General features: G+C 74.5%; 57 protein-coding genes and 1 riboswitch (2 of these 58 only partly in view). Of the genes, 24 read left to right on the top strand and 33 right to left on the bottom strand.

Going from position 1 to position 55,179, the window contains the following annotated elements; all coding sequences use genetic code 11:
• The 4 genes from E2B92_RS02890 to E2B92_RS02875 form a co-directional block, all read left to right on the top strand.
• A protein-coding gene (locus tag E2B92_RS02890) for an MFS transporter (protein WP_126883149.1) crosses the window boundary here: on the top strand, positions 1-965 show its 3' portion. Its footprint begins 547 nt before the window's first position; only the last 965 of its 1,512 coding nucleotides appear in the window; its start codon lies off the left edge, out of view; the stop codon is at positions 963-965.
• Positions 966-1,206: 241 nt separating this feature from the next.
• Complete coding sequence (locus E2B92_RS02885; protein ID WP_126883150.1) at positions 1,207-1,620, top strand: SRPBCC family protein; 414 nt, start codon at positions 1,207-1,209, stop codon at positions 1,618-1,620.
• Between the two features lie 7 nt (positions 1,621-1,627).
• Positions 1,628-1,936 carry a hypothetical protein gene (locus E2B92_RS02880; protein ID WP_126883151.1) on the top strand — a complete coding sequence of 103 codons (309 nt, stop codon included), beginning with the start codon at positions 1,628-1,630 and terminating at the stop codon, positions 1,934-1,936.
• Positions 1,937-2,002: 66 nt separating this feature from the next.
• Positions 2,003-3,469, top strand: coding sequence for an aminotransferase class I/II-fold pyridoxal phosphate-dependent enzyme (locus E2B92_RS02875; protein ID WP_126883152.1), 1,467 nt, complete (start codon positions 2,003-2,005; stop codon positions 3,467-3,469).
• Positions 3,470-3,485: 16 nt separating this feature from the next.
• Here E2B92_RS02875 and E2B92_RS02870 read toward each other — a convergent pair whose 3' ends face one another.
• Both E2B92_RS02870 and E2B92_RS02865 read right to left on the bottom strand, forming a co-directional pair.
• On the bottom strand, positions 3,486-4,697 hold the full coding sequence (locus E2B92_RS02870) for an amidohydrolase (protein WP_235023691.1): 1,212 nt from the start codon (positions 4,695-4,697) through the stop codon (positions 3,486-3,488).
• A 147-nt stretch (positions 4,698-4,844) separates the two neighbouring features.
• On the bottom strand, positions 4,845-6,083 hold the full coding sequence (locus tag E2B92_RS02865) for an FUSC family protein (protein ID WP_126883196.1): 1,239 nt from the start codon (positions 6,081-6,083) through the stop codon (positions 4,845-4,847).
• 125 nt (positions 6,084-6,208) lie between these two features.
• On the opposite strand from E2B92_RS02865, the gene E2B92_RS02860 reads away from it, so the two are divergent.
• Positions 6,209-7,018 (top strand): SDR family oxidoreductase, encoded by an 810-nt coding sequence (locus E2B92_RS02860; RefSeq protein ID WP_126883154.1) that lies wholly within the window; start codon positions 6,209-6,211, stop codon positions 7,016-7,018.
• A gap of 69 nt (positions 7,019-7,087) precedes the next feature.
• Here the strand turns inward: E2B92_RS02860 and E2B92_RS02855 are convergent, their stop codons facing one another.
• The 4 genes from E2B92_RS02855 to E2B92_RS33735 all read right to left on the bottom strand — a co-directional run bounded on the left by E2B92_RS02855 (position 7,088) and on the right by E2B92_RS33735 (position 10,644).
• Positions 7,088-7,870 carry a metallophosphoesterase family protein gene (locus E2B92_RS02855; protein ID WP_126883155.1) on the bottom strand — a complete coding sequence of 261 codons (783 nt, stop codon included), beginning with the start codon at positions 7,868-7,870 and terminating at the stop codon, positions 7,088-7,090.
• Positions 7,867-8,121: a hypothetical protein gene (locus E2B92_RS02850; RefSeq protein ID WP_126883156.1), complete on the bottom strand. Its 255-nt coding sequence runs from the start codon at positions 8,119-8,121 to the stop codon at positions 7,867-7,869. The genes E2B92_RS02855 and E2B92_RS02850 overlap by 4 nt, the downstream gene beginning before the upstream one ends.
• On the bottom strand, positions 8,118-8,885 hold the full coding sequence (locus E2B92_RS02845; protein WP_399430753.1) for a nucleotidyltransferase family protein: 768 nt from the start codon (positions 8,883-8,885) through the stop codon (positions 8,118-8,120). The genes E2B92_RS02850 and E2B92_RS02845 overlap by 4 nt, the downstream gene beginning before the upstream one ends.
• A 142-nt stretch (positions 8,886-9,027) precedes the next feature.
• Positions 9,028-10,644, bottom strand: a complete 1,617-nt coding sequence (locus E2B92_RS33735; RefSeq protein ID WP_126883157.1) for a collagen-binding domain-containing protein — start codon at positions 10,642-10,644, stop codon at positions 9,028-9,030.
• 134 nt (positions 10,645-10,778) lie between these two features.
• Between E2B92_RS33735 and E2B92_RS02835 the strand changes: the two genes are divergently transcribed.
• Positions 10,779-12,719 (top strand): ABC transporter ATP-binding protein, encoded by a 1,941-nt coding sequence (locus tag E2B92_RS02835; protein ID WP_126883158.1) that lies wholly within the window; start codon positions 10,779-10,781, stop codon positions 12,717-12,719.
• Position 12,720: 1 nt separating this feature from the next.
• Here E2B92_RS02835 and E2B92_RS02830 read toward each other — a convergent pair whose 3' ends face one another.
• From E2B92_RS02830 to E2B92_RS02815, 4 genes are all read right to left on the bottom strand, one after another.
• Entirely contained in the window at positions 12,721-13,566 is an 846-nt protein-coding gene (locus E2B92_RS02830; RefSeq protein ID WP_126883159.1) for a GNAT family N-acetyltransferase, read from the bottom strand.
• Between the two features lie 145 nt (positions 13,567-13,711).
• On the bottom strand, positions 13,712-14,497 hold the full coding sequence (locus tag E2B92_RS02825) for an amino acid ABC transporter ATP-binding protein (protein ID WP_126883160.1): 786 nt from the start codon (positions 14,495-14,497) through the stop codon (positions 13,712-13,714).
• 10 nt (positions 14,498-14,507) lie between these two features.
• A complete protein-coding gene (locus E2B92_RS02820) occupies positions 14,508-15,338 on the bottom strand; it encodes an amino acid ABC transporter permease (RefSeq protein WP_185923476.1) in 831 nt (276 codons plus the stop codon).
• A complete protein-coding gene (locus E2B92_RS02815) occupies positions 15,305-16,156 on the bottom strand; it encodes an ABC transporter substrate-binding protein (protein ID WP_126883162.1) in 852 nt (283 codons plus the stop codon). Before E2B92_RS02815 ends, E2B92_RS02820 begins: the two co-directional genes overlap by 34 nt.
• A gap of 350 nt (positions 16,157-16,506) precedes the next feature.
• Between E2B92_RS02815 and E2B92_RS02810 the strand changes: the two genes are divergently transcribed.
• The 10 genes from E2B92_RS02810 (at position 16,507) to E2B92_RS32605 (ending at position 26,454) form a co-directional block, all read left to right on the top strand.
• Positions 16,507-17,619 (top strand): 3-dehydroquinate synthase family protein, encoded by a 1,113-nt coding sequence (locus E2B92_RS02810; protein WP_126883163.1) that lies wholly within the window; start codon positions 16,507-16,509, stop codon positions 17,617-17,619.
• Positions 17,620-17,633: 14 nt separating this feature from the next.
• Complete coding sequence (locus tag E2B92_RS02805; protein ID WP_126883164.1) at positions 17,634-18,830, top strand: sedoheptulose 7-phosphate cyclase; 1,197 nt, start codon at positions 17,634-17,636, stop codon at positions 18,828-18,830.
• Positions 18,823-19,521, top strand: a complete 699-nt coding sequence (locus E2B92_RS02800) for a cupin domain-containing protein (RefSeq protein WP_126883165.1) — start codon at positions 18,823-18,825, stop codon at positions 19,519-19,521. Before E2B92_RS02805 ends, E2B92_RS02800 begins: the two co-directional genes overlap by 8 nt.
• Complete coding sequence (locus tag E2B92_RS02795; RefSeq protein WP_126883166.1) at positions 19,518-19,976, top strand: pirin-like C-terminal cupin domain-containing protein; 459 nt, start codon at positions 19,518-19,520, stop codon at positions 19,974-19,976. The genes E2B92_RS02800 and E2B92_RS02795 overlap by 4 nt, the downstream gene beginning before the upstream one ends.
• Positions 19,973-20,527, top strand: coding sequence for a VOC family protein (locus E2B92_RS02790; RefSeq protein ID WP_185923477.1), 555 nt, complete (start codon positions 19,973-19,975; stop codon positions 20,525-20,527). Before E2B92_RS02795 ends, E2B92_RS02790 begins: the two co-directional genes overlap by 4 nt.
• The gene (locus E2B92_RS02785) at positions 20,524-22,059 is read left to right on the top strand and encodes a GMC family oxidoreductase (protein WP_126883167.1); all 1,536 of its coding nucleotides are present in this window, start codon (positions 20,524-20,526) and stop codon (positions 22,057-22,059) included. The genes E2B92_RS02790 and E2B92_RS02785 overlap by 4 nt, the downstream gene beginning before the upstream one ends.
• 18 nt (positions 22,060-22,077) lie before the next feature.
• Positions 22,078-23,199, top strand: coding sequence for an NAD(P)-dependent alcohol dehydrogenase (locus E2B92_RS02780; protein WP_126883168.1), 1,122 nt, complete (start codon positions 22,078-22,080; stop codon positions 23,197-23,199).
• Between the two features lie 78 nt (positions 23,200-23,277).
• Positions 23,278-23,982 carry a response regulator transcription factor gene (locus E2B92_RS02775; protein WP_235023655.1) on the top strand — a complete coding sequence of 235 codons (705 nt, stop codon included), beginning with the start codon at positions 23,278-23,280 and terminating at the stop codon, positions 23,980-23,982.
• 110 nt (positions 23,983-24,092) lie between these two features.
• Positions 24,093-26,231, top strand: coding sequence for a sensor histidine kinase (locus E2B92_RS02770; protein ID WP_126883170.1), 2,139 nt, complete (start codon positions 24,093-24,095; stop codon positions 26,229-26,231).
• A gap of 61 nt (positions 26,232-26,292) precedes the next feature.
• The gene (locus E2B92_RS32605; RefSeq protein WP_160159731.1) at positions 26,293-26,454 is read left to right on the top strand and encodes a hypothetical protein; all 162 of its coding nucleotides are present in this window, start codon (positions 26,293-26,295) and stop codon (positions 26,452-26,454) included.
• Between the two features lie 48 nt (positions 26,455-26,502).
• On the opposite strand, the gene E2B92_RS02765 is transcribed toward E2B92_RS32605, so the two are convergent.
• The gene (locus tag E2B92_RS02765; RefSeq protein ID WP_126883171.1) at positions 26,503-27,003 is read right to left on the bottom strand and encodes a GNAT family N-acetyltransferase; all 501 of its coding nucleotides are present in this window, start codon (positions 27,001-27,003) and stop codon (positions 26,503-26,505) included.
• Positions 27,004-27,257: 254 nt separating this feature from the next.
• On the opposite strand from E2B92_RS02765, the gene E2B92_RS02760 reads away from it, so the two are divergent.
• Both E2B92_RS02760 and E2B92_RS02755 read left to right on the top strand, forming a co-directional pair.
• Positions 27,258-27,644, top strand: coding sequence for a DUF4345 domain-containing protein (locus E2B92_RS02760; protein WP_126883172.1), 387 nt, complete (start codon positions 27,258-27,260; stop codon positions 27,642-27,644).
• A gap of 78 nt (positions 27,645-27,722) precedes the next feature.
• Entirely contained in the window at positions 27,723-28,139 is a 417-nt protein-coding gene (locus E2B92_RS02755) for a cold shock domain-containing protein (RefSeq protein ID WP_126883173.1), read from the top strand.
• Positions 28,140-28,241: 102 nt separating this feature from the next.
• Here E2B92_RS02755 and E2B92_RS02750 read toward each other — a convergent pair whose 3' ends face one another.
• Complete coding sequence (locus E2B92_RS02750; protein ID WP_126883199.1) at positions 28,242-28,490, bottom strand: hypothetical protein; 249 nt, start codon at positions 28,488-28,490, stop codon at positions 28,242-28,244.
• Between the two features lie 63 nt (positions 28,491-28,553).
• Positions 28,554-29,033 carry an NUDIX domain-containing protein gene (locus tag E2B92_RS02745; RefSeq protein WP_126883174.1) on the bottom strand — a complete coding sequence of 160 codons (480 nt, stop codon included), beginning with the start codon at positions 29,031-29,033 and terminating at the stop codon, positions 28,554-28,556.
• Between the two features lie 63 nt (positions 29,034-29,096).
• Here E2B92_RS02745 and E2B92_RS02740 point away from each other — a divergent pair, with 63 nt between their 5' ends.
• The gene (locus E2B92_RS02740) at positions 29,097-29,858 is read left to right on the top strand and encodes a uracil-DNA glycosylase (protein ID WP_126883175.1); all 762 of its coding nucleotides are present in this window, start codon (positions 29,097-29,099) and stop codon (positions 29,856-29,858) included.
• Here the strand turns inward: E2B92_RS02740 and E2B92_RS02735 are convergent.
• The 3 genes from E2B92_RS02735 to E2B92_RS02725 are packed head-to-tail and all read right to left on the bottom strand — an operon-like array spanning position 29,818 to position 33,781.
• The gene (locus tag E2B92_RS02735) at positions 29,818-30,978 is read right to left on the bottom strand and encodes an FAD-dependent oxidoreductase (protein WP_126883176.1); all 1,161 of its coding nucleotides are present in this window, start codon (positions 30,976-30,978) and stop codon (positions 29,818-29,820) included. The two genes, E2B92_RS02740 and E2B92_RS02735, sit on opposite strands and share 41 nt — an antisense overlap.
• Entirely contained in the window at positions 30,975-32,348 is a 1,374-nt protein-coding gene (locus E2B92_RS02730; RefSeq protein ID WP_126883177.1) for an FAD-dependent oxidoreductase, read from the bottom strand. The genes E2B92_RS02735 and E2B92_RS02730 overlap by 4 nt, the downstream gene beginning before the upstream one ends.
• Positions 32,345-33,781, bottom strand: a complete 1,437-nt coding sequence (locus tag E2B92_RS02725; protein WP_126883178.1) for an FGGY family carbohydrate kinase — start codon at positions 33,779-33,781, stop codon at positions 32,345-32,347. The genes E2B92_RS02730 and E2B92_RS02725 overlap by 4 nt, the downstream gene beginning before the upstream one ends.
• Before the next feature lie 199 nt (positions 33,782-33,980).
• Here E2B92_RS02725 and E2B92_RS02720 point away from each other — a divergent pair, with 199 nt between their 5' ends.
• Both E2B92_RS02720 and E2B92_RS02715 read left to right on the top strand, forming a co-directional pair.
• Complete coding sequence (locus E2B92_RS02720; protein WP_126883179.1) at positions 33,981-34,958, top strand: hypothetical protein; 978 nt, start codon at positions 33,981-33,983, stop codon at positions 34,956-34,958.
• Positions 34,959-34,993: 35 nt separating this feature from the next.
• Positions 34,994-36,523 (top strand): amino acid permease, encoded by a 1,530-nt coding sequence (locus E2B92_RS02715; RefSeq protein WP_126883180.1) that lies wholly within the window; start codon positions 34,994-34,996, stop codon positions 36,521-36,523.
• 4 nt (positions 36,524-36,527) lie between these two features.
• Here the strand turns inward: E2B92_RS02715 and E2B92_RS02710 are convergent, their stop codons facing one another.
• Positions 36,528-37,259, bottom strand: a complete 732-nt coding sequence (locus E2B92_RS02710; RefSeq protein ID WP_126883181.1) for a GntR family transcriptional regulator — start codon at positions 37,257-37,259, stop codon at positions 36,528-36,530.
• Positions 37,260-37,452: 193 nt separating this feature from the next.
• Between E2B92_RS02710 and E2B92_RS02705 the strand changes: the two genes are divergently transcribed.
• Positions 37,453-38,643, top strand: a complete 1,191-nt coding sequence (locus E2B92_RS02705; RefSeq protein ID WP_126883182.1) for a zinc-dependent alcohol dehydrogenase — start codon at positions 37,453-37,455, stop codon at positions 38,641-38,643.
• A gap of 6 nt (positions 38,644-38,649) precedes the next feature.
• On the opposite strand, the gene E2B92_RS02700 is transcribed toward E2B92_RS02705, so the two are convergent.
• A complete protein-coding gene (locus E2B92_RS02700; RefSeq protein ID WP_126883183.1) occupies positions 38,650-40,053 on the bottom strand; it encodes an FAD-dependent oxidoreductase in 1,404 nt (467 codons plus the stop codon).
• Between the two features lie 24 nt (positions 40,054-40,077).
• Entirely contained in the window at positions 40,078-40,455 is a 378-nt protein-coding gene (locus tag E2B92_RS02695) for an ArsR/SmtB family transcription factor (protein ID WP_126883184.1), read from the bottom strand.
• Between the two features lie 105 nt (positions 40,456-40,560).
• Between E2B92_RS02695 and E2B92_RS02690 the strand changes: the two genes are divergently transcribed.
• Positions 40,561-42,492 carry a heavy metal translocating P-type ATPase gene (locus E2B92_RS02690; protein WP_126883185.1) on the top strand — a complete coding sequence of 644 codons (1,932 nt, stop codon included), beginning with the start codon at positions 40,561-40,563 and terminating at the stop codon, positions 42,490-42,492.
• On the opposite strand, the gene E2B92_RS02685 is transcribed toward E2B92_RS02690, so the two are convergent.
• The 14 genes from E2B92_RS02685 to E2B92_RS32600 all read right to left on the bottom strand — a co-directional run bounded on the left by E2B92_RS02685 (position 42,481) and on the right by E2B92_RS32600 (position 53,544).
• Positions 42,481-43,662 carry a GTP-binding protein gene (locus E2B92_RS02685; RefSeq protein WP_126883186.1) on the bottom strand — a complete coding sequence of 394 codons (1,182 nt, stop codon included), beginning with the start codon at positions 43,660-43,662 and terminating at the stop codon, positions 42,481-42,483. The two genes, E2B92_RS02690 and E2B92_RS02685, sit on opposite strands and share 12 nt — an antisense overlap.
• Positions 43,663-43,667: 5 nt before the next feature.
• Complete coding sequence (rpmF, locus tag E2B92_RS02680) at positions 43,668-43,838, bottom strand: 50S ribosomal protein L32 (RefSeq protein WP_126883187.1); 171 nt, start codon at positions 43,836-43,838, stop codon at positions 43,668-43,670.
• Positions 43,839-43,898: 60 nt separating this feature from the next.
• The gene (locus E2B92_RS02675) at positions 43,899-44,429 is read right to left on the bottom strand and encodes a PadR family transcriptional regulator (protein ID WP_126883188.1); all 531 of its coding nucleotides are present in this window, start codon (positions 44,427-44,429) and stop codon (positions 43,899-43,901) included.
• Between the two features lie 23 nt (positions 44,430-44,452).
• Positions 44,453-46,486 carry an NADPH-dependent 2,4-dienoyl-CoA reductase gene (locus E2B92_RS02670; protein WP_126883189.1) on the bottom strand — a complete coding sequence of 678 codons (2,034 nt, stop codon included), beginning with the start codon at positions 46,484-46,486 and terminating at the stop codon, positions 44,453-44,455.
• Positions 46,487-46,620: 134 nt separating this feature from the next.
• Positions 46,621-47,466: an energy-coupling factor ABC transporter ATP-binding protein gene (locus E2B92_RS02665; protein WP_126885730.1), complete on the bottom strand. Its 846-nt coding sequence runs from the start codon at positions 47,464-47,466 to the stop codon at positions 46,621-46,623.
• On the bottom strand, positions 47,463-48,212 hold the full coding sequence (cbiQ, locus tag E2B92_RS02660) for a cobalt ECF transporter T component CbiQ (protein WP_126885732.1): 750 nt from the start codon (positions 48,210-48,212) through the stop codon (positions 47,463-47,465). The genes E2B92_RS02665 and cbiQ overlap by 4 nt, the downstream gene beginning before the upstream one ends.
• Positions 48,213-48,218: 6 nt before the next feature.
• Positions 48,219-48,599, bottom strand: a complete 381-nt coding sequence (locus tag E2B92_RS02655; protein ID WP_235023654.1) for an energy-coupling factor ABC transporter substrate-binding protein — start codon at positions 48,597-48,599, stop codon at positions 48,219-48,221.
• Complete coding sequence (locus tag E2B92_RS02650) at positions 48,596-49,279, bottom strand: energy-coupling factor ABC transporter permease (RefSeq protein WP_126885777.1); 684 nt, start codon at positions 49,277-49,279, stop codon at positions 48,596-48,598. Before E2B92_RS02650 ends, E2B92_RS02655 begins: the two co-directional genes overlap by 4 nt.
• Positions 49,280-49,309: 30 nt before the next feature.
• Positions 49,310-49,523, bottom strand: a riboswitch (cobalamin riboswitch).
• Between the two features lie 65 nt (positions 49,524-49,588).
• Positions 49,589-49,993 (bottom strand): PTS-dependent dihydroxyacetone kinase phosphotransferase subunit DhaM, encoded by a 405-nt coding sequence (locus E2B92_RS02645; protein WP_126885734.1) that lies wholly within the window; start codon positions 49,991-49,993, stop codon positions 49,589-49,591.
• Positions 49,990-50,604 (bottom strand): dihydroxyacetone kinase subunit DhaL, encoded by a 615-nt coding sequence (gene dhaL / locus E2B92_RS02640; protein ID WP_126885779.1) that lies wholly within the window; start codon positions 50,602-50,604, stop codon positions 49,990-49,992. The genes E2B92_RS02645 and dhaL overlap by 4 nt, the downstream gene beginning before the upstream one ends.
• An 8-nt stretch (positions 50,605-50,612) precedes the next feature.
• Positions 50,613-51,605, bottom strand: a complete 993-nt coding sequence (gene dhaK / locus E2B92_RS02635; protein WP_126885736.1) for a dihydroxyacetone kinase subunit DhaK — start codon at positions 51,603-51,605, stop codon at positions 50,613-50,615.
• A 97-nt stretch (positions 51,606-51,702) separates the two neighbouring features.
• On the bottom strand, positions 51,703-52,167 hold the full coding sequence (locus E2B92_RS02630) for a DUF6003 family protein (protein ID WP_126885738.1): 465 nt from the start codon (positions 52,165-52,167) through the stop codon (positions 51,703-51,705).
• Positions 52,168-52,367: 200 nt separating this feature from the next.
• Positions 52,368-53,375 carry a peptidoglycan-binding protein gene (locus E2B92_RS02625; protein ID WP_126885739.1) on the bottom strand — a complete coding sequence of 336 codons (1,008 nt, stop codon included), beginning with the start codon at positions 53,373-53,375 and terminating at the stop codon, positions 52,368-52,370.
• Between the two features lies 1 nt (position 53,376).
• Complete coding sequence (locus tag E2B92_RS32600) at positions 53,377-53,544, bottom strand: hypothetical protein (protein ID WP_160159730.1); 168 nt, start codon at positions 53,542-53,544, stop codon at positions 53,377-53,379.
• A gap of 228 nt (positions 53,545-53,772) precedes the next feature.
• On the opposite strand from E2B92_RS32600, the gene E2B92_RS02620 reads away from it, so the two are divergent.
• Positions 53,773-55,179: the 5' end (the start) of a WD40 repeat domain-containing protein gene (locus E2B92_RS02620; RefSeq protein ID WP_126885741.1), read on the top strand. It continues 2,352 nt past the right edge of the window; only the first 1,407 of its 3,759 coding nucleotides appear in the window; the start codon lies at positions 53,773-53,775; its stop codon lies beyond the right edge, outside the window.

Here is a 55,179-nt window from a genome sequence, read left to right as displayed (position 1 = left end):
TCGCCCTCGACACCGACCTCCTGCCCAAGGACCTCGGCTGGCGGATCTCCTTCGGCCTCGGTGTCGTCCTCGGCCTGGTCATCCTGCTCGTACGCCGCCATGTGCCCGAGAGCCCGCGCTGGATGTTCATCCACGGGCGCGAGGAGGGCGCCGAGCGACTGGTGGCGGACGTCGAGCGGCAGGTGGAGGCGGAGACGGGGCGCCCGCTGCCCGAGCCGGCCGGGGCGATCACCATCAAGCAGCGGCACAGCGTGGGCTTCGTCCAGATCGCCCGAACGCTCTGCCGCACCTATCCGCGCCGGGCGGTGCTGGGCCTCGCGCTCTTCATCGGGCAGGCGTTCCTCTACAACGCGATCACCTTCGGGTTCGGGGCGATCCTGGTGACGTTCTTCGGCGTGGGCACCGGCTCCACCGGCTACTTCTTCGCGGTCATCGCGTTCGGCAACTTCCTCGGCCCGCTGCTGCTCGGGCGCCTGTTCGACACCTGGGGCCGTCGCCCGATGATCGCCGGTACGTACCTGGTCTCCGGCGGGCTGCTCTTCGTCACCGCGTGGATGTTCTCCCAGGGCTGGCTGACCGCCACCACCATGACCCTGAGCTGGTGCGTGGTCCTCTTCTTCGCGTCCGCCGGGGCCAGCTCCGCGTACCTGACGGTCAGCGAGATCTTCCCCATGGAGACCCGCGCGATGGCCATCGCCTTCTTCTACGCGGTCGGGACGGCCGCCGGCGGCATCTCCGGTCCGCTGATCTTCGCCAAGCTCACCGAGAGCGGGGTGGTCGCGGACACCGTGCTCGCCTTCTGCATCGGCGCCACGCTCATGGTGGCGGGCGGCCTCGTGGCGCTGTTCTTCGCCGTCGCCGCGGAAGGCAAGCCGCTGGAGGGCATCGCGACGCCGCTGTCCGCGCAGGCGGCGAGCGCCATGACGCCGGCCGGCCCCTCCGCCGCCGCGCGCACGGTGCCGTGAGCGGCGGCGGGCGGCCCCGCCACGACGGTGGCGCGGCCCCCGATTGGATCGAACGCCACTCAATGGTTTATCGTTCATTCAGTCGGTTGTGAAGACGCCTTCACCACCGCCTCACATACTGCCCCGGCTGGTTCCCCCGTCCAGCCGGGGCTTTCCCTTTCCCCGCTTCGGTTCCGGCAGGCCGGGCACCCGTCTCCCCGGAACACCCCGAACCGAGCCAGGAACGAGGAACGGTGGAGCGATGACCGAATACGAGCGTTCACGCACCATGCCGGCGCTGCCCGAGCACGTCTTCGACCAGGCCGCCAACGTCGACCAGTTCGACAACTGGCTGCCCGAGGCCCTGCACGTGCACGCCGGGGAACTGCCCGCCGTCACCGTGCACGAGGACCGCACCGACGAGGACACCTCCGCGCTGCTGCGCGCCCGGAAGGAGCAGATGCGCCTGGAATGGGGCACCCGCGAGCAGGGCGGCTACGCCGGATGGCTCCAGGTGGCCGGCATCGGCAGCGGGGCCAGCGAGGTGACCGTCCACCTGTCGTTCTTCGACGAGAGCCACGACCCCGGCGAGCGGCCCGTGCACGACGCCCTCGACCGGAGCCTCGCGCGCCTGGAGGACCAGGTCCGCATGCGCGTCGACAACGCCGCCGGGTGACCGCTCCGTGCCCCGGGTCAGGCAGTACGCCGTCGCCGCCTCCGGACAGTGGACGGACGAGGAGGAGGGCCGCCGCCGGCTCCCCGCAGGGGAGGTCCACGCCTGGGAGCCCGGCCTGAACCAGACCGTGTGCGGGCTCTCCCTCAGCAGGTCCGAACTGGGCCGCTTCCCGCACGTCGGCTGGCAGGACGTGCTGCCCGAGTCGGGCGGCGCCGCCGACCGCGTCCGGCGCGTCTGCCCGCGCTGCGCCTCCGTGGCCGGCCGCCGGGGCGCCGACGCCCGCCCGCGCTGGCAGCGCGTCCGCCCCCGGCCGTGACCCGGGGCCACGGCCCGCCCATGATCGTCACCGTTTTTGTCCCGGTTCGCGGGGCACTGGGAGGGCATGGACCACTCACAGGCACCCGTGCTCGACGCGCTCGCCGCGTACCACTCCGAGAACCAGACCCCCTTCACCCCGCCCGGCCACAAGCAGGGCCGCGGCGCCGACCCGCGCGTCCGCACCATCCTCGGCGACGCCGTCTTCCACTCGGACGTCCTCGCCACCAGCGGCCTGGACGACCGGACCTCCTCCCACGGCGTCCTCGCCCGGGCCCAGGAGCTGATGGCCGACGCCGTCGGGGCGGAGCACACCTTCTTCTCGACCTGCGGCAGCTCCCTGTCGGTCAAGGCCGCCATGCTGTCCGTCGCCGGGCCGCACGAGAAACTGCTCGTCGGCCGGGACGCCCACAAGTCGGTCGTGTCCGGGCTCGTCCTCGCCGGGATCGTGCCCATCTGGGTGGACCCCCAGTGGGACCCCGACCGCCACCTCGCCCACCCGCCGTCCGCCGACGCCTTCCGCGCCGCCCTCGCCGAGCACCCCGACGCCCGGGGCGCCCTGGTGACGACCCCCACGCCGTACGGGACCTGCTCCGACCTCCCGGCCATCGCCGAGGCGTGCCACGAGCACGGCGTACCGCTCATCGTGGACGAGGCGTGGGGCGCCCACCTGCCCTTCCACCCCGACCTGCCGACCTGGGCCATGGACGCGGGCGCCGACGTCTGCGTCACCTCCGTCCACAAAATGGGCTCCGGACTCGAACAGGGCTCCGTCTTCCACCTCCAGGGCGACCTCATCGAGCCCGAGGTCCTGAAGAACCGCGAGGACCTCCTCGGCACCACCAGCCCCTCCGTCCTCGTGTACGCGGCCCTCGACGGCTGGCGCCGCCAGATGGTCCAGCACGGCCACGCCCTCTACGACGACGCGCTCGCCCTCGCCAAGGACGTCCGGGCGCGGATCGCCGAGATCGACGGCCTGCACGTCCACGGGCGCGACGACTTCTGCGGCCCCGGCCGCGCCGCCGACCTCGACCCGCTGCAGGTCATCGTCGACATCACCGGCCTCGGCACCACCGGCTACCGGGTCGCCGACTGGATCCGCGAGCACCACCGCATCAACCTGCACCTGTCCGACCACCGCCGCAGCAGCGCCCAGCTCACCCACGCCGACGACGAACGCAGCGCCGACGCCCTGCTCACCGCGCTGCGCGACGTCGCCGCCCACGCGGACGACCTGCGCCCCGCGCCGGAGGTCGACGTCCCCGACCCCGCCGAACTGAGGCTGGAACAGGTCATGCTGCCCCGCGACGCCTTCTTCGGGCGGGTCGAACAGGTGCCGTGGGAGCGGGCCGCCGGCCGGGTCAGCGCCGAGATGCTCACCCCCTACCCGCCCGGCATCCCGGCCGCCCTGCCCGGCGAGAGGCTCAACTCCGCGGTCCTGCGTTACCTCCGCAGTGGCGTCGAGGCGGGCATGGTCGTCCCGGACGCCGCCGACACGGAGGTCACGTCCGTCCGGGTGACCGTGGAGGACTGAGGCGGCGGGCCGGCCGCTACAGGCCCGCCTCCGCCTTCGCCCGCAGGCACGCCCAGGCGTCCCCCGGGACGTCCGGGCGCAGCAGCACGTCCACCGCCGTACAGGCCAGCGCCGAAGCCGCCGCCAGCATCACCTCACGCCCCCGCGGCCCCGCCGCCGCCCCGGCGAACTCGGGCGTGTGGTCCGAGGCGTCCGGCCCCATGATGGCGACGAACGGGTGGATCGCCGGCACCCTCGTGCTCACGTTGCCGATGTCGGACGACCCCAGGTACACCCCCGGCACCGGCTCCGACAGGCGGATGCCCGCCCGCTCCAGATGCCGGGCGAAGCGCCCCGACAGCACCTCGTTGTCCCGGAAGTGCTCGTAGCGCGCCCCGTCGCGGGTCACCTCCACCCGCGTACCGGTGGCCCGAGCCACGCCCGCCGCGCAACGGTGCAGCTCTTCGACCAGCTCCTCCAGCGCGGCCGTCGTCGCGCCGCGCAGCCCGAAGGCGCCCTCGGCGTACTCGGGCACGATGTTGGTGGCCCGCCCGCCGTCCGTGATGATCCCCTGCACATGGGAGCCGGACGGGAACCGCCGCTCCACCACGCCCAGGGTGTTGAACAACTGGATCAGCGCGCCCAGCGCGTCGATGCCCTCCGTCGGGTTGCCCGTCGGGTGCGCGGCCCGCCCGTGGAACGCCACCCGCACCCGCGCGCTCGCCGTCAGCGGCGCGTGCACCCAGTCGTACACGCCCGGGTGGAACATCAGCGCCGCGTCCACCCCGTCGAACAGCCCCGCCTCCACCTCCACGGCCTTGCCGCCGCCACGCTCCTCCGCGGGCGTCCCCACCGCCAGCAGCGAACCCGGCACCTCGCCGCCGAGCGCGCCCCGCACCGCCAGCGCCGCGCCCAGCCCCGCACCGGCGATCAGGTTGTGGCCGCAGGCGTGCCCCAGCAGCGGCAGCGCGTCGTACTCCAGCAGCAGCGCCACGCACGGCCCCCCGCCGGTCCCGGTCCGGCCGGTGAACGCGGTCGGCAGGCCCGCCACCCCCCGCTCCACCCGGAACCCCTCCCGTTCCAGTTCGCCGGAGAGCAGCCGGGCCGCCTCGCGTTCCTCGAACGCCGTCTCCGGTGCACTGTGCAGCGCGAGGCTCACCTCCCACAGCCGGTCCGCGCGGGCGGCGACCTCCCGCCCGACACGTTCGTACACGGCCTCCGGGTCCGGCGGCTCCGGGTCCCGGGCCACCGGGTCCCGCGAGAGCGGGTTCTGCGGCAGCGCGTTCCGCTGGAGCGGGTCCGGCGAGAGCGGGTTGTGGGACAGCGGGTTCTGTGACACCTGCGCCTCCTCCATCGGCCGACGGGCACCCCGCACGTGTTCCACGCCCGGGGCGACTCAGGCCTCCACGCTCGGCCGCCGCTCGCGGCCCGCCGCGCCGCTCAGCCGGCGGCGCAGCGCCGTCAGCCGCGGATGGCGCTCACTGAGCTCCGCCGAGCGGCGGTCCAGCTCCTGCATCAGGCGTTCACTGCGCTTGTCCAGATCCAGCTCGTCGAGAATCCGGTCGATCTCCGCGAGCAGCGCCCCGTGCAACTGCCACTGCCGCGGGTGCTCCTGCACGTCCTCCAGCAGCATGTGGGCGACCCGGTCACGGGTGACCCGGCTCGCCGCGAGCGCGGCGGTCAGCCGCTCCTCCGCCGCCTCCGCGTTGGCGGCCACCTGCGTCGTGATCAGCCGGGCGAAGCTCTCGATCGCGTCGGCCATCTGGTCGAACAGCTCCTTGAGCCCGGCCGACACGTCCGCGGGGAACAGCGACTCCTCCGTACGGAACTTCGCCAGGTCCGTCAGGCTCCGGGTGAGCACCCGCAGCACCACGGCGCAGATCTCCAGGGTGTCCAGCCCCGTCCGAAGCACCACCCGCGACAGCAGCCCCTCCCGTACGCGCGGATTCATCCGCAGGCTGTCCTCGGCCTGCCGCAGCGAGGCGTCGACCTCCACGATGTCGTGGTCCAGCCGCCGCGCCTCGTGCAGGCGGGCCGCCGCGTGCGGGAAGGGGATGTGCCCCTCGGAGATCTCCTCGCCCATGGTGCGGAACATCCGGCCCATCCCGCGTGCCAGGCCGTCGATGGACGCCCCCGCCGACTGCGTCCACACCGGGGGCGCGAACAGCAGGTTGAACAGCAGGCCCACCCCCGCGCCGATCAGCGTCTCCAGCACCCGGTGCCACGCCGCCGACGCGGCCTGGGAGACACCGAGGACCAGCATCGCGCTGATCGCCACCTCGGGGACGAACTCGTCCACCCGCACATAACGGCCGATGATCAACGAGGTGAAGATGATCAGACCGAGGCTCCACCAGGTCAGCCCGACCAGGGCGGTGAAGCCGATGGCGATGAGGACGCCCACGACGACCGAGTTGACGCGCCGGATACCGGTGGTGAGCGTCGCGTACAGGGTGACCTGGACGACGAGCAGCGCGGTCAGCGGGGCGGTCAGCGGGGCGGGTTGCGCGGGCAGGACCATCAGGGCGACGACGAAGGAGATGACGGCGGCGGCCGTGGAACGCAGCGTCTGCGCCGCGACGGGCTCCGTGGTCCGCCGCACCAGTTTGATCACGGGTGCTGATACGTCCGGCATCCCATTCACGTGCCCGATCATGAGCCACTCACCACACTTCAGTCCCGGGAACCCCTCGGACGCCGTTTTGCCTCACCCGTCACGTGGTACCGCCAAAGTCCCCATCCCCTCGCCGAGGAGGCTCGATGAACCCGCCCGTGAACCGGGGAACCCCCGTAGCCGTCGTCACCGGCTCCGACTCCGGCATCGGCCGCGCCACCGCCGTCCGGCTCGCCGCCCAGGGCATGGACGTCGGCATCACCTGGCACACCGACGAGGAGGGCGCCCACCGGACCGCCGAGGAGGTACGCGGCCACGGGCGCCGCGCCGCCGTCGCACGGCTGGACCTGACGCGGCTGCCACAGGCCGCCGGCGTCGTCGACGAACTGGCCGGTGAACTCGGCCGGATCGACGTCCTGGTCAACAACGCCGGAACCGGCACGGCCACGCCCTTCCTCGAGCTGACCCACGAGACCGTGCGGGACGTGCTCGACATCGACCTGATCGGGCCGTTCCTCTGCTCGCAGACCGCCGCACGCCGCATGATCGAGCAGGGCGACGGCGGACGGATCGTCAATGTGACGTCCGTGCACGAGCACCAGCCGCGCGTCGGGGCGGCGCCCTACTGCGCGGCCAAGGGCGGTCTCGGGCTGCTCACCCAGGTCATGGCGCTGGAGCTGGCCGAGTACGGCATCACCGTCAACGCCGTGGCGCCCGGCGAGATCGCCACCCCCATGACCGGCCAGGAGGACGAGGACGTGCGCAAGCAGTCCCGCCCGGGCGTGCCGCTGGGGCGACCGGGCCACGCACGCGAGGTCGCGGCGGTCATCGCGTTCCTGGCGGGCGAGGACGCCTCGTACGTCACCGGCGCCTCATGGGTGGTGGACGGCGGGATGCTCCGGATGGGCCCCCAGGCCGGTTCGCACCTGGAGGGCGACGCCTGGCGCCGCCCCTGAACCCCGCGAGCGCACGGCAGCGCCCCGCCCGTGTTCCGGGCGGGGCGCTGCCGTCGGAAGGGCCGCCCGCTAGTGGGCACCCACCGTGTCGGCCCCGGTGCGCACGCCGTCGCCCACCGCGGCGCTCGCGTGGACGGGTAGGTGGTAGACCGCGAAGGCGCGGCCGATCACCGGCTGGGCGACATTGCGCACGCGCACCCCGTCGCTCGTCATGCCGTGCTCGGTGCCCATGTGCGCGTGACCGTGCACGGCGAGGTCCGCGCCGCCCTCGTCGATCGCCTCGGCCAGCAGGTAACTGCCCAGGAACGGATAGATCTCCAGCGGCTCACCCGCGAGCGTGTCCGGCACGGGGGAGTAGTGCGTCAGCGCGATGCGTACGGCGCAGTTCGCCTCGCGCAGCATGGCCAGGGAGTCCCGCAGCCCGTCCGCGCACCGCCGGGTGTAGCGGATGAAGTCCTTCATCTCCGGCTCGCCGAACTCACCGCCGCTGCGCCCGGCGAAACCGCCGCCGAACCCCTTGGTACCGGCGACGCCCACATGGACGCCGCCGATGTTCAGCACTGTGCCCTCGCCCTCCAGGACGGTCACCCCCGCCCGGTCGAGCGCCGCCGTCACCTCCGCCTCCTGGTCGCTCTGGTAGTCGTGGTTGCCCAGGACCGCCACGACCGGCACTCCCAGCCCGGCCACCTCGCCGGCCACGACCTCGCCCTCCTCGGCGGTGCCGTGCCGCGTCAGGTCCCCCGCCAGCAACAGCAGGTCCGCCTGCTCGTGCAGCTTCTCGAACGCCGGCCGGAGGGTGCCCGCGCTGCCGGGGCCCAGATGGATGTCACCGACCGCTGCTACTCGGATCACGACAGCTCCTCGGGGTGGTCGGGGGCGTCCGCGCAGACGACGACCAGGTCCTCCCTCAGCGGCAGCCCGGCCAGTTCCTCCTCGGCGATGCGCAGGATCTCGGACCGGCACTCGGCGCTGGCGACGGTGCCGTACAGCATCACGCTCGTGCCGCGCTGCTCGATCCTGATGCCCAGTTCGGCGATGTCCTCGCTGGCCAGCCGGTCCCGCAGGTGGGCGATGCGGTACTCGGCGGTGTCGGCGGCGCTCATGGCGTTGCCTCCCGTGGCTCGATCACGTTCAGACGCTCCAGCAGGTACAGGAACGCCTCGGGCATCGGCGAACCTTCGTTCTCCCGGCGCAGCAGCTCCCAGTCGATCTTCTCCCGCAGCGTGCGGGCGATCGGCAGGACGGCGCCGAAGTCGCAGTGGTGCTCCGAGAAGGCGGCCAGCAGACTGCCCAGCAGGTCGGTCGGCGCCAGCACCGGCATGCGCACCGAGTCGACCGGCAGGGTGTGGGCCCGGTCCAGCAGGTCGCGCGTCACCGGATGCCGCGCCAGCTCGAAGATCAGGTCGATCTCCTCACCGTGGCTCCGTGCCTTGATCAGCCAGTCCTCCGGCGGCACCCGGACCGTTATCCCGGCGGCCTCCAGGTCCTCGGTGATCGCCGCCGCGTCCTCGCGCAGGATGGCGAAGTCGGTGTCGTGCTGGAGGCTCTGCGGCACCCCGTGCGCGTACGCCGCCACGCTCCCGGCGAGGGCGAACGGGTGCCCCTTGCCCTTGAGCAGCGCGGCCACCTGCTTCGTGGCCTCCAGGATGGCCTGGGTACGGTCCGGAGGATGACCGGCGAGGGCGTCGCCTGGACCGGCCGGGCCGCCTGCCGGCGGTCCGCCGCCCACGGGCGCGCCGAGCAGCGCGCCGCCGGGGTCGCCCTCCACTGCTCTGCCACCGGCCAGTCGCAGCCCGGACGGGCCCAACGGCTCGCCCTGCTCGGTCGGACCGCCCGGCTGGGAGGCGTCTTGCGAGTGGTTCCTCACGGGTGCTCAGCCCTCCTCATCGGCCTCGGGAGGCGGTTCGGGTACCCGGGGCTGTGCGGTTTATGGCTCGGTTCTCCCCGGCGCACGGGTCCGTGCCGGGGGTCGGCGGCGCGCGGGCCGCCGGTGTCCGGCTACCCCCGGCTCACTCGCCGGTGCCCCGGTGTCTGCCGCGGGACGCCCTGGTCAGGACGGTGCCGGTGGCGACCAGCAGCGCGGCCCCGGCACCCACCAGCCAGAGCCTCGCGCGGGCTCCCGTCTCCGCCATCTCGCCGGGCGGGCCGGACTCCGTGTCGGCGGACGGTTCGGCCCCGGTCCCGGCGGGGTCGGCTCCCGTCTCCACCTCGGCGGGTTCGGCCTCCGGGTCGGTTTCCACTTCGGCTTCGGCGGGTTCGGCCTCCGGGTCGGTTTCCACCTCGGCTTCGGCGGGTTCGGCCTCCGGGCCGGTTTCCACCTCGGCCTCGGCGGGTTCGGCCTCCTCGTCGGCGGGGCCGGCGGGCGGTTCTTCGCCGGACCCCGGTTCCGCCTCCTCCTCCGCTGCTTCCGCTTCCGCTTCCAGTTCCGCTTCCGCCTCCGTGCCGGGCTCCGGCTCGTCCACCGGCTCGTCGTCCGGCCCCGGCTCCGTCCCGGCGCGCGGCTCCGCGTCCGTGCCCGGTACCGGCACCGGTGCGCGGTCCCGGCCGGGCGCGCCCGCCGGGGCCGTCGCGGCCGGGCACACGGGCCGCGCCGCGAACGGGGCGCTGCGGACGGCGCCCGACCGGGGGCCCGCCTTCAGCGCGCGGACCACGATGTCGCCCTCGACGGCGGCCGGGCTGCCGTCGGTCAGCTCCGCGCGCGGCGCGTAGAGGGAGCCCCGCAGGGTGCCGCCCGCCGTGAGGGCGAGGCGCGTGGCGTCGGGGAAGGCCCACAGGACGTACGGCGCGTCCTCGCGGCCGATCCCCGTCACCGTCGGCGTACGCCACGACAGCGCGCCCCCCTCGGCGGTCGTGTCGACCACGACGACCAGGGGCCGCGCGGCCGTGGGCCGGTCCGCGAACTCCAGGGCCCGTACGCGGGCGAGCTGCGCGCCGGTCAGCCGCAGTACGTGCGTGCCGTCCCCGGCGAGCCGGACGCGTACCGTGCCGCCGGACGCGAGGGTGCCGGCGGGGACGGTCACCGTGCCCCGGCACCGGGCCAGGGCGTCGGCGCGCTGCCGGTGGCTCGCGAAGAGCGCACCGAAGTCGAGCAGGCCCCGCGCGGGCCCCACCGACGCGGGGGGCTGCGCGGTGGTCAGCTCGACGCGCGGCGCCGTGCCGTACCCGGCCCCGGCCGCGACCAGCCGGGTCTTGACCGGTGCGCCGTCCATGCCGGTGGCCCGGGTGGCGGTGCCGGAAAGGTCGCCGACCTTCGCGTACCGGTCCCCGGCCACGCGCAGGACCGCGTCCGCCGCGCTCGCGGCGAAGTCGACCCGGCCGTCGACCAGGAGTGCGGTGGGCCGCGCGTCCCCGGTGGCCCGGAAGCCGTCCGCCGGGCGTGGCGCGATGGTGTACCGCGAGCCGAGGGCGAGGGAGCCGCCCACGGCCACGGCGCTCTCGCCGCCGGTGCCGCCCAGCACCGCGTCCCGCTCCGTCACCACACCGAACCCGTGGTTCCCCGCCATCGGGTTGCCGTGCACGGCCGGTGGTCCGGGCGTGCCGGACGCCTGCGGGCCGCCGGGCGGGGGACTCGCCGCGCACAGCCCGCACAGCACCATCGGAATCGCGGCCAGTCCAGTCATTCGCATAGCCGAAAAATAGGATCATCCGATCTGGCGGGCTCGCGACGCGCCCGCCCCCGGGGGCGACGTTTCACCCGGTCGGCGGCGGGGGAGCGGTGGCTGCGACGGCAAGGGTGCCGGGAGAGCCGGGGGTGGGGACCGTGCGTGACAAGAAGCTGTTCCGGCGCGCCGGGAGGTCCGAGCCACTCGTCTCCGACAGCGAACGCGAGCTGTTCGGCGGCGCCCTGCGCTACGACGCCGGCTGGGTCGCGCACGAGTACGCCATGCTCGACCTCAAGCCCCTGACCGCCGTACGTGCCCTGCCGCGGTTCGTCGGCAGCACGCTGCGGCTCGCCTGGGAGTCCGACCGTCGCGCGCTGCTCACCGTCGGCCTCACCGAGATCGGGCAGGGCATCGCCCAGGCGGCGGGCCTGCTCCTGACGAACCAGGTCCTCCAGGCCCTGTTCGCCGCCGGCACCACCGTCGAACGCCTCCGCGCGGCGATGCCCGCCCTGATCGCCGCGGGCGTGCTCGCCGTGGTCAACGCGGTCCTCGCCTCCCTGTCCACGGCCGGCACCGGCCGCCTGGAGCCCAAGGTCGAACGGCTCGCGACCGAGAAGTACCTCCACCGCGCCGCGGGCGTGGAGCTGGAGGCCATCGAGGACGGGGCCTTCCGCAAGCTCCTGGACTCCGCCCAGTACGGCGCCGTCGCGGCCCGCAACATGATCGGCGCCTGCGTGGCCGCCCTCAACGGCGTGTTCACCATCGTCGCCGCCGCCGGTGTCCTCACCGTGCTGCACCCGGCGCTGCTGCCCCTGCTGGTGCTCATCGCCCTGCCGCGCGGCTGGGGAGCCATGCACGTGGCGCAGCGCCGCTACGCCTCCCGCATGAACTGGATCGAGCACGAACGGGCCGCCCGCGTCGTCAACAACCTCATCACGAGCCGCGAGTCGGCCCAGGAGGTCCGCGTCCACCAGGTCGGCCGCTACCTCCTGGACACGTTCCACGACATGGCGGAGACCTCCGAGGCCGAGCAGACCCGCCTCGCCGACGGACGCGCGGTCACCGAGCTGTTCGCCGCCGCCCTCTCCGGCGCCGCCGCGCTCCTCACGTACGCCGCCCTCGGGGTCCTCCTGGTCACCGGACGCATGGACATCGCCATGGCAGGCACCGCCGCGCTCGCCGTACGCACCGGCTCCGCCAGCCTCAGCGCCCTGATCACCCAGGTGAACACCCTGCACGAGGAGTCCCTGTACGTCCGGGACCTCGACCGCTTCACGGCGGCGGCCGAGACGCGGGCCATCCCCGCCGGCGGCACGGCCGTCCCGGACTTCCCCGAGAAGATCACCTTCGAGAACGTCACGTTCCGCTACCCCGACCGCGACGAGCCGGCCCTGCGCGGGGTGTCCCTGACCATCGCCGCGGGCTCGGTCGTCGCCCTCGTCGGCGCGAACGGCTCGGGCAAGTCCACCCTCGTCAAACTCCTCGCCGGGCTCCACCGGCCGGCCGACGGCCGCGTCCTGTGGGGCGACACCGACCTCGCCGACGCCGACCGGCTCGACGTCTTCCGCCACGTCGCCGTCCTCGACCAGGACTTCCAGCGCTGGCCGTTCACCCTCCGCACCAACATCCGCATCGGGCAGCCCGGCGCGGCCCCCCGCCCGGGCCGCGTCGAGCGCGCCGCCGCGTACTCGGGCGCCGACCGGCTCGGCGCCACCCTGCCGCGCGGCTACGACACCTTGCTGGCCCGCCAGTTCCGGCACGGCTCCGACCTGTCCGGCGGCCAGTGGCAGACCGTCGGCCAGGCCCGCCTCCGCTACCGCGAGGCGAGCCTGGTCATCGCCGACGAGCCGACCTCCGCCCTGGACCCCGAGGCGGAGGTGGAGTCCTTCCGGCGCATCCGCGCGCTGGCCGACGAGGGCAGGACCGTGGTGCTCGTCAGCCACCGGATGGCCGGCATCCAGTCCGCCGACGTCATCCATGTGCTGCACGATGGCGGACTCGTGGAGTCGGGCTCCCACCAGGAGCTGATGGAGCGGCCGGACTCCCGCTACCGGCGCATGTACCGCCTCCAGGCCGAGCAGTACGGCACGGCGCCCTGAGTCAGCCCAGCTCCAGGGTGGTGATCCCGAAGACCCGCTCCCGCGCGAACGGGCGGACCGGCCCCGTGTACATGCGCGCCGTGCGGAACGTCGGCACCAGACCGCGCGCCTCGGCCATCCGCACGGCGGCCCCGTTGGACTCCGGTACGTCCACGGCGATCCCGTCCGCCCCGAAGCCGTCCGCGAGCGCGTCCAGCAGCGCCTCCGCGTCGGCCGGCGTGTCGGCGAAGAGCGGGCCGACCCGGGCCTCCTCGCGCGCCGGGCGGATCACGCCGTACCCCGTCACCCTGCCGTCCACCACCCGGGCCAGCGCCCGGTGCCCGGGCGTGCCCAGCCACCGCTCCAGGAACCGCGGCCGGTCGGCGGGGTGGCAGCCGCTGTCGTACGCGGCGAGCGCGGCGCCGTCCACCTCGGCGGCCGGGACCACGCCCGCCGCCGGGGCGCGTCCCGCCACCGGCCCCACGTACCGTGCCGTGCGGTGGGCCAGGGCGAACCCGGAGCGGCGGTAGTTGTCCTGCTGCGCCGGGACCCCGTCGAGGCCCACCGTCCGGTCCCCGGCGTGCCCGAGCGCCGCCTTCCAGGTGGCCAGCCCGTGGCCGAGCCCGCGCCGGTCGGGCCGCACCAGGTAGAACCCCAGGAAGGCGTACGCGTCGCCGTAGTTGACGACCGAGATGGCCGACACCGGCGCGCTCTCGCCGTCCACCCGGCCCAGGAAGAAGCCGTCGGGGTCCTGGGCGAAGAAGCTCTGCTCGTCCGCGAGGCCGGGGTTCCAGCCCTCCGCCGCGGCCCACTCGCGCACGAGTGCCCATTCCTCCGGCGTCGCCCGCGACACGTGGAGCGTCGACAAGGGATCTCCTCCCGGCCGTCGTTCATCGGTCCTCGTACGCTACCGCCGCCCACACCCCCGCCCGGTCCACACCCGTGATCCCGTCCGCCGGGACCGGCGGTTTCCGGCCGGGGGCCCGCCGCCCGGAAGATCCGAGAGACACGCCCTAGCGGCCGTCCTCGGGACCGGGCGGTGCGGCGGCGGCCGGGTCGAGGATGCGGGTCAGGAAGTGGCGGGTCCGCTCGTGCTGCGGGTCGCCCACGACCCGCTCGGCCGGGCCCTCCTCGACGATCCGGCCCTCGTCCATGAACACCACCCGGTCGGCGACCTCCCGGGCGAAGCTCATCTCGTGCGTGACCACCATCATCGTCATGCCCTCCGCCGCCAGCATCCGCATCACCGCCAGGACGTCCCCCACCAGCTCGGGGTCGAGCGCCGACGTCGGCTCGTCGAACAGCATCACCTCCGGGCCCATCGCCAGCGCCCGGGCGATCGCCACCCGCTGCTGCTGCCCGCCCGACAACTGCGCCGGATAGGCGTCCGCCTTGTCGGCCAGCCCGACGCGCGCCAGGTTCTCCCGGGCCACCTTCGCCGCCTGCTCCTTGCCCCGCCCCAGTACCCGCCGCTGCGGCAGCGTGAGGTTCTCCGTCACCGTCACGTGCGGGAAGAGGTTGAACTGCTGGAAGACCATGCCGATGCGGCGGCGTACGGCGTCGATGTCGACGTCCAGGTCCGTGACCTCCGTACCGCCCACGAAGACCGTGCCCCTGGTCGGCTCCTCCAGCAGGTTCACACAGCGCAGCAGCGTCGACTTGCCGGAGCCGGACGGTCCGATGACGCACACCACCTCGCCGGTGGCGACGTCCAGGTCGATGCCGCGCAGCACCTCGTTGTCCCCGAAGGACTTGTGCAGTCCCCGGATCTCGATCTCGTTGCGTGCCGTCGTCGTCATCGCGGGGTCCTCACCTGGCCCTGGCGGCGCGGGCCTCCAGGCGGCGCACCACGAAGCTCAGCGGAATGGTCACCAGCAGGTAGCACAGGCCGGCGACGAGGATGGGCGTGGAGTTGGCGGTCTGGCTGGCCAGGTCACGGCCGAACTTGGTCAGCTCCCTCTCCTCGAGTGTCACCCCGAGGAACAGCACCAGCGAGGAGTCCTTGAACAGCAGCACCAGCTCGTTGGTGAGCGGCGGGATGATGATCCGGAACGCCTGGGGGATGATCACCGACACCATCGCGCGGGCGTGCGAGAAGCCCAGCGAGCGCGCCGCCTCCATCTGCCCCTTCGGCACGGCCTGGATGCCCGCCCGGATCGTCTCCGCCATGTAGGCGGCGGCGACCAGCCCGAGGCCGAGGGCGACCTTGCCGTACGTACCGCCGGGGATCTCCGTACCGGGGAACGCCAGCGGCACGGCGACCCCGACGAAGATGAAGATCAGCAGGGCGGGCAGGCCCCGGAAGATCTCGATGTAGACGCTCGCGGCCCACCGGTAGGGAGCCACCGACGACAGCCGCATCAGGGCGATGACCAGGCCCAGGACGAGACCGAAGACGAAGCCGGAGACGGTGTACACCACCGTGTTGCGCAGCGCGGTGGTGATGATGTCCGGAAAGAGCCGCTCGGCCAGGTCCGCCTGGGCGAACTGGTTCTGGAGCCGGTCCCAGTCGGCGAGGACGGCGATCAGGACGACGACGGCGACGAAGACCGCGTACTGGATGCCCCGCGACACCCGCCGCCGCTGCCGCCTGGTCAGCCGTGAGGTCACGACGGGTCCTTGGGCAGCGGGCCGATCCACTGCTCGTAGAGCTTGTCGTACGTGCCGTCGGCCCTGGCGTCCTTGATGGCCTTGTCGATCGCTGCCCGCAGCTTGTCGTTGCCCTTCTTCACCGAGAAGCCGTACTGCTCACCGGTCTCGATGTTCTGCCCCAGGGCGAAGGCGTCGGCGTTGGCCTTGTCCTTCAGCCAGCCCTGCACGACCGGGTAGTCGATGACGACCGCGTCCACCTGGCCGGTGCGCAGCCCGTTGAGCACCGCGTCGGAGCTCTCGAACGCCACCGGGTCGAAGCCCTGGCTCTTGGCGTAGCTCTCTCCGGTGGTCTCCGCCTGGGCGCCGAGCTTGAGCTTCTTCTCCTTGACCTGGGCCAGGGTGGTGACGCCGCTCTTCCTGCTCGCCAGCAGCGCCTGGGTGGCGTCGAAGTAGGGGACGGAGAAGTCGACGTTCTTCTTGCGGTCCTCGGTGATCGTCATGCCGGCGGCGGCCAGGTCGCACTCGCCGGAGTTGAGGAACGCGCCGGTCTTGAAGTTCTCGAACGGCGTGTCGAGGATCTTCTGTTCGACCTGGAGGTTCTTCGCCACCAGGTCGACCAGCGCCACGTCGAAGCCGACGATCTCGCCGTCCTGTTCGAACTGGAAGGGCGGATACGGCAGATGGGTGCAGGTCGTCAGCTTGCCCTTCTCGACCACGGGCACCCCGCCCGCCGCCTCGCCGGGCCCCTCGTCGCCGTTCCCGCACCCGGTGGCGGTGAGCAGCAGCCCGGCCGCGGCGGCACAGGCGGTGAAGACGGTTCGGGGGGTGTGGGGGGCGCGTCGCTCGCCGCCGGCAGTCCTCGTCACGGTTGACCTCCATGAGCGCGGGGCGGCCTCTGGGTGACGCCGGGGGTGACGCCGGTTGACGCAGCCGCCGGGCGTGATCGTATGACACGCGGCGCGCGCCGTCGCGGAGATCGCCCGAGCCGGTCCCGCCACCGGGTGCCCACGCCCGGGCCCCGTGTCCCGGGACGCCCGGGCCCGCGCCCCCGCCCCTGTCCCGGTGCGGCCGGCCGCCGGGCCCCGGGCGCGGGCCGCACGGACAGGGCCGCGCCCGGGGCCGGGAGGGGGCCGCAGCCTCAGGCGGCCGGGACAGCGGGCCCCGGACGGTGAAGGGGCGACATTCCGACACGCACCAGTGAACGAGTGAACCCCTCATGAACCCCACCACCTCACCGGCCATCGCCATGGACCGCGCCATACTCGCCGGCAACCTCCACTTCCCCGTCCTCATCCGCACCGGGGACGACGCCTGGCAGGAGCTGACGCGGATCGCCACCGGACTGGCGGCGGACGCGTTCTGGCTGGTCACCGACGCGGGGCTGCCGCGCGCCCACACCGCACGCGTGCTGAGCGCGCTCGGCTCCGCCGCCCCCACACGCGTCCTCGCGGCGTCCGGCACCGGCACGGCCCGGCACGCCACTCCCACCCCGGACACCGTGATCGTCGCCCTGGGCGGCAGCCGCACCATCGAGGCGGCCGCCCGGCTCGCCGCCGGACCGGGCACCCGGCCGCGGCTGATCCTGGTGCCCACGACCCCCCGGGCCATGACCGACACGGCCCTGACCCTGGAGCACCCGGCCGCCCACGGCCTGGCACCCACCCTGGTGTGGGCCCAGCCCGACCTGCTGCGCACCCTGCCGCCGGACGGGCTGCGCACCGGGCTCGCGGCCCTCGTCAGGAACGTCCTGGCGGTCAGCCCGTCCTTCTACGACACGGCCGCGGCCCTGCTGCGCCCCGACGTCACCGGCTTCGACGCCGGGCTCATGGCCCGTGTCGTCGCCCTGAACGCCGACATCCGCGCCACGCTCATGTCCTACGACCCGAGCGAACAGGGCCCGGCCATGGCGTTCCGCTACGGCCGCACCGTCGCGGACGCCCTGCTGTCGCTGGACCCGCGGACGAGCGAGGGCGACGCCGCCGCGCTCGGCATGCTCGTCGCCGCCCGGATCGCCGTCCTGCTCGGACTGCTCGACCCGGCCGCCGAGCGCGCCCACCACGAGCTGATGGAGCGCTGGGGCGCCCCGCGCGAGCTGCCCGCCCCGCTCACCACGGACGCCCTCGCGGCCGCCCTGCGGCGCGGCGCGCCCGGCGGCCCGGTACCGGTCCCGAACGCCGGACCCGCCCGGATGGTGCTGCTCGACGGGCTCGGCGCCCCCCACGTCGTACGCGGCCGGATGCTCACCGAGGTCGACGACGACGTCCTGCGCCCGGCGCTCGGCGTGATCGCCCCCCACACCCCCGTACCCGACCTGCTCATCACCCACTGATCCCGAGGAGAGGCATGTTCGCCCACCACACCGCCCCGCACGGACTGTTCACCCACGGCGGCCCGGCCCGCGCCTGGACCGTCAGCACCGCCAAACCCGTCAGCTACCGCGTCGGCTTCGCACCCGGCGTCTTCACCCCGGGCAACAGCGCCCTCGCCCGGGCCGGAGCCGTCGACGGCGGCCCGCCCCCGGGCCGGCGGCTCCTGGTCGTCGAGGAACGCGTCGACATGCTGTACGGCGACGTGATCCGCGCCTACTGCGAAGCCCGCGGACCCGACGAGTACGCCGTCCACGTCCTGCCCGCCCACGAGCGGCTCAAGACCATGGACTCCGTCTTCTCCGTGGTCGCCGCCATGGACCGGTTCGGACTGGACCGTCGCCGGGAGCCGGTCGTCGCGGTCGGCGGCGGCGTCCTGCTCGACATCGTCGGGCTGGCGTGCAGCCTGTACCGGCGCAGCACCCCGTACGTCCGCGTGCCCACCACACTCGTCGGGCTGGTCGACGCCGGAGTGGGCGCCAAGACCGGCGTCAACTTCGGCACCGGCAAGAACCGGCTGGGCACCTACCACCCCGCCACCGAGACCCTGCTGGACCCCGGCTTCCTCGCCACCCTGGACGAGCGGCACGTCAGCAACGGCATGGCGGAGATCCTCAAGATCGCGCTGATCAAGGACGCCGACCTCTTCGGCCTGCTGGAGTCCCACGGCTCCCGGCTCGTCGCCGACCGCTTCCAGGCGGCCGGGACGGCGGCCGACGAGGTCCTCGCCCGGGCCGTGCACGGCATGCTCGAAGAGCTCCACGACAACCTCTGGGAACACCGCCTGGAACGCGTCGTGGACTACGGCCACTCCTTCAGCCCCACGCTGGAGATGCGCGCCCTGCCCGCGCTCCTGCACGGCGAGGCCGTCGCCCTCGACATGGCGCTCACCACCGTCATCGCCCACCGGCGCGGCCTGGTCAGCGCCGGTCAGCGCGACCGTGTCCTGGACGTGATGCGCACCCTGGGCCTGCCGGTCACGCACCCCTTGTGCGCACCGGACGTCCTCAAGGAGGCGCTCGCCGACACGGTCCGCCACCGCGACGGCAAGCAGCGCCTGCCGCTGCCCGTGGGCATCGGCGGCTCCGTGTTCGCCAACGACCTGACCACCGGCGAACTGGCCCGCGCGGCCGGCGACCTGGCCGCCCTGGGGGAGGTGGCCGGCCGTGCGTGAGGCAGTCGTCGTCGCCGATGTGCACGCCCCCGCCGACGTCCACGGCGTGCACGCCGCCGCGGGGCACTCCCGCTGGACCTGCCTGGCCCGCCGCACCGGCCTGCACGGCGGCTGGGAGGCCGTCGAATGGGCCTGGCTGCCGCCCGGCGGGGTCAGCGGGGAGCACCTCCACTCCCGTACCGAGGAGCTGTACTTCCTGCTCTCCGGACGCGGCGAGATCACCCTGGACGGCCGCCCCCACCCGGTCAGGGCGGGCGACACCGTCCTGACGGGCCTCGGCACCCGTCACGCCCTCCGCAACACCGGGCGCCGGCCCCTGGCCTGGCTGGTCGTCGAACTCACCACCACCAAGGAGCAGCAGATGGACCGTCACCACCGCAGCGCCGTCGTCCGCGACCTGCGTGGCCACGGCCCGCTGGACGCGTCGGGCGTCCTCACCGGCCCGCTGCGCACGGTACGCCTCACCCGACTGGCGCCCGGCGGCAGCGCCGCGCTGGACGCCCACGGCGAGGAGCACACCGTGTTCGTCACGGGAGGCACCGGTACCGCCCGCGCCACCGGCCGGCACGTGTCGGTGGCCCGGGGCACCTCCCTCACCCTGCCGCTCGGCACCTCCGCGTGGCTGAGCGCGGGCGCCGAGGGGCTGGAGTACTTCCACGCCGTACTCGCCGTACCGGAGGAGCAACGATGATCATCCACTCCGGCACCCGGGCCGCCGTCCTCCTCGGCACGGGCGGGGAGCGCACCACCATCCGCTGCCTGGCCCGCCGCGGCATGCTCCACAGCGAGTGCGAGGCCGTCGACGAGGTGCGCCTCGACCCCGGCACCCGCCTCGACCTGACCGGCCGGGACGGCACCGAGGCCGCCTGGTACGTCCTGGCCGGCTCCGTCACGGCCGGCGGCGACCCGCCGCCGCTCACCGAGGGCGCCCTCGTGCTCGCCCGGCACGGTCGGGACGTCCGGCTCACCGCCGGCCCGCACGGCGCCGACCTGCTGTGCCTCACCCTCACCCCGGCCGCGGTCACCCGCACGCTGCCGCCCCGTACCCCGTCCGTACCCCAGAGCCCCGCCCCCGGCGCCCGGCACCCCGCCGACCCGGCGCCGACCGGCCCCGCCGCGACGCACCCCGAGGAGTACCCGTCATGAATCCCCGCCCCCGTCCCGTGCCCGGCGTGCCCGGCGTCACCGCCGTCCACCACGTCGCCTACACCGTGCCCGACCTCGACGAGGCGGTCGGCTTCCTCACCCGCGCGCTGGGCGCCGAACTCGCCTACCGCACCGGCCCCATAGCCGACCCGGGCGGCCGGTGGATGGCCCGCCAGCTCGGCGTGCACCCCGACGCCGTCGCGCACATCGCCATGCTGCGCCTCGGCGCGGTCACCAACATCGAGCTGTTCGAGTACACCGCGCCCGACCAGCGCCGCACCCACCCCCGCAACAGCGACTGGGGCGGCCACCACCTCGCCCTGTGGACCGACGACTTCGACGCCTCGCTGCGCCATCTCACCGCGCACCACGGCGTCCGCCCCCTGGGCGAACCGCAGACCGTCGGCGAGGGACCCATCGCCGGGACCCGCTTCATCTACCTGGCCACCCCGCTCGGCCTGCACATCGAACTCGTCCAGTCACCCGCACGCCTGCCGTACCACGACACCACCGCGGTCCGGCTGTTCGACCCCTCGGGAGGCACCCCATGACCGGCATCTGGGGTCCCGGCACCCCGCCCGTCGTCACCCGCGAGCAGGAGACGTACGACGCCGACGTCGCCGTCATCGGATCGGGCGCCGGGGGCGCCACCCTCGCCTGGGCCCTGGCCTCCACCGGCGCCCGCGTCCTGGTCCTCGAACGCGGGGGCTTCCTCCCGCGCGAGGACGCCAACTGGTCGCCCGACGCCGTCTTCGGCGAGGGCCGCTACCACAACGCCGGCCCCTGGCACACAGCCGAGGGCCGGGCGTTCACCCCCGCCAACCACTACTACGTGGGCGGCACCACCAAGGTCTACGGCGCCGCCCTTCCCCGGCTCCGCGAGAGCGACTTCGACGCCACCGAGCAGCTCGAGGGAGCCTCACCCGCCTGGCCGTTCCGGTACGCCGACCTGGAGCCGTACTACTGCGAGGCCGAGCGCCTCTATCGGGTCCACGGCCAGGACGGCGCCGACCCGACGGCCCCGCCGCGCTCGGTGCCCTATCCGCACCCGGCCGTCCCGCACGAGCCCGTCATCGGCGAACTGGCGGCAAAGCTGACGGCCCAGGGACTCCACCCGTTCCCCATCGAGCTGGGCATCGACCTGGGCGCCCGGGGCACCTGCGTGCGCTGCGGCACCTGCGACGCCCACCCGTGCCGCGTCGGCGCCAAGAGCGACGCGGAGACCCGGGCGCTGCGGCCCGCGCTGCGCACCGGGACGGTCCGGCTGCTGACCCGTACCCGGGCCGAGCGGCTGCTGACCGACCCGGCCGGGCGCCGGGTCACCGCCGTCGAGGCGGAGCGGGGCGGACGGACGATACGGGTCCGGGCGGGCACCGTCGTGGTGTCCTGCGGGGCCATCAACTCGGCCGCGCTGCTGCTGCGTTCGGGCGGGGCGGCGCACCCGGACGGGCTGGCCAACGGCAGCGGGCTCGTCGGGCGCAACCTGATGGTGCACAACAACAGCGTGCTCATGGCCGTCGACCCGCGGCGCCGCAACCCCGTCACGTTCCAGAAGACCCTGGCCGTCAACGACCACTACCACCCGCTGGGCAACCTCCAGCTCATGGGCAAGGTCCACGGCGCCGCCCTGGCCGCCTCCCACCCGCGCCTGCCGCGCCGCCTGCTGGACGCCGTGGCCGCGCGCAGCGTGGACTGGTGGGTCATGTCGGAGGACCTGCCCGACCCGGACAACCGCGTCCTGCCGGGTCCCCGCGGCGGTGTCGTCCTGCGCCGCCGCCCCACCAACACCCGCGCCCACCGCGCCCTGGTGCGCCGCGCGGCCCACATGATGCGCCGCGCGGGCCACCCGCTGGTGTTCAGCCGGCGGATGGGCGTGGAGGCCACCGGCCACCAGTGCGGCACCACGGTCGCCGGACACGACGAGACCCGCTCCGTCCTCGACCCGTACTGCCGCAGCCACCAGGTCCCCAACCTGTACGTCGTCGACGGCGGCTTCTTCCCGTCCTCGGCCGCCGTCAACCCGACCCTGACCATCGCCGCCCAGGCACTGCGCACCGCCCGCGAGGGCGGCGTCCTGCCCTGACCCCCCGTGGAGACCCCCATGCCCCTCGCCACCGCCGCCGTGGTCCGCGCCCGCGACCACGCCTTCACCCTCGAAGAGATACGCCTCGACGCTCCCCGCCCGGACGAGGTCCTCGTCCGGATGCGCGCCGTCGGGATCTGCCACACCGACCTGAGCGTCCGCGCCGGGCGCACCCCCTTCCCCCTGCCCGCCGTCCTCGGCCACGAGGGCACCGGCACCGTGGAGGCCGTCGGCACCGCCGTCACCTCCGTGGCGCCCGGCGACACCGTCGCCATGAGCTTCGCCTCCTGCGGGGCGTGCCCGGCCTGCCTGACCGGTCACCCCGTCAGGTGCGCCCACTGGCCCGCGCTGAACCTGTTCGGCGGCAGCCGCCCGGACGGCAGCCCCACCGTGCGCGGCACCGGGCGGCACGCGGACGCGCCCCTGCACGGGCACTTCTTCGGCCAGTCGTCGTTCGCGACGCTCGCCCTGGCCTCCGTACGCGACGTGGTGCCCGTCCCCGCCGATCTGCCGCCCCACGTCGTCGCCCCGCTCGGCTGCGGCGTCCAGACCGGCGCGGGCGCCGTGCTCAACGTGCTGCGCCCCGAGACCGGGCACACCCTCGCCGTGTACGGCACCGGCTCGGTGGGCCTGGCCGCCGTCATGGCCGCCCGGCTCACCGCCGCCACCCGGGTCGTCGCCGTGGACCCCCACCCCGGGCGGCGTGCCCTGGCCCTGCGGCTCGGCGCCACCCACGCGGTCGACCCGCGGGGGGCCGATCCCCTGGAGGCGGTGCGCGACCTGACGGGCGGGCACGGAGCGGACCGCGCACTGGAGACGAGCGGCCTGCCCCGGGTGCTGCGCCAGGCGGTGGACGGCCTCGCCGTCGGGGGCGTGTGCGGGGTGGTCGGCGCGCCGCCCGCCGGGACGGACGTCCGGCTGGACGTGCCGCGGATGCTCGACCGGGGCCCGCGCATCGTCGGGGTCAACCAGGGCGGTGTCGTGCCGCGCGCCTTCATCCCCGCCCTGCTCGACCTGTACCGGGCCGGGCGCCTGCCGGTCGACGCGATCGTGGAGACGTTTCCGTTCGGCGCCATCGAGGACGCGGCGGCCGCCGCCATGAGCGGCGCTGTGGTCAAGCCCGTCCTGACCCTGACCTGATGCCCGGAAAATATGCCTCCGTCACAAAGATCACTTACCGTCTGGAATGTGAGTGGACCCGTGAGCGAGGGAGACGGTGTGAGCACGGACGGTGTGAGTGACGGGGGCGAGACCACCGGGGTCGCGGAACGCCCCGTGCTGCGCACGCTCATCGTCGAGGACCACCCGCTGTTCCGGAGCGGGCTGAAGTCCGCCCTGGAAAGCCTCGGCGAGGTGCTGGTGGTCGGCGAGGCCGAGAGCGTCGCCGAGGTGCCCGACGCGGTCGACCGGCACCGGCCCGACGTCGTCGTCATGGACCTGTCCCTCCCGGACGGCTCCGGCATCGAGGCGATCCGCCGGCTCGCCGAGCTCCACCCCGGGCTGCCGGTCCTCACCCTCACCATGTCGGACGACGACGGCGACCTGCTGGCCGCCCTCCAGGCGGGCGCACGCGGTTACGTCGTCAAGGGCGCGAGCGCCACCGAGGTGCTCCACGCCGTGCGGACCGTCGCCGCCGGCGGCGCCGTGTTCGGCGCCGGAGTGGCCGCGCGCCTGACCGGCCTGGTCTCCGGGAGCCGGCGGCGCGACGCGGAACAGCTCTTCCCCGCGCTGACGGCACGCGAGTGCGAGGTCCTCGAGCTGATCGCCCGCGGGTTCGACAACCGCCGGATCGCCCGCGAACTGGTGCTGTCGGAGAAGACCGTGCGCAACCACATCACCCACATCTTCGAGAAGCTCCACGTCGCCACCCGCGCCGAGGCCGTCGCCCGGGCCAGGGACGCCGGCCTCGGCGAGGACGCCTGACACGGCGGGGACGGGCCGGGACCGGACCGGGACCACGGCCTCATGCGGCCGGGACAGCGGGCCGCCCACCCTGGACCGACAACGGGAGCACCCACCCCGAGGAGCGCGAGATGCCCAGGCCGCAGACCACCAGGGGGATCCCCAGGACCGGCCCCGCCGCCCTCCCCGCCTACCTGGTGTGCGTGGTGGCGATGCTCTCCGGCTTCGCCTGGCTCACCGTGGGCGTCGTCCACGCCGACCACCCCGTCCTGGACAACATCAACCGGCACTTCTCCGCCATCGCCGTCGTCCTCGCCCTGGGACTGGCCCTCTCCGGCATGGCCTTCATCGTGCGGGGCCGCGCCGGGCGCGCCCTGGGATGGCTGCTGCTCTGCGCCGGCGCCGTCTTCGCCGGCGGGGCGACCCTGTCGCTGACCGCGGCGCTCCTCGGCGCCGGACCCGCGATCGCCACCCTCGTCCTCCTGATCGACGTCACGGGCTACGCCCTGTTCGGCGTGGTCGTCTACACGCTGCCGCTGTGGCTCCCCGACGGCCGGTCCCCACGGGGCTGGGCACGGGCGTACGTGGCCGCCCTGACGCTGTGGAGCTTCGCCCAGCAGTTCTACGAGTTCACGAAGCTGGACGCCTGGTACATGGACAACCCCCTCGCCGAGGGTGCCTGGGCGCGCCTGGGGGACTGGGCCGAGCCCGTGATGGGCCCGGCCATCGACTGGGTGCCACCGCTCGCCGCCGGGGCGGCCCTGGTGGTGCTGGCGGTCCGCTGGCACCGCACGCCCCCGGGCGGGCGCGGCAACTACGTCCTCGCGCTGCCGTACGTGCTGTGGCTGGCCGTCATGTACTTCGGCGCCTACGCCGACACCCCGCAGCCGGTGGTCTTCGTGGTGCAGTACGTGGGCGCCGCCGTCTGGCCCGCCGCGCTCGCGTTCATCGACCTCCGCGAGCGGGCCTGGCACCTGGACCGGGCGGCCCGCCGCATCCTGACGGCCCTCCTGCTGACCTTCGTGCTGTTCCTGCTGTACTTCGCCGGCGGGCTCCTGCTGTGGAACCTCGGCCCGCGCCGGCTCGACGGCTCCCTGATGCTGTCCGTCACCGTCGCCCTGGTCATCGGCGCCCTGCTGCGCCCCACCGCCCACTGGGCGTCCCGGGTCGTCGACCGCTACTACTACGGTGCCCGCGCCCAGCCGTACCAGGTGGTCCGCGACCTCGCCGACCGCCTCAGCAGCGCACCCGACCCGGGGGACGCGCCACGGCTGCTGTGCGCCACGGTGGTCCACACCCTCGGGCTGAGCGCCGCCGCCCTCACCGTGAACACCCACCACGGCCCGCGTGAACTCGTCGCCCTCGGCGAGCCCGGCCCGGCCGGCGAACGGTTCCCCCTCAGCCACCGGGGCGAGGAAATAGGGTGCCTGACGGTGCCCCCACGCCCCGGCGAACTGGCGCTCGACCCCCAGGACCGGGAGGCCGTCCGGGTGCTCGCCGACCACGCCGCCCCCGCGATCGCGTCCCTGCGGCTGTACGAGGACCTCCAGAGCAGCCGCGAACAGATCATCGTCGCCCGCGAGGAGGAGAGGCGCCGGCTCCGCCACGACCTGCACGACGGGCTGGGCCCCGCCCTGTCCGGCCTCCGGCTCCAGGTCGACGCCGTCCGCGCGACCGCCCGCCCGGAGGTCGCCGACCCCCTGCTGGCCGTCTCCGAGGGCATCGGCAGCGCCATCCGGGAACTGCGCCACATCACGGACGGCCTGGCACCGGCCGCCCTGGACGGCGCCGACCTGTCCCGCGCGCTGCGCCGGCTCGCCGAGCACCTCAGCAGCCGCACGCTGAACATCTCCGTGACCGTACGCCCCGATCCGCTGCCCCGGCTGTCCGCCGCCCTCGAGGTGGCCGTCTACCGCATCACGGCCGAGGCGCTCAACAACGCCGTACGGCACTCCCACGCCGACCACGCCCACGCCCTGGTCGCCGTGGCCGACGGTACGGTCACCGTCCAGGTCCGCGACAACGGCGACGGCTTCCCGGACGACCAGCGGCACGCCGGGGTGGGCCTGCGCTCCATGGCGGAGCGCTCCGACGAGCTGGGCGGCCGGTTCACGCTCACCAGCAGCGCCGACGGGACCGTCGTCCGGGCCGTCTTCCCCTCCCGCCCGGCCTCCGCCCCTCCGGCCGGGCACGGCGCACCGGTGCCGTCCGGGACAGCCACGGGACACCGGTCCCATGCGCCCGAGACCCGGGACCGCCCAGACTCGTAGAGGCGGGGCAAAACCCGCATATGTCATATCCCACTCATCAGCGACATCCAAGGAGTACCCCATGGCCCGCACCAGCCGGTCCCGCTCGTTCACGGCCAAGGCCGCAGGCGCCGCGGCGGCGGCCGCCGCACTGGTCGGCGTCCCCTGGGCCGTGCGCCGCATGCGCGGCCGGGAGCACGTCACCAAGGCCGGCCGCTGCATACCGATCTGCAAGAAGGGCTAGCGCGCGGGCCCGGGGCCGTCCGCCCCGGGCCCGCCCGCGTCCGCGTGCTCACGCCCCGATCGTCCTGCGGAAGCACACCCGGTCCTGCCCCGGCCCGTCGTAGTCGCGGTGCACGGGCACGCCCCCGGCCTCGTGGTCACCCGGCACGAGAGCGAAACCCAGCGCCCGGTGGAACGCGATCGCCCCGGCGTTGCCCGGGGACGCCACCGCCCGCACCTCCCGCCGCCCCGCCTCGGCGGCCCGCTCGAAGAACGCCGTGTACAGGCCCCGGGCCAGCCCCCGCCCCCGCAACACCGGGTCGACCGTCACGAAGTGGATGTACGCGTCGGCCCCGTCGTCGGCGGAGTGCAGACCCAGCAGGAACGCCTTGACCCCGGTGCTGTCCTCCGCGACCAGACTCGTCCCCGCGAAGAACTGGAGGAACAGCCTCGGCAGCAGGGGTGACGGCTCCGGGGCCCCGGCGGGCGCACCCGAGCCGTCCCCCCACCTGTGCGCGCACTCGACGAGCGTGCGGTGGTCGGACGCACGCGCCCGGCGCATCATCGGCATGTCAGTCCCCTTCGGACTCGGGGTTCGGGTCGGTCCCTCGCTTCCCCACCATGCCGCCCGCCGCGCGGCGCGGCGCGGCGACCGCCGGTGTGTCGCGGCGTGCGGATGACCGGCGTGGGTGACCGCACCCCTGCCGGACGGGTTCGCGAGGAACCGGCCGGCGGCACCGACACGGCCGGAACGGCTTTCGCGCGAGACCCCCTCGGGCCGATCATGGCAACCGTCCCGCGCTGGGAGACAGAAGAGGAGTCGTCATGTCGTCACGCCGCGCCTTCCGGTCGGTGCTCGTCCTGCTCGCGCTGTTCGTCCTGGTCACGGGCGTGCTGGAGATAGTCGTCGGACCGTCCCTGCTGCCCGGGAACAACGAGGTGAGCCCGACCGTCGACAGCAACTACCGGTTCTTCGCCGCCATCTGGTGCGCCCTCGGCGTCGTCCTCATGGCCGCCGCCAAGGACCCCGACGCCCACGCACCGGCCCTCCGGGCGGTGTTCGGCGCCGTGTTCCTCGGGGGCGTCGCACGCGCCGTCTCGTACGTCGACGCCGGTGCGCCGCACGCGATGCTCACGGCCTTCATCGGCGTCGAGCTGCTCCTGCCCCCGCTGCTGCTCCTCTGGTACTCCCGCACCCGCGTGACGCTGTAGATTCACCGCCGAGCCGAGCGGCCCCAGGGGGGACGCGCCCGGGTGGAACGGCAGTGGTGTTGGCGTGGAGGTACGGCTGTGCTGACGATGGGCAAGATCCTTCGGTTCGACGAAGTCCGCGGTTACGGGTTCATCGTCCCCAGGGAAGGGGGCGAGGACGTCTTCATGCACGCGAACGACCTGATGGACGACAAGTACCTCTACCAGGCGGGACGCGAGGTCGAGTTCTACCTGGAGATGGGCGACAAGGGCCCCAAGGCGTCCGAGATCCGGCTCGTCCACCAGCCCGTCCGCCGCGCGGCCCCCGAGTCCCGGCCGGTGCCGGCGGACGACCCGGACGACGACACGCTCGACGTCCTGTCCACCGCCGAGTTCCAGGCCGAGCTGACCGAGGCCCTCATCGAGGCCGACGGCACGCTGACCACCGCCCAGCTCAAGCGGGTGCGCACCCGCGTCGCCGAACTGGCCCGCGCGCACGGCTGGGTGGAGGGCTGACCCTTACGATCGCCCCGCTGGAGATCGGCCGGATGGTGTTCCTGCACCGGGTCACGTACGTCGGGCTCCGGAGCGGCTCGCGCCCCAGGTGACCGGAAGATCCTAGGGCGGCCCGGCCCCGTCCGGTGAGCGGAGCGCGGACACCAGGCGCAGCAGCCGGGCCTCGTTGCCGGTCAGACCGGCCCGGCGCAGCGCCTGGTCCGCCTCCGCCATGGGGGAGGCCAGGTACACCCCCGCCATGGGGGCGAGCGCCGGGTCGGTGAGCACCGCCCGGGCCGTCTCCATCAGCCGTACGTACGCCTGGGCGGCGGCGCGCTCGTGCTCGGTCAGTTCGGGCAGGGCGGTGGTCATCTGTCGCTCCCCGTCGGCCGGTTGGTCCATCGATGGGTCCACCTTCCCCCACGGCACTGACAATCAGGCTCCGTCGCGCCCGCGCACGTACTCCGCCAGCCGCTCCAGGAACACCTGCTGCCCCGACACCAGCCGGGGCGCCGCCTCCTCCGGCGTCATCCACGCCACCCGGTCCACCTCCGGGAACTCTCCCATCCGCCCCGAGCCGCGCGGCCACTCCATGGTGAACGTCCCCGGCACCACGGCCGCCGGGTCGAGGTCGCTCTCCACCGCCCACACCGTGACGATCTTGCCGCTCGCCTGGCGCGCCTCACCGAGCGGCACCGGCTCCCCGTCCGGCACCGGAAGGCCCAGCTCCTCCACGAACTCACGCCGCGCCGCCGCCTCGGGCGTCTCGTCCTCGGTGTACTCGCCCTTGGGCACCGACCACGCCCCGGCGTCCCGGGACGCCCACATCGGCCCGCCCATATGGGCGATCAGCACCTCCAGACGCCCGTCCGGGGTACGGAACAGCAGCAGGCCCGCGCTTCGCTTCACCGTCATGCCGGACAGTCTGCTCAGCTCCCGGCGCGTTAGCGTCGAACACACAGCCCGAAAGGAGGACCCATGCCCGCGGAGCCCGAGCGGCCCGACTTCCCGGTACGGGAGGCGGCCGGCGCCCCCTCCGTACCCGCGCTCGACGAGAGCGTCACCCACTGCCGGGCCTGCCCCCGCCTCGTGGCGTGGCGGGAGCGGGTGGCCCAGGAAGGGCGCCGCGCCTACGCCGGGTGGGACTACTGGGCCCGGCCCGTGCCCGGCTTCGGACCCGAGGACGCCCGGCTCCTCGTCGTCGGCCTCGCCCCGGCGGCCCACGGCGGCAACCGCACCGGCCGCATGTTCACCGGCGACCGCTCCGGCGACGTCCTGTTCGCCGCCCTGCACGAGGTGGGCCTCGCCAACCAGCCGCGGGCCACGGACGCCCACGACGGGCTGCGCCTGCACGGCGTACGCGTCACCGCCCCCGTCCACTGCGCCCCGCCCGCCAACAAGCCCACACCCCTGGAGCGCGACACCTGCCGCCCCTGGCTGGCCGGTGAACTGCGCCTGCTGCGCCCCACCGTGCGCGCCCTCGTCGTGCTCGGCGCCTTCGGCTGGCAGGCCGTCCTGCCGGTGCTGAGCGCGGCGGGCTGGACGGTGCCCAGGCCCCGGCCCGCCTTCGCGCACGGGGCCCGCGTCACGCTGGCCGCCACCGGCGCCGGACCGGACCTGGCGCTGTTCGGCTGCTACCACGTCAGCCAGCGCAACACCTTCACCGGCCGGCTCACCCCCGCCATGCTCACGGACGTCCTCAGCCGCGCGGCGGAGGCCGCCGGGCTCCGAGCACCCTGATCCGGACCGGCCCGCCGTCCGGGTCCACCCGTGCCGCCCACGCCCCGGACAGCGGCACCGACCGGGACGGACCGGCCGCGCGCCACAACCGGCTCCGGTGCAGCAGCACACCGTCCTGGCTCACCGCCACCACCACCGGACGCACCAGGGGCCGGGCCGCACGCACCAGGAAACGGCTCCCCGGCCCCGCGAGCCGGTTCGGCACCACCCACCGCAGCGGCGCGTCCACCACGACCGGGACCGGGCACACGGGCCAGGACGCGGCACCCGACAGGTGTGCCAGCACCGGACCCGCCACCGCCCGTCCCTCCAGGACCGCCGTACCGGCCGGCTCGCCGCCGTGCAGCAGGTCGCCCACCGCGAACACACCCGCCACCGACGTCCGGAACGACCCGTCCACCGCCGGGCCGCGCGTCCCCGGGTCCAGGACCGCCCCGCCGGACCGCGCCGCCTCGTGCTCCGGGAACCAGTCGCCGGTGAACACCACCGTGTCGCAACGCACGGTCGCCGCCCGCCCGTCGCGGCGCCGCACCCGCACGCCTGACAGCCGCCCGCGCCCCAGGAGTTCGGTGACCTCGGTCCCGTCCAGCACGGGCACCCGCCCGGTGAGCGCCCCCGGACGGCGCCACGGCTCCGGGGTGACCAGCGCCGCCACCTCCACGCCCGCGTGGCGCAGCATGCCCACCGCCTCCCACGACACCCGCTCCGCCCCGACCACCACCGCCCGGCTGCCCACGCGCTGCCCGTACGCGTGCACCGACCGCCGCAGCTCACCGGTGGTCAGCACCCCGGCGGGGCGGGTCCCCGGCACCAGCCGGGCACCGCGCGGCCGTTCCCGGGCGCCCGTCGCCAGGACCACCGCCCGCGCGGTGACCCGCTCACGGCCGGCCGGGCTCGTCGTGTCGAGCGTGAGCGGGCCGGACCAGCCGGTGACCGTGACACCGGTCCGCAGTACCGCCCCCGCCCGTACCGCCGCGTCCGCCCAGGGCCGCGCGCCCCGGGAATCCCGCTCCAGGACCTCCACCGTGCCCGCGCCCAGGGCGGCCAGCCGGCCGGCCGCCGCGAGCCCGGCCGGGCCGGCCCCGACGACGAGCACGTCCACCGCGCGCGTGGCGGTCACCGCGCCCCCTCCAGCAGTGCCCGGACCGCCGCCCCGCAGAAGGCGCCCTGGCAGCGTCCGGCGCCCGCGCGTGTCCGGCGCCGCAGCCCGGCCGCCGAGACGGGCGGGATCACCGAGGCGAGCGCGTCACGGATCTCCCCGCGCGTCACCCGCTCGCAGGTGCAGACGACGTCCCCGTACGCCCGGTCGGCGGCGATCAGCTCCGCGTCCGCGTACGGACGGGGGAACGACTCGCCCAGGCTGGGCATGCGCACCGCCGGAAGCTCACGCGCGGGGCCGGTTTCCAGACCGGCGTCCCGCAGCAGTTCCACCGCATGGGCGGCGATCGCCATCGACGCCGTCAGCCCCGTCGACCGGATGCCGCCCACGGTCACGTACCGCTGCCGGGGGTGGCAGGCGATCCGGTAGCCGTCCTCCTCGGTCGCCGCCCGCAGCCCGGCGTAGACCGCCGTGACCTCCTCGTCCAGCAGCGCCGGCAGGATGCGCCGGCCCTTCTCCGCCAGGAACGCCAGCCCCTCGGCCGTCGACGCGGTCGCCGTCCTGTCGTCGAGGTCCTCGGCGGTCGGCCCCAGCAGCACCTTGCCGTGCACCGTGGGGGCGATCAGCACGCCCTTGCCGAGCGCCGTCGGCACCGGCAGCAGGATGTGCCGGACCAGGCCGCGGGCGAAGGCGTCGAACACCATGAGCTGGCCGCGCCGGGGCGTCACCGTGAAGTCCCGGTGGCCGAGCAGCCGGTCGAGCTCGTCCGCGTACAGGCCGGCCGCGTTCACCAGGTAGCGGGTGCGCAGCACGCCCCGGGCGGTGACCAGCTCGTGCCCCGGGCGGACGTCCTCCACGCGGCAGTCCAGGTGCAGGTCCACCCCGGCGTTCACGGCCTGGGTCGCGTACGCGAGGGTCGTCGTCCACGGACAGATGACGCTCTCGCCCGGCACGTCCAGCGCGCCGAGCGCGCCCGGGCCGAGGTGCGGTTCGCGGGTGCGCAGCTCGTCGGGGCCGATGATCCGCACGTCCCGGCAGTCGTTCTCCCGGGCCTTGCGCGCCAGCCCCGGCAGCGCGGCGAGCTGCTCCTCGTCCCATGCGACGAGCAGCGCGCCCACCGGTTCCACCGGGATGCCGGCCCCTGCGGCGTACGCGGCGAGCCGCCGCCGTCCCTCCCGTACCAGCCGTGCCTCCAGCGAGCCGGGGACGGCGTCGAAACCGGTGTGCAGGATCGCGGTGTTGGCCTTGGACGTGCCCTCGCCGACATCGGCGGCGGCGTCCACCAGGGCGGTGCGCAGCGGGAAGCGGGCCAGCTCGCGGGCGACGGCCGAGCCGACCACCCCGGCGCCGACGACGACCACGTCGTACGGTGCGGAGGGCAGCGGCCTCACGGCGTACGGTCCAGCAGCGCGGCGACCGCCGCCCGGAAGGCGCCCATCCGCTCGGCCGCCTCGGTGGCGGAGACGCGCGGCTCGTACACGGCGGACGGCCGCCACGGCGGGACCGCCCGCGCGAGCGGCAGGGACGCGTCCAGGCCCATGCGGGCGACGGCGCCCACGCCGAGGGCGGTGGCGTCCGGCAGCGCCGACACCTCCACCGGCAGTTGCAGCAGGTCGGCCTGGGCCTGCATCAGCACCGCCGAGCGGGTCAGCCCGCCGTCGACCCGCAGCGACCCGAGCGGCGCGCCCAGGTCCGCCCCGGCCGCCGAGGCGAGCTCCACCACCTGCGCGGCGATGCCCTCGCACAGCGCGCGCACCAGGTGGCCGGGCGTGGTGTCCAGCCCGAGCCCGGTCAGCGACCCGCGCACGTCCCCCCGCCACCACGGCGCGGCGAGCCCGGCCAGCGCGGGGACGAACGTGACGCCGCCCGCGTCCGGTACGGAGGCGGCCACCCGGTCCAGGTCGGCGGGCCCGCCGATCACCCCGAGGTCGGTGAGCCAGCGCACGGCGGACGCGGCCGTGTACACCTGCCCGTCCAGGCAGTAGCTGGTCCGCCCGCCGAGCCGCCACGCCACACAGGGCACCAGCCCCGAGTCGCCGCGCCGGGGCCGGTCGCCGGTCTGGGCGAGCAGGAACGCGCCCGTGCCGTAGGTGCACTTGGCGGCGCCCGGCTCGGTCGCGCCCTGGGCGAGCAGCGCGGCCTGCTGGTCGACCAGCAGGCCGGTCAGTGGTACGCGGGGGCCGAAGGCGTCCGTGACGCCCACCGGCTGGGCCGCGTCCACGATCCGCGGCAGGCGCTCGCCGGACAGCCCGAAGACCTCCAGCGCCTCCGGCGACCACGCCACCGCGTCCAGGTCGAGGAGCTGGGTGCGCCCGGCGGTCGCCGCGTCCGTGACGAACTCGCCGGTCAGGTGCCGCACCAGCCAGGCGTCGCTGGTCGTCACCACGCCCTCGCCGGTCAGGTGGCGACGTATCCAGGCCATTTTCGGGGCGGCGAAGTACGGGTCGAGCGGGAGCCCGGTCGTCTCGCGCAACCGGTCTGCGTGCGGGGCGAGTTCGGCGCAGATCCCCTCGGCCCGGCGGTCCTGCCAGACGATCGCGTCGGTCAGCGGCGTACCGGTGGCCGGGTCCCAGGCCAGGACCGTCTCGCCCTGGTTGGCCAGCCCCACGGCGGCGACCGGCTCCCCCGCGGCGGCCAGCGCGCGGCGTCCGGCCGCGACGACGGAGTCCAGCAGCTCCCGGGGATCGGTCTCCACCCGGCCGCCCGGCAGGTGGCGCGGGCGCACCGGCGCCGTACCGGAGCCGATCACTCCGCGGTCCGGGCACACCACCAGGGCCTTGGTGCCCGAGGTGCCCTGGTCGACGGCCAGCACGGGCCCCGTCATCGCCCACTCCCGTTCACTTGTGTCCGTTCAACTCCCTTGAGTTTACGGATCAATTCGAATCGTGCACGAAAGTGGACCACGATCGTCCATCGCCGCCTATAGTGATCGCCGATCAACGGCCGGTAGCCGGGGAGCAGTCCGACCGCTCTCCCCGGTGTGCCGCGCACCCCCCAACGCCCACCGTCCGCTCAGAGGACCCATGACCGTCACACCGGTGTACCACCCGGCGGGCCACGACAGCGCCTTGCGGGGAGTGCTGGAGGACCTGCGTACCGGACGCTGGCTGTCGATGGCCCAGCTCCTGGACGACACCGCCGACTGGTCCGCGTGGACCCGGCGCACCCAGGTGCTGGCCGCCGTCGCGGCCGGCTCCGACGTCGTCCAGGTCTGGCGCGCCGAACAGCCGCACAGCCCGGCCGCGGCCGTCATGCACGCCCGCGTCGCCGTCGAACGCGCCCTGCGCGCCCACCGCGAGGCGCACCCGCGCACCGGCGAGCTGTGGCGGCTCGCCTGGGAGGCGTGCCAGGCCGCCTCCCACGTCGCCCCCGGCGACCCGGTGCCCTGGGTGTGCCTGCTGGCCCTGGCCGTGCTCGACGACGGACAGCGCCTGGACGCCCACCGGGTGCGGCCGCCCGGGCCGATGCTGCCGCCCGGACCGTGGAACCTGCTCGCGGAGGCCGACAAGCGCGACCCGCACAACCGCGAGGCGTACCACCGGATGCTCCAGTTCCTGTACGCCCGCCAGCCCGGCAGCGGTTCCCTGCCGCAGGCCGTCAACTTCGTCCAGTGGGCCGCCGGTTCGGCACCGCCCGGCTCGGCCCTGCACGTCCTGCCGCTGTACGCCAGGGTCGAGCGCTACCGGCGCCACCGGGGCCAGGACCGGGCCCTGGATCTGCACTGGGTCGCCGAGGACGCGTCCCGCGACGCGGAGCGGGCCCTGCTCGCCTGGTTCGACCACACCGATCCGGCCACCGAGTCGCTCCTCGACCTCAGCCACCTGGCCCACGCCCTGTGGGGAGCGCTCCGGTTCGACGACGCCGCCCGGGTCTTCACCGCGCTGGGCCCGTACTACACCCCCCAGCCGTGGGCGTACCGCACCCGCGACCCGGGGGACCGGGCCCTGGCCGAGGAGCTGTTCACCCGCGCCCGCGCCCGCTGCCTGCACGTCCCCGGCTGACCGACCGCCCACCCCACCCACTCGGAGGTACCGCCATGTCCCGCACCCTTTGGGCCGGCCAGGAGCGGCCGTCGACGCCGCCCCCGGACGAGGAGGAGCGCCTGAGGGAGCTCGGCTACCAGCCGGTCCTGGCCCGCCGCATGGGCGGCTTCGGGAACTTCGCCATCAGCTTCTCCGTGATCTCCGTGCTGTCCGGCTGCATGACCCTCTACGGCTTCGGCCTCGGCACCGGCGGACCGGCCGTGATGATGTGGGGCTGGGCGGGCGTGGGCCTGTTCGTGCTCTGCGTCGGCCTGGCGCTCGCCGAGGTGACCAGCGCGTACCCCACCTCGGGCGCCCTCTACTACATGGCGGACCGGCTCGGCGGGCGGCGCTGGGGCTGGTACACGGGTTGGCTGAATCTGCTCGGCCTGCTCGGGGCGATCGCCGGGATCGACTACGGCGCCGCGCTCTTCACCGGCGCGTTCCTCAACCTGCGCTTCGGCTTCGAGCCCACGCCCGGCTCCACCTTCGTGATCTTCCTGTGCATCCTGCTGCTGCACGCCGTGCTGAACCTCTTCGGCGTCCGCCTCGTCAGCGTCCTCAACTCCATCAGTGTCTGGTGGCACCTGACCGGGGTCGCGGTCATCGTGGGGGCGCTGGCGATCGTGCCCGACCACCACCAGTCGGCCGGGTTCGTCTTCACGGAGTTCGTCAACGACACCGGCTGGGCCAACCCGCTCTACGTGGCGGCCATCGGCCTGCTGCTGGCCCAGTACACCTTCTCCGGCTACGACGCCTCCGCCCACCTCTCCGAGGAGACGTCCAACGCGTCCGTCACGGCGGCCAAGGGCATCGTCCGGGCCATCTGGGTCTCGTGGATCGCCGGCTTCGCCCTGCTGGCGGGGCTGACCTTCGCCATCCAGGACTACGCCGGCACGCAGAACACCGCCACCGGTGTGCCGCCCGCGCAGATCCTGCTCGACGCGCTCGGCTCCGGTGGCGCCGCCGCCCTGCTGCTCGTCGTGATCGTGGCCCAGCTCTTCTGCGGGAACGCCGAGGTGGCCGCCGCCAGCCGGATGGTGTTCGCCTTCAGCCGTGACAACGCGCTGCCCGGTTCGCCGCTCTGGCGCAGGGTCAGCGCCCGCACCCAGACCCCGGTCCCCGCCGTCTGGCTGTCGGTCACCGTCGCCGGGCTGCTCGCGGTGCCGTCGCTGTACTCGGCCACCGCCTACGGCGCGGTCACCGCCATCAACGTCATCGGCATCACCCCCGCGTACGCGATCCCCATCTACCTCCGGCTGCGGGCGGGCGACCGGTTCCGGCCGGGACCCTGGTCCCTGGGCCGCTGGAGCAAGCCGGTCGGCTGGACGGCGGTGGTGTGGGTCGCGGTGGTCACCGTGCTGTTCTGCCTGCCGCAGAGGTCGCCGGTGACCGTCGACTCGATGAACTACGCCGTGATCGCGCTCGCGGTGGTGCTGGTGCTCGCCAGCGTGTGGTGGTACGTCGCGCGCCGCTCCTACGGCACGCCGGCCCCCTACGGCACCGCGCGGGAGCAGGCGGAGCTCTCGGAGGGCATCGTCTGACGCGTCAGCCGGTGAACTCGTAGGTCCACGAGGCGGATTCCGGCGCGAACCGGATGTCGGTCACCTCCAGCACGTGGCCGTGCTGGTCGCTCACCACCCGGTGCACGGTCAGGCAGGTGGTGGCGACCGGCCCGTGGCCGACGCCGATCGACTCCCGGCGCGTCAGCCGCAGTCCCGCGCGGTGCATCCAGTGGTACAGCAGCCGCAGGTCGGGCCGCGCGGGCCACGCCTCCGGCCGCCGGTAGCGGGCCAGTTCGGGGACCTCGGCCAGCGCGTGCCGGGAGAACCGGGACAGCGCCTCCTGCACGGGGCTGCCACCGGCGCCCGGCACGTGGTGGCGGTGGACCAGCGACGGCTCGCCGGGCGGAAGGCCCAGTTGTTCGGCGAGCACGGTCGGGGTGGGCTCCCAGGCGAGCCGGGTCACGGCGGACGCCTCGGGGGAGCCGGTGCCGCACGGGAAGCGCAGCAGGCCCGGCGCGAGGACCGGGCCGGCCGTCTCGGGAGCGGCGGCCGCGGCGAACGTGCCGCGCCGCTCGGTCACCACCAGCCGCTCGTCGCGCAGCAGTTGGAGCGCGTTGCGCACGGTGTGGCGGTTCACCCGGAAGCGGTGCACCAGGGAGCGCTCGGACGGAAGCCTGGTGCCGGGGGCGATGCGTCCCTGGGTGAGGTCGTCGCGCAGCGCGGCGGCGACCCGGAGGTAGAGCGGAAGAGCCGCGGGAGCCTGGGACTCAGCCATGTTCAACCCTCAATTTCCTTCGCTCAGCGTAGTCGAGCGTGCCGTGTGGGTGATCAATCCCTATCATTGGTCTAAACCTGTGGGGAAGGGGGTGCCCGCCGATCCGTCGCACTCTGGCCGAAACGGATTCACCGGCACGGCGCCCGGGTACCCGGGCCGCGCCCCCGCAGGAGCCGGTGAAGGGACACGCACGATGAGGGCCGTGACATGGCAGGGAAAGCGCGACGTACGGGTGGAGACGGTGCCCGACCCGAGGATCGAGGAGCCGACCGACGCGGTCATCAGGGTCACGTCCACCGGTCTGTGCGGCTCGGACCTGCACCTGTACGAGGTGCTGACGCCGTTCATGACCCCGGGTGACATCCTCGGCCACGAGCCGATGGGCATCGTGGAGGAGGCCGGCCCCGAGGTCCCGGGCCTGAAGCCGGGCGACCGCGTGGTCGTCCCGTTCCAGATCGCCTGCGGGCACTGCTGGATGTGCACCTCCGGCCTGCCCACCCAGTGCGAGACCACCCAGGTCACCGAGGAGGGCATGGGTGCCGCGCTCTTCGGCTACACCAAGCTGTACGGGGCCGTGCCCGGCGGCCAGGCCGAGTACCTCCGCGTCCCGCAGGCGCACTTCGGGCCCATCAAGGTCCCGGAGGGCCCGCCGGACGACCGCTTCCTCTACCTCTCCGACGTCCTGCCCACCGCGTGGCAGGCCGTCCAGTACGCCGCCGTGCCCCCGGGCGGCTCGGTCGCCGTGCTCGGGCTCGGCCCCATCGGCGACATGTGCTGCCGCATCGCCCTCCACCAGGGCGCCGCCCAGGTGATCGGCGTCGACCTCGTGCCCGAACGCCTCCAGCGCGCCCGGGAGCGCGGCGTGGAGGTGTACGACCTGAGCGGGTTCGACGACCACGACGAGCTCGTCGGCGCCATCAAGGACCGCACGGCCGGCCGCGGCCCGGACGCCGTCATCGACGCGGTCGGCACCGAGGCCCACGGCAGCCCGGTCGGCCGTCTGCAGCAGAACGCGGCCGGGCTGCTCCCCAAGGCGTGGGCGGCCAAGCTCCACCAGAAGGTGGGCGCCGACCGGCTGGCCGCCCTCTACCTGGCCATCGGCCTGGTGCGCCGGGGCGGGACCATCTCCCTGAGCGGTGTCTACGGCGGCGCGGCCGACCCGCTGCCGATGCTCACCCTGTTCGACAAGCAGATCCAGCTCCGCATGGGCCAGGCCAACGTCCGCCGCTGGGTCGACGACATCCTGCCGCTCCTCACGGACGTCGACCCGCTCGGCGTGGACGACTTCGCCACCCACCACCTCCCGCTCGCGGACGCCCCGCACGCGTACCGGATGTTCCAGCAGAAGGAGGAGGGGGCCGTGAAGGTGGTCATGCGCCCCTGAGCCGGGTCAGCCCTCCGTGCCCTCCTTGTGGAGGGGCGGCTCGACCGGGGCGGGGCGCACCGGGCCGAACAGCACGGCCCGCAGCACCGGCGGGGCGAACAGGGCGGTGAGCGGCTCCGCCAGCGACAGGGCCGACCGGAACGCGGCGCCCACGACCGGGTCGCCGGGTGCCCGCTCCTGCACGCGCCGCAGGTACCAGGCGGCCGGGCGGTCGGCGGCCCGGGTCCGTGCGGCGTCGCCCCGCGCACCCGGCATGTTCTTGTCCGCGCCCGCCGAGATGTCCCACGCCTGCCGGGCCGCGTCGCACAGCACCCGCTGGACGCGCCGCGTGGTCGGCGTCCGGCGCGGGTCGCCCAGCGCCTCGCGCAGGGCCACCGCGCCGATCGCGGCGACGGACATGCCCTGTCCGTAGATCGGGTTGAAGGTGCACAGGGCGTCGCCCGTGGCGAGGAACCCGGCCGGGCGCCGCCCCGGGAGGTCGTAGCGGCGCCGCACGTTGGCCGTCGTACGGAAGCCGTGCACCGCCGACACCGGCTCCGCCTTGGCCAGCCAGTCGCGCAGGACCGGGTGCGGCAGCCGCTCCGCGTACGCCTCGAACGCGTCCTCGTCCGTGGGCGGTTCCTGACCGCGCAGCCCGGAGAGGGTGACCAGGCAGCGTCCGCCCTCGATGGGCAGCACCACACCGCTGTACGTCTGCTCGGGGTTGGGCACGATGTACTGGCCGGTGAAGTCCCCGGTGTCCGCGGCCGGCCCCGGCCGGTAGACGCGGGTCGCGTACGCCAGGCCCGTGTCGATGACCTCCTCGCGCGGCGGCTCCGCCCCGAGCTCCGCCAGCCACTGCGGGGCGCGCGAGCCCCGGCCCGACGCGTCCACCACCAGGTCGGCCTCCAGTGTGCGCGTCCCCTCGGTCCGCCCCGCCCCGCGCTCGCGCAGGCGCACCCCGCGCACCCGGGTGGCGTCACCGGCGAGGCCCACGGCCTCCGTGCCCTCCACCACCTCGATCCTCGGATCGGCCAGGACGCGGCGCCGCACCACCTGTTCGACCAGGGGGCGGGAGCCGGTGAAGAGGTGGGCGCTGGCCGGGGTGCGGCGGTACCACACGCCGCCCTGCCACTGGACCACGTCCTCGGGCATGCCGACCTTCGGCGACCCCTGCTCCCGCAGCTCGTCCAGGACGCCCGGGAGCAACTGCCCCAGCGCGCGCTGGCCGCCGTCGATCAGTACGTGCAGGTGCCGTCCCTGTGGCACGCCCGCGCGTGGCCCGGGCTCCTCGGGGAAGCGGTCGCGCTCCACGACCGTCACCCGCTCGGCGTGCTCGGCGAGCACCCGGGCGGCGAGCAGTCCCGCGATACTGCCGCCGATGACCACGGCGTGCCGTGTCGTGCGGTCGGTTCCCAACTGGTCGGTCATGCGCGCCCCTTCGCGTCCGCCCGGCTATGACCCACCAGTATCCACGGTGCGTCCGGGAAGATCGCGCGCGCCCAGCCGGAGGTGCTCGATGTGGTAGACGGCCTCGTCGAGGAGCTGGGCGACATGGTTGTCGTAAAGGCTGTACTCGATGCGCCGGCCGTGCCGCGTCCCGGTGACCAGTCCCAGGGCGCGCAGCAGCCGCAGTTGGTGCGAGACCGCCGACTGCTCCATGGCGACCGACTCGGCCAGCTCCGTGACTCCGCACGGCCCCTGGCGCAGCCGGGTGAGGATCATCAGCCGGGACGGCGTGGCGAGGGCCTGGAGCGTGGCGGCGATGGTGGCGGCGGCCTCCGCGTCCAGGCGGGCCGCTGGGGTCGTCTCGCCGTGCACTCCGTGTCCCATGCGGGCCATCGTAACCGCGTGCCCACTCGTACAGATGAAGATCTCTTCATGTGTTCCGCTATGGTGGTGCGCGTCTCCGCCGTCCCGTGAAGGAAGGGCACGTCCATGGCTTCCCCGGTGCTCGACACCAGGCCCGCGGCCCCGGCCGCCCGCGCCGTCCCGCCACCCCGCCGGACCAGGCTGTTCTCGCTGCCCGAGGTGCGCTGGGCGGCGCTGTCCGCCGCGGCCTTCCTCGCCGCGCTCCCGCTCGACCTGGCCGGGGCCCCGGCGTGGGCGTGGGGCCCGCTCTACGCCGTCTGTTACGCGGCGGGCGGCTGGGAGCCCGGCTGGGCCGGGCTCCAGGCCCTGCGGGAGAAGTCCCTCGACGTCGACCTGCTGATGGTCGTGGCCGCGCTCGGCGCCGCCGCGATCGGGCAGTACCTGGACGGCGGGCTCCTGATCGTGATCTTCGCCGTGTCGGGCGCCCTGGAGGCGCTCGCCACCAGGCGCACCGCCGACTCCGTGCGCGGCCTGCTGGACCTGGCCCCCGCCCGGGCCGTCCGGCTGACCGGAACGTCGGAGGAGGCCGTGGACGTGGCCGCCCTGCGAGTGGGCGACACCGTGCTCGTACGGCCGGGGGAGCGGCTCCCGGCGGACGGCACCGTCCTCGACGGCACGAGCGACGTCGACCAGGCCACCATCACCGGCGAGCCGCTGCCCGCCGCCAAGGCCCCCGGCGACACCGTGTTCGCGGGCACCCTCAACGGCACCGGCGCCCTGCGCGTACGGGTCGACAAGGACGTCTCGGAATCCGTGATCGCCCGGATCGTCGCCCTGGTGGAGGAGGCGAGCGCCACCAAGGCCCCCACCCAGCTCTTCATCGAGAAGGTCGAGCAGCGCTACTCGGTGGGCGTCGTCGTCGCCACCCTCGCGCTCTTCGCGATCCCCCTGGCCCTCGGCGCGGACTTCACCGAAACCCTGCTGCGCGCCATGACCTTCATGATCGTGGCATCGCCGTGCGCGGTCGTCCTCGCCACCATGCCGCCGCTGCTCTCCGCGATCGCCAACGCCGGCCGGCACGGCGTCCTCGTCAAGTCGGCCGTGGTGATGGAGCGGCTCGGCCAGGTCGACCGGGTCGCGCTCGACAAGACCGGCACGCTGACCGAGGGCACGCCCCGGGTCGCCGAGGTACGGCTGACCGGCCCCTCGGCCGAGCCGGAGGTCCTCGCCCTGGCCGCCGCCGCCGAGCTGCCGAGCGAACACCCCCTCGCCCGCGCGGTGGTGGCCGCCGCCCGCGAACGCGGTCTCACGGTGCCCCGCGCCACCGACTTCTCGTCCACCCCGGGGCAGGGAGTACGGGCCGTCGTCGACGGCCGGGAGGTCACGGTGGGCCGCCCGACCGAACCGTGGCCCGCCGTCCGTGAACTGGAGGCCGCGGGGCGGACCGCCGTCGTGGTGGCCGTCGACGGCGCACCCGTCGCCGTGCTCGGCGTCGCCGACCGGCTGCGCGACGGGGCCCCGGCCGCGGTCGCCGCCCTCGCCCGGCTCAGCGGCACCGCGCCCACGCTGCTGACCGGCGACAACGACCGCGCGGCTCGGCGCGTGGCCGCCGAGGCCGGCATCACCGACGTACGGGCCGGACTGCTGCCCGAGGACAAGGTCGCGGCCGTACGGGACTGGGAACGCGCCGGGCTGCGCACCCTCGTGGTCGGCGACGGCGTCAACGACGCGCCCGCGCTCGCCGCCGCGCACAGCGGCATCGCCATGGGCCGCGCCGGCTCCGACCTGGCCCTGGAGACCGCCGACGCCGTGGTGGTGCGCGACGAACTGGCCACCGTCCCGGCCGTCGTGGCCCTCTCCCGGCGCGCCCGACGGCTCGTGGCGCAGAACCTGGTGATCGCCGGGGTGTGCATCGGGGCGCTGGTCATCTGGGACCTGGCGGGCCACCTGCCCCTGCCCCTGGGCGTGGCGGGCCACGAGGGTTCCACCGTGCTCGTCGGCCTCAACGGGCTCCGGCTGCTGCGGGAGTCGGCCTGGCGGAAGGCGCTAGAGCGCTGAGGCGTGTTCGTGGTCGCAGGATTCGCCGGTGACGTGGACGTCCCACGCGGGGAAGGGGTCGTTCCACGGGCCGCTCTCGCCCTCCGCCACCAGGCAGGCGTCCAGCGCCCGGTGGAGGGCGTCGGCGCGCAGTCCGGTGCCGATGAACACCAGCTCCTGCTCCTGGCCGCCGTGGTCGTGGGTGCCGGACGGCTCGAACCGGGCCACCGACCCGGCCTGGGACCACAGGCCTGTCACCCGGTCGCGGCCGGCCAGCCGGAAGAACCCCTTGGAGCGCAGGACCAGGCCGTACTCCCCGCTGTCGAGCCGCTCGGTGACGAACCGCCACAGCCGGTCCGGGTGGAAGGGCCGGCCGGCCCGGAAGACGGTGGAGGAGATGCCGTACTCCTCCGTCTCGGGCACGTGGTCGCCGTTGAGCTCCATGACCCAGCCGGGCGCCTGCTGGGCGCGCTCCAGGTCGAACAGGCCGGTGCCGAGCACCTGGCCCGGTTCCACCCGGCCGCGTACGGCGGGCACGAGCCGTGCGGCCGGGTTGAGGCGGGTCAGGGCGGCCGTGAGCCGGGCCGCGTCCGCCTCGCCGACCAGGTCCAGCTTGTTGACGACGATCACGTCGGCGAACTCGATCTGGTCCATCAGGAGATCGCTGACGGTCCGCTCGTCGTCCTCGTACTGGTCCAGGCCGCGCTCCGCGAGCCCGTCGCCGCCGACGAGTTCGGGCAGGAAGTTCGCCGCGTCGACGACGGTGACCATGGTGTCGAGCCGGGCCAGGTCGCCCAGCGTGGCGCCGTCGTCGCGCGGGAAGGCGAAGGTGGCGGCGACCGGCATCGGCTCGCTGATGCCGCTGGACTCGATGAGCAGGTGGTCGAAGCGGCCCTCGCGGGCCAGCCGGTCCACCTCCTGAAGCAGGTCGTCGCGCAGGGTGCAGCAGATGCACCCGTTGGTCAGCTCGACCAGCCGTTCCTCGGTGCGGGAGAGCGCCGCGCCGCCGCCGCGCACCAGGGCGGCGTCGATGTTGACCTCGCTCATGTCGTTGACGATCACGGCGACCCGCAACCCGTCCCGGTTGCTCAGGAGGTGGTTGAGCAGGGTCGTCTTCCCGGCGCCGAGGAAGCCGGAGAGGACCGTGACCGGCAGGCGGGCGTCGGTGCCGGCCGCCGTGGCCGTCGTCATCGCGCTCAGCCCTCCGGGCGGATCAGGCCGCGCTCGTACGCCTTCACCAGGCGCTGCGGCACCTGGTGGACGGCGCCGTCGACCGTGACGGTCACGAGCTGGGGCGTGGACGCCTTCCACTGGGCGCGCCGGTGGCGGGTGTTGGAGCGGGACATCTTGCGCTTGGGTACGGCCATGGCCGGGCGACCTCCATCGTCGGGTACGGTGGCGGCCACGCTATATGAAAATGATTACCGTTAACAGTCGAGCTCCTGGAGCGCCTCCGTCAGCCACGCCGTCCAGAACCGCTCCAGCTCGATGCCCCCGCGCAGCACCAGATGGCGCAGCCGGTCCGCCTCGGAGTTCCGCTCCGGCGGGAACTGCCGCTCCTCCATCCCCAGGTACTCCTCCAACTGTGCCTGGTGCAGGGCGAGATGACGGCGCAGCTCGTCCGCGAGGCCCTCGGTTCCCACCACGGCCGCGGCGCGCAGGCGCAGCAGCAGGGCGTCCCGGATCGCCTTGGGGTCCTCGCTGCGCCGCACCCAGTCCGTCAGCTCGGCCCGGCCCGCCGGGAGCACCTCGTACTCCTTCTTCTGCCCACGGGCCGGAACCGGGGCGGGCAGGGCCCGGATGTGCCCCGCCTGCTCCAGTTTTCCCAGCTCGCGGTAGATCTGCTGGTGCGTGGCCGACCAGAAGTAGCCGATCGACCGGTCGAAGCGGCGGGTCAGCTCCAGGCCCGAGGACGGCTTCTCGAGCAGGGCGGTGAGGATCGCGTGGGGGAGTGACATGACCGCATCCTAGGGACGCGGGGTCACAGGGTCGCCGCCAGCCGCGTCCCCTGGTCGATCGCGCGCTTGGCGTCCAGCTCGGCCGCCACGTCCGCACCACCGATGAGGTGGACCGACGCGCCCGCCGCGACCAGCTCCTCGTACAGCTCGCGCCGCGGCTCCTGGCCCGTGCACAGCACCACCGTGTCGACCGGTACGGTGCGCGCCTCGCCGTCGACGGTGATGTGCAGGCCCTCGTCGTCGATCCGCTCGTAGGTCGCGCCCGCGACCATGGTGACGCCCCGGTGCTTGAGCTCCGTGCGGTGGATCCAGCCGGTCGTCTTGCCGAGGCCAGCGCCGACCTTGGACGCCTTGCGCTGGAGCAGGTGCACGGTGCGCGGCGGCTTCGGCCGCTCCGGGGCGCGCAGCCCGCCGCGCCCGGCGTAGGAGGTGTCGACGCCCCACTGCCGGAAGTAGGTCTCGGCGTCCTGGCTCGCGCCCTCACCGCCGTCGGTCAGGAACTCCGCCACGTCGAAGCCGATGCCGCCGGCCCCGATGATCGCGACCCGCTCGCCCACCGGCGCGCCGTCCCGCAGCACGTCCAGGTAGCTGACCACGCTCGGGTGGCCGACGCCCTCGATGGCGGGGGTGCGCGGGGTGACACCGGTGGCGACGACGACCTCGTCGTACCCGGAGAGCAGCTCGGCGGTGGCGTACGTGCCGAGCCTCACGTCCACGCCGCGCAGCTCGAGCTGGGTGCGGAAGTAGCGCAGCGTCTCGTCGAACTCCTCCTTGCCGGGCACCCGCTTGGCGATGTTGAGCTGCCCGCCGATCTCGTCGGCCGCGTCGAACAGCGTCACGTCGTGGCCGCGCTCGGCCGCGCTGACCGAGCAGGCGAGCCCGGCCGGGCCGGCGCCGACCACGGCGACGCGCTTGCGCAGCCGGGTGGGGGAGAGGACCAGCTCGGTCTCGTGGCAGGCGCGCGGGTTGACCAGGCAGGAGGTGATCTTCCCGCTGAAGGTGTGGTCCAGGCAGGCCTGGTTGCAGCCGATGCAGGTGTTGATGGTCTCCGGCCGGCCCTGCTCGGCCTTGGCGACGAAGTCGGGGTCGGCGAGGAAGGGGCGGGCCATCGAGACCATGTCGGCGCGGCCCTCGGCGAGGATGCGCTCGGCGACCTCGGGGGTGTTGACGCGGTTGCTGGTGATCAGCGGGATGGACACCGAGCCCATCAGCCGCTTGGTCACCCAGGTGTAGGCGCCGCGCGGCACCGAGGTGGCGATGGTGGGGATGCGGGCCTCGTGCCAGCCGACACCGGTGTTGATCAGTGTGGCGCCGGCCGCCTCGATCTCCTTGGCGAGCGCGACGACCTCCTCCAGGGACGAGCCGCCCGGCACCAGGTCCAGCATGGAGAGCCGGTAGATCAGGATGAAGTCCTCGCCGAGCCGCTCACGCGTGCGGCGGACGATCTCCAACGGGAAGCGGACCCGGTTCTCGTAGGAGCCGCCCCACCGGTCGGTGCGGTGATTGGTCGCGGCGGCGATGAACTCGTTGATCAGGTAGCCCTCGGAGCCCATGATCTCGACGCCGTCGTAGCCCGCCGACTTCGCCAGCAGCGCCGCCCGCACGTAGTCCTCGACGGTCCGCTCGACCTCGGCGTCGGTCAGTTCGTTCGGCACGAAGGGGCTGATCGGCGCCTGGATCGCGCTCGGCGCGACGAGGTCGCGGTGGTACGCGTACCGCCCGAAGTGCAGGATCTGCATCGCGATCCGCCCACCGGCCTCGTGCACGGCGTCCGTCACGACGCGGTGCCTGGCGGCCTCCTCCTCGGTGGTGAGCATGGCCCCGCCCTCGTACGGCCGGCCCGCCTCGTTCGGCGCGATGCCGCCGGTCACGATCAGCCCGACGCCGCCCCGGGCGCGCTCGGCGTAGAAGGCCGCCATGCGCGCGAACCCGTTCTCGGCCTCCTCCAGCCCGACGTGCATCGACCCCATGAGCACCCGGTTGGGCAGGGTGGTGAAGCCCAGGTCCAGGGGCTTCAGCAGGTGCGGGTACGGGACCGGGGCCGGGGTCGCAGTCATGGGGGCGCCTCCTCGCGCGATGTCGTCGCCCCAGTTGTAGACGACCCCGGCCGCCTTGTGCAACAAGTTGCATAACGATCGCCGAGTGACCTGCGCTACCCCACCCCCCGGCCCGCCTCCGGGGCCGGGCGCCCCTACGCCCCGCGGACCGCCGCCGCCCAGTCCTCCAGCTCCTCCGGGGTGCGCGGACCCGGCTCCTCCGCTCCCAGCAGGCCACGGCCCCGGAGCACCCGGGCCACCGCCATGCCCCAGGGGCGGCGCAGACCGGCCGCGTCCAGGAGGTCCTGGTCCGCCAGCAGCCCCGCCACCGGGCCGGTGCGCAGGCCGGCCGGGGTCAGGACGGCCGCGTCGTCGGCCCACCGCAGCGCCAGGTCCACGTCGTGCGTGGCCATGACGACCGTCGTCCCGGCGGCCCGCAGCCGGTCCAGGACGGCCAGCAGCCGCTCCTGGCCGTGCGGGTCGAGGCCGGCCGTGGGCTCGTCGAGCACCAGCACCCGGGGGCGCATGGCGACCGCGCCCGCGATCGCGGCGCGCTTGCGCTGCCCGTACGACAGCAGGTGCGTCGGCCGGTCCTCCAGCGCCGCGATGTCCAGCGCCTCCAGCGCCTCGCGCACCCGCTCCCGCACCTCCGCCTCCGGCAGCCCCAGGTTCATCGGCCCGAACGACACGTCCTGGCCCACGGACGCCGCGAAGAGCTGGTCGTCCGGGTCCTGCACCACGAGCTGCACCGTCGTCCGCAGCCGGGTCAGCCCCGCCCTGTCGTACGACACCTCCCGCCCCTCCAGGCGCAACTGCCCGCTCACGCACCGCAGGCCACCGCTCAGCAGCCGGAGCATGGTCGTCTTCCCGCTGCCGTTGCGGCCGAGCAGCGCGATGGACCGCCCCTCGGGCACGGCGAAATCCACGCCCCGCAGCACGGCGGGGCCGTCCTCGTAGGCGTACCCCGCGCCCACGAGCTCCACGACGGCGGCAGAAGTCACGGCAGACACCTTTCGAGTACGAGAGTGAGGGCGACCAGACCGGCGAGCAGCGCCGCGCTCGCCCCCAGGAACCGCCCGGAGACCGCCGCCGGCGGCACCAGCACCCGCAGGGTGCCGTCGTAGCCGCGCCCGGCCAGCCCCGTCTGGAGCCGCGCCGCCCGGTCGAAGGCGCGCACGAACGCCGTCGCGCCCAGACCCGCGAGCGAGCGCCAGGCCGCCGCCCGGCTCGTCAGCCCGAGCCGCGCCGCCTGCGCCTCCCGGACCCGCCGCACCGCGTCCAGCAGCAGGAAGCTGATCCGGTACATCACCAGCGCCACGTCCACCACCGGCGCCGGAACCCCGGCCCGCACCAGCCGGGGCAGCACGTCGGACACCGGCGTGGTGAACGCGAACAGCAGCACCCCGAGCGAGGCCGCCGACGTCCGCAGCAGCAACTGCCCCGCATGCACCGGCCCGTCCGGCGCGAGCGTGACCAGACCACCCGCCCCGCCCACCTGGAACAGCAGCGGCACCGCGCCCGTGACGCAGAAGCCGAGCGGGATGCGCCACGCCCGCCACACCTGCCGCGGCGCCACCCCGGCGGGACCGAGCAGGACGGCCAGCGCGGCCGCCGCCACCAGCACGGCGCCCGGCCAGGGCGGCAGACAGACCGCCAGCGCCGTCAGCCCGAAGCCCAGCACCGCCTTCTCGCACGGATGGCGGCGGCGCCAGCGACTGCTGTGCGCCGCCGCGTCGATCGGCAGCACCGGCCGCTACGCGGAGGGCTGCCGGTCGGCCGGAGCCGAACCGTCCGGTGCGTCGGCGCCCGGAAGACCCGGTACCTCCGCCCGCGCCCGGGCCTCCCCCTGCCGGCGGCCGCGCCGCAGACCGAAGTAGTACGCGAGCACACCCGCGCCCAGGGCCGCCTGGAGCGCGAACAGCGCCGACTCGATCTCGCCGGACGGCGGCTCGTACAGCGGGCTGAACCACGGCTCGTAGTCCGGGTCCAGCTCGGTGATCGCGGTCTCGGCCTGCGCGTCGGCGCCGGTGAACGGCTCCTCCTTGTGGTCGCCCATGCCCAGCGCGAGCGGGAGGACGGCGAGTGCCACCACCACGAGCAGCAGCAGCGTGTTGATCCTGGCGTTGCGGCTCATCGGACCACGGCCTCCTTCTTCACCGGCAGGACGCCGAGGCGGGCGAGGTCGCCCTTGCTGGACTGCATCAGCAGCCGCATCACCAGCACGGTCAGCAGACCCTCGCTGACGGCGAGCGGGATCTGGGTGACCGCGAAGATCCCGCCGAACTTCGCCAGCGCGCCCGCGACACCGCTGCTCGGGTCCGGGAAGGCCAGCGCGAGCTGCACGCTGGTCACGCAGTACGTGGACAGGTCGGCCACGAAGGCCCCGGCGAACACGCTCACCATCAGGGGCACGTCGAAGCGGCGCAGCAGCCAGTACACCCCGAAGCCGGCCCACGGGCCGACGATCGCCATCGAGAAGACGTTGGCGCCCAGCGTCGTCAGGCCGCCGTGCGCCAGCAGCAGCGCCTGGAACAGCAGGGTGATGGTGCCGAGCACCGCCATGATCGGCGGCCGGAAGAGGATCGCGCCCAGCCCCGTGCCCGTCGGGTGCGAGCAACTGCCCGTTACCGACGGCAGTTTCAGGGCGGAAAGGACAAAAGTGAAGGCACCGGACGCGCCGAGCAGCAGGGTCGACTCGGGGTTGGCCTTGACCTCCCGGCTCAGGGCCCGGACGCCATGGGCGACGAAGGGAGCGGCGGCGACGGTCCAGGCGACCGCGTGCGCAGGGGGCAGATACCCCTCGGCGATATGCATGATGTGGGAGACCCTCTCCAGCACCTCGTGGATGGACAACGCGCCCTGGCCGGTCTCCTGGCTGACGGGATGGCAGGTCGTGCCGCCGCGACTCCGCCTTCCCGGACCCCGCGGTCTCCCGCGGCGTTCCAGTGGCTTCCCGGGGTGGTTTCCCAGGGAGTGGAGCCGGACTTCCCGATCACAGTGGCGAGGGCCGCACCGGTACCGCACCGGTTTCCCGTACACCAAGGCCCTGCGACAGTAGTGCGTTGACCAGGTACATCACAACCCGCGCACCTGTGCGGACACCGGCTCCACCACCGGGCGCCGTCACTCCTTGCGGTACCCGTACGCCTCCGACGCGGCCGCCGTCACCGCCTCCAGGTCACCGCCCGCCGACGCCGTGACCAGCGCCGCGACCGCGCCCTCCACGAACGGCGCGTCCACCAGTCGCGTGCCGGAGGGCAGCTCGTCGCCCTCCGCGAGCAGGGCCTTCACCGTCAGCACGGCGCTGCCCAGGTCCACCAGCACCGCCACGCCCGCCCCGCCGTCGACCTCCGCCGCCGCCCGGGTGATCAGCTCCGCGCTGGTGCCCAGACCACCGTCCGCCGTGCCGCCCGCCGCCGCCACCGGCGCGGTCTCCCCGCCACCCGACAGGCCCCGGGCCAGCTCGGCGACGGACGACGCCACCGCCGCGCTGTGCGAGACGAGCACGATGCCCACCCGCGCGCTCACCGCGCCCCCTCCGCCCCGGCGAGGGCGGCGATCAGCAGCGCCGACGACGTCGCGCCCGGGTCCTGGTGGCCGACACTGCGCTCCCCGAGGTAGCTCGCCCTGCCCTTGCGGGCCCGCATCGGCACGGTCGCGAGCGCCCCCTGGTCCGCCGCCTCGGCCGCCGCCCCGAACGACGCCCCCAGCGACTCGGCCAGCGCCTCCACGGCCGGTTCCAGCGCGTCCAGCATCGTCTTGTCCCCGGCCGCCGCCCCGCCGAGCTGCGCCACCGCGGCCACACCCGCGCGCAGCGCCTCGGCGAGCTGCACCGGCGCCACCTCGGCGGCGTCGCCCAGCGCCTTGCCCGTACGCCGCAGCAGCGTCCCGTACAGAGGCCCCGAGGCGCCGCCGACCGTCGAGATGAGCCGCTGCCCCGCCAGCGTGAGCACCGCCCCCGGCGTACCGGGCGGCTCGGACTCCAGGGCGGCCACCACCGCGGCGAAGCCGCGCCGCAGATTGGCGCCGTGGTCGGCGTCGCCGATCGCCGCGTCCAGCTCGGTCAGCCGGTCCGCCTCCCGCTCCACGGCGGCGGCCGTACCGGTCATCCAGCGGCGGAAGAACTCCGCGTCCAGCATCACGGGCCTCACATTCCCCACCGGAGGGCGGCCGTCCGCACGGGCGCGTCCCACAGGCGCAGCAGTTCCTCATCCGCCTGGCACAGGGTCACCGAACAGCCCGCCATGTCCAGCGAGGTCACGTAGTTCCCGACCAGCGTACGGGCCACGGCCACCCCCCGCTCGCCCAGCACCCGCTGCACCTCGGCGTTGAACCCGTACAGCTCCAGCAGCGGGGTCGCACCCATGCCGTTCACCAGCACCAGCACCGGACCGCTCGGCCGCAGGTCCTCCAGCACCGCGTCCACCGCGAAGTCGGCGATCTCCCGCGCGGTCATCATGGGCCGCCGCTCCCGCCCCGGCTCACCGTGGATGCCGACGCCCAACTCCAGCTCGCCCGGCGGCAGGTCGAACGTCGGGCCGCCCTTCGCGGGCGTCGAGCAGGCGCTCAGCGCCACGCCGAAACTGCGGGCCCGCGCGTTCACCCGCCGGGCGACCGCCTCCACCCGCTCCAGCGGGGCACCCTCCTCGGCGGCCGCGCCCGCGATCTTCTCCACGAACAGCGTGGCCCCCGTCCCGCGCCGCCCCGCCGTGTACGTGCTGCCGGACACGGCCACGTCGTCGTCCACCAGCACCTTGGCGACCTGCACGCCCTCGTCCTCGGCGAGCTCGGCCGCCATCTCGAAGTTCAGCACGTCACCGGTGTAGTTCTTGACGACGAACAGCACCCCCCGCCCGCTGTCCACGGCCGCAGCCGCCCGCACCATCTGGTCCGGCACCGGCGAGGTGAACACCTCGCCGGGACAGGCGGCCGCCAGCATCCCGGGCCCGACGAACCCGGCGTGCAGCGGCTCGTGCCCCGACCCGCCCCCCGACACCAGGGCCACCTTCCCGGCCACCGGCGCGTCCCGCCGCACGACCACCCGGTTCTCGACGTCCACGGTGAGCTCCGGGTGCGCGGCCGCCATCCCGCGCAGCGCGTCGGCGACAACGGTCTCGGGTACGTTGATGAGCATTCTCAACGGCGTCTCCTCGCACGTGAGCGGGTGCGTCCGGGCCGTGCCGCGCGGGCCGGCCCAGGGCGCTCGGCGATCCGCGCCCCACTCTACTGAGGCGACGTCAGTCCCGGCGGTCCGCGGCACCGGGCCGCCGCCCCGCGGCCGCGGACGCCACCGACGCCACGGTGGCGGGGTCCTCGCCGGTGAGTTCCACGATGCGGTGCGGCGCGACCCCCGCCGCCGCGGCCCGGGCCAGCAGCGCGTCCCGGTCACCGGCGCAGTCGCGGTAGGCGAGCAGCTCCTCCTCCACCCGGGCGAGTGCACCGGGCGCGAGCGCGTGGCGCAGTTGGCTCAGCTCCTCGTCGCCCAGCGGAACGGGCAGCTTCTCCGCACCCTCCGGAATGGCCGCCGTCTCCTCGGGCGGCAGCAGCCGGAGCGCGCCCGAGGCGGCGGTGACACCGTGCGCGTCCAGCCAGGCCCGTACCGCGGGGGTCTCCAGGCACGCCAGGTCCCCCACGGCGGTGACGGGCGCGCCCGGCGCGGTGGCCGGGCCGTCCACGAGAAACAGGTAGGCGTCGTCGGTCATGCTCTCTCTCCTCGGCGCACGCGATGGTCGTGTGCGGTCCTGCCTACCCCCTCCGGCGCCGGACACCGCCCCCCGCTCGCACGTCCGGCGGAACCGGGTGGCGTGGAGCCGCGCCTCGGTGCACCCGGTGGCTGTGGGCGAGGCCGGACGTCCCCTCGTGTGACGCCCGGCCCCCCGGTTGCCCCGGTCGGAGACCCGCGTCAGAAGGAGCCCGCGTTCAGGGCCTTCTGGAGCAGGCGGGTGGTGTCCGCGTCCCAGGTGCCGCTCAGCGCCGAACCGAGGTGACGCTGCAGGGCGGTGACGGTCTCCGGACCGACGATGCCGTCCGCCTTCGCCTCGACGTACCGCTGGAGCGCCGTGATGGTCAGCGGCCCGAAGGCGCCGTCCACATCGAGCCCCGCTTTCGCCTTGTCGTTCAGCGCCCGCTGGAGCGCCGCACAGGTGGCCGGGCCGAACTGGCCGTCGACCTCCAGGGCGCCCGAGGCCTTCGCCACCACCGCCATCGGCCGGATCGGCTTGTTCCGGCCGGCGAGGACCGCCTTCATCATCGCCGCCGTGCTCGGCCCGTACGCCCCGTCGACGGGCAGCTTGTGCCTGGCCTGGAAGGCCTTCAGCGCCCTCTCGGTGGCCGGCCCGAAGTCACCGTCCACGGCCAGCTTCGCCTTCTGCACCGTGTTGAGGTTCTTCTGGAGCGTCTTGACCGCCTGCCCCTTGGAACCCCGGCGCAGGATGCCGTCGTTGCCCGGCATCGGTGCGCTGCCGCCCTTGTAGGCGGGCCGCCCGTACCCGACGATGCAGGCCGAGTTGCGGCGACGGCGGAGGAAGGCGTTGGACGTGTTGCCCTCCAGCGTGATGATGGTGCGGTTCTTGTGGACCGCCTCCACGATGCCGACGTGGTCGATCCGGCCGATGGAGCGCGAACCGGACCAGTCGAAGAACACGATGTCGCCCGGCCGGATGCCGCCTATGCCGTAGTGGAAGCGGCCCTTCTTCTGGAAGGCCCTGGCGTGCGCGGTCGTCAGCGCGAACTTGCCCATGACGGCGGGCAGGTTGTCGGAGTGGGCGGCCGCGTAGCTGACCGCCATGTCGCACCACGGGCCGGTGAACCCGTACCAGCGCGTGATGTGGTTGCGGTTGGAGCCGGGCGGGTTCTCCCTGGTGCCCAGCAGCTTACGGGCGGCACGCAGCATCCCCTGTACGTTTCCCATGTCAGAACTCCACGTCTTCCGGAAGGGCCTCGACGTCCCCGGTCACCTCGTCGTCGGGGTCCTGGCTGACGCCGGCCTGGTCCGGGTCGACGTCGAACACCCCCGCCCCGCCGACCGGGTAGGGCACGTCCTCGGCGGTCTCGACCGCCACGTCCACGGGCTCGGTCATGAACCGTTCCTCTCTCTCGTCCGCCGACTGCGGAACACCGGAGCGCGGCACCCCGGCGGGGGCCGCTCGCCAACGAGTCCAGCGGCCGGAGCATTGATTGACAGCCCCTGTTCGTGCGGGTAATCAATCCGCCGCCCCGGCGCGCGCCGCCTTGGCCGCCGCGAACAGGCGTCCTAGCGTGACGGCGGCACAACTGCGGTACGGACCACGGCCACGGGGGGGCTGGACATGGGTCGTCGTGAGAATCCGCTCGATCCCGCAGCGGGACCGGTCGAGCGCTTCGCGGTGGAGTTGCGCACGCTGCGCGCCGGGGCCGGCGGCCCCACCTACCGGGCGATGGCACGACGGTCGTCGTACTCCGCGCCCGCGCTGTCACAGGCCGCGTCGGGGGAGCGGCTGCCGACGCTGGCGGTGACCCTCGCCTACGTGGCGGCGTGCGGCGGCGACGCGGCGGAGTGGGAGAAGCGGTGGCACGCCGTGGCGGAGGAGGTCGCCGCCGTCCCGCAGGAGAACGGGGACGGCGAGGACCCGCCGTACCGGGGACTGGCCCGGTTCGAACCCGGGCACGCCGAGGTGTTCTTCGGACGCGCGCCCCTCGTGGACAACCTCCTGGAACTCACCCGCACCCACCGGTGCGCGGCGGTCGTCGGGCCGTCCGGCAGCGGGAAGTCCTCCCTGCTGCGCGCCGGCCTCATACCCCGGCTGCGGCAGGCGACGGAGCCACGGCCGGCCGCGATCCGCATCCTCACCCCCGGCGAGCACCCCGTGCGCACCCACGGCGCCGCGCTGCGGCCGGCCCCCGGCAGGGGCGACACCCACGTCCTGGTCGACCAGTTCGAGGAGGTCTTCACCCTCTGCCCCGACCCCGCCGAACGCGCCGAGTTCATCGCCACGCTGCTGGCCGCCCGGGAGCCGGCCGCCCGGCTGCGCGTGGTCCTCGGCATCCGCGCGGACTTCTTCGGGCGGTGCCTCGAGCACCCCGGACTGGTGGACGTGCTGCGCGACGCCGGAGTACCCGTGGGCCCGATGCGCCCCGAGGAACTCCGGGAGGCCGTCGTCAAGCCCGCCGCCGCACGCGGCCTCATCGTCGAACGCGCCCTGACCGCCCGGCTCGTGGAGGAGACCGCCGGGGAGCCCGGCGGCCTGCCGCTGCTCTCCCACGCCCTGCTGGAGACCTGGCGCCGGCGCTCCGGCCGCACCCTCACCCTCAGGGCGTACGAGGCGGCCGGCGGCGTACGCGGCGCCATCGCCCAGACGGCGGAGGAGCTGTACGCCGGGCTCGACCGGGAGCAGGCCGCCCTCACGCGGCGCGTCCTGCTGCGGCTCATCGCCCCCGGCGACGGCACCGCCGACACCCGCCGCCCGGTGGACCGCGCGGAACTGGAGACGGGCGGCCCGGAACGCGCCGGGGAGGTCGACGCCGTACTGGACCGCCTGGCCCGCGCCCGCCTGATCACCCTGGACGGCACCACCGTCCACCTCGCCCACGAGGCACTGATCAGCGGCTGGCCCCGCCTCACCGCCTGGATCGAGGACGACCGTGACCGGCTGCGCGTCCTGCGCCGCCTCACCCAGGCCGCCATCGCCTGGCGGGACCTGGGCAGGGACGCCGGAGCGCTCTACCGCGGCGTCCGG

It is taken from the genome of Streptomyces sp. WAC05374, from assembly GCF_004353505.1.
GTDB lineage: Bacteria > Actinomycetota > Actinomycetes > Streptomycetales > Streptomycetaceae > Streptomyces.
The sequence above is the reverse complement of the archived record's forward strand: the minus strand, read 5'-3'. Positions and strand labels throughout refer to the sequence as shown.

Bases quoted from the DNA above. Each gene is read 5' to 3' on its own strand.
- E2B92_RS02670 (WP_126883189.1), bottom strand. From the start codon at position 46,486: ATGACTGCGACCCCGGCCCCGGTCCCGTACCCGCACCTGCTGAAGCCC.
- E2B92_RS02715 (WP_126883180.1), top strand. From the start codon at position 34,994: ATGTCCCGCACCCTTTGGGCCGGCCAGGAGCGGCCGTCGACGCCGCCC.
- E2B92_RS02805 (WP_126883164.1), top strand. From the start codon at position 17,634: ATGTTCGCCCACCACACCGCCCCGCACGGACTGTTCACCCACGGCGGC.
- E2B92_RS02700 (WP_126883183.1), bottom strand. From the start codon at position 40,053: ATGACCGACCAGTTGGGAACCGACCGCACGACACGGCACGCCGTGGTC.
- E2B92_RS02625 (WP_126885739.1), bottom strand. From the start codon at position 53,375: ATGGGAAACGTACAGGGGATGCTGCGTGCCGCCCGTAAGCTGCTGGGC.
- E2B92_RS02630 (WP_126885738.1), bottom strand. From the start codon at position 52,167: ATGACCGACGACGCCTACCTGTTTCTCGTGGACGGCCCGGCCACCGCG.
- E2B92_RS02795 (WP_126883166.1), top strand. From the start codon at position 19,518: ATGATCATCCACTCCGGCACCCGGGCCGCCGTCCTCCTCGGCACGGGC.
- E2B92_RS02875 (WP_126883152.1), top strand. From the start codon at position 2,003: ATGGACCACTCACAGGCACCCGTGCTCGACGCGCTCGCCGCGTACCAC.
- E2B92_RS02785 (WP_126883167.1), top strand. From the start codon at position 20,524: ATGACCGGCATCTGGGGTCCCGGCACCCCGCCCGTCGTCACCCGCGAG.
- E2B92_RS02720 (WP_126883179.1), top strand. From the start codon at position 33,981: ATGACCGTCACACCGGTGTACCACCCGGCGGGCCACGACAGCGCCTTG.
- dhaL (WP_126885779.1), bottom strand. From the start codon at position 50,604: ATGCTGGACGCGGAGTTCTTCCGCCGCTGGATGACCGGTACGGCCGCC.
- E2B92_RS02750 (WP_126883199.1), bottom strand. From the start codon at position 28,490: ATGACCACCGCCCTGCCCGAACTGACCGAGCACGAGCGCGCCGCCGCC.
- rpmF (WP_126883187.1), bottom strand. From the start codon at position 43,838: ATGGCCGTACCCAAGCGCAAGATGTCCCGCTCCAACACCCGCCACCGG.
- E2B92_RS02860 (WP_126883154.1), top strand. From the start codon at position 6,209: ATGAACCCGCCCGTGAACCGGGGAACCCCCGTAGCCGTCGTCACCGGC.
- E2B92_RS02650 (WP_126885777.1), bottom strand. From the start codon at position 49,279: ATGCATATCGCCGAGGGGTATCTGCCCCCTGCGCACGCGGTCGCCTGG.
- E2B92_RS02685 (WP_126883186.1), bottom strand. From the start codon at position 43,662: ATGACGACGGCCACGGCGGCCGGCACCGACGCCCGCCTGCCGGTCACG.
- E2B92_RS02695 (WP_126883184.1), bottom strand. From the start codon at position 40,455: ATGGGACACGGAGTGCACGGCGAGACGACCCCAGCGGCCCGCCTGGAC.
- E2B92_RS02725 (WP_126883178.1), bottom strand. From the start codon at position 33,781: ATGACGGGGCCCGTGCTGGCCGTCGACCAGGGCACCTCGGGCACCAAG.
- E2B92_RS33735 (WP_126883157.1), bottom strand. From the start codon at position 10,644: ATGCGAATGACTGGACTGGCCGCGATTCCGATGGTGCTGTGCGGGCTG.
- E2B92_RS32605 (WP_160159731.1), top strand. From the start codon at position 26,293: ATGGCCCGCACCAGCCGGTCCCGCTCGTTCACGGCCAAGGCCGCAGGC.
- E2B92_RS02770 (WP_126883170.1), top strand. From the start codon at position 24,093: ATGCCCAGGCCGCAGACCACCAGGGGGATCCCCAGGACCGGCCCCGCC.
- E2B92_RS02760 (WP_126883172.1), top strand. From the start codon at position 27,258: ATGTCGTCACGCCGCGCCTTCCGGTCGGTGCTCGTCCTGCTCGCGCTG.
- E2B92_RS02850 (WP_126883156.1), bottom strand. From the start codon at position 8,121: ATGAGCGCCGCCGACACCGCCGAGTACCGCATCGCCCACCTGCGGGAC.
- E2B92_RS02865 (WP_126883196.1), bottom strand. From the start codon at position 6,083: ATGCCGGACGTATCAGCACCCGTGATCAAACTGGTGCGGCGGACCACG.
- E2B92_RS02690 (WP_126883185.1), top strand. From the start codon at position 40,561: ATGGCTTCCCCGGTGCTCGACACCAGGCCCGCGGCCCCGGCCGCCCGC.
- E2B92_RS02740 (WP_126883175.1), top strand. From the start codon at position 29,097: ATGCCCGCGGAGCCCGAGCGGCCCGACTTCCCGGTACGGGAGGCGGCC.
- E2B92_RS32600 (WP_160159730.1), bottom strand. From the start codon at position 53,544: ATGACCGAGCCCGTGGACGTGGCGGTCGAGACCGCCGAGGACGTGCCC.
- E2B92_RS02765 (WP_126883171.1), bottom strand. From the start codon at position 27,003: ATGCCGATGATGCGCCGGGCGCGTGCGTCCGACCACCGCACGCTCGTC.
- E2B92_RS02655 (WP_235023654.1), bottom strand. From the start codon at position 48,599: ATGAGCCGCAACGCCAGGATCAACACGCTGCTGCTGCTCGTGGTGGTG.
- E2B92_RS02885 (WP_126883150.1), top strand. From the start codon at position 1,207: ATGACCGAATACGAGCGTTCACGCACCATGCCGGCGCTGCCCGAGCAC.
- E2B92_RS02745 (WP_126883174.1), bottom strand. From the start codon at position 29,033: ATGACGGTGAAGCGAAGCGCGGGCCTGCTGCTGTTCCGTACCCCGGAC.
- E2B92_RS02705 (WP_126883182.1), top strand. From the start codon at position 37,453: ATGAGGGCCGTGACATGGCAGGGAAAGCGCGACGTACGGGTGGAGACG.
- E2B92_RS02810 (WP_126883163.1), top strand. From the start codon at position 16,507: ATGAACCCCACCACCTCACCGGCCATCGCCATGGACCGCGCCATACTC.
- E2B92_RS02825 (WP_126883160.1), bottom strand. From the start codon at position 14,497: ATGACGACGACGGCACGCAACGAGATCGAGATCCGGGGACTGCACAAG.
- E2B92_RS02675 (WP_126883188.1), bottom strand. From the start codon at position 44,429: ATGTCACTCCCCCACGCGATCCTCACCGCCCTGCTCGAGAAGCCGTCC.
- E2B92_RS02710 (WP_126883181.1), bottom strand. From the start codon at position 37,259: ATGGCTGAGTCCCAGGCTCCCGCGGCTCTTCCGCTCTACCTCCGGGTC.
- E2B92_RS02790 (WP_185923477.1), top strand. From the start codon at position 19,973: ATGAATCCCCGCCCCCGTCCCGTGCCCGGCGTGCCCGGCGTCACCGCC.
- E2B92_RS02780 (WP_126883168.1), top strand. From the start codon at position 22,078: ATGCCCCTCGCCACCGCCGCCGTGGTCCGCGCCCGCGACCACGCCTTC.